This is a genomic window from Bradyrhizobium sp. LLZ17 (assembly GCF_041200145.1).
Taxonomy (GTDB): domain Bacteria; phylum Pseudomonadota; class Alphaproteobacteria; order Rhizobiales; family Xanthobacteraceae; genus Bradyrhizobium.
Window position 1 is genome coordinate 4332916 of sequence record NZ_CP165734.1, and the last position, 57234, is coordinate 4390149.

Sequence of the window (57234 nt, forward strand, 5' to 3'; positions counted from 1 at the left end):
GTATGAGGCACGCGCGTGCGAGCGCAAATGGCGCTACTGTCGCAAATTACGGTCGATCAGGGTCGAAACTATCTTCTGGCGGGCAGATCGGCACGACCGTCGCTGGCGCACACTATATCGGCGCTTACTCAGCGGCGAGGTCGCGGCATGACCAAGCCTTCAATCGCAAAGCTGAAAGCGATCATCGACGCGGATGAGGGCATCGGTGATATCCCTGTCATCGTCAGCTTGGAAAAGATTAACTCGGAGGAACCGACCTGGAATGTACGCATCCGGGGCAGCAACGGTACCATGACGATAACGGACCCCAGGGACATCACTGATTATAAGCGGTTCGTAACCCAGTGTTTCAGGCAATTGAACGTGTTTTTCCCGCCCGTGAAGCCGGTCACATGGGCGAACACCCTGAGAGACGCTATCCCCAAGATGACCGAGAAGCAGGCGGACGAGGACACGACGCGCGAGGGCCAGTTCAGAGAGTTGCTGGAGACATTCCTGACGAACCGGATGCGCGGCAGAGAGCGGGAAGATCTGCTGCGCGGCGCACCATGGGAGGACGAGAAAAGCAGGCGGCGCTACTTCACGATGGGTCCACTGGAAAAATTCCTCGAGATCGAGAGGATGCGCAACGTGGCCCGCAAGGACATTGCCGGGTGGATCAGGGCCTTGGGCGGGGGGCCGCAGGGCCTCACCATCAAGAACAAGCGCACACGCTGTTGGTGGGTCCCGAGCGACGCTGTCGATGAGGCCCCGGAATTAGCCGTGCCCGACATGCCTGAGCCGGGGTTATGACGCGGCCCCGGGCCGCCGCCACGCGCCGCCAAAGCGGCACGGAGGGCCGCCCGTGCGTACGGGGCGCGTTCCCATACCGCCGCCGCAGGGGCCTGCTTAAAAGGCCACGCCCGCGTGTATCACTACAACACCCATACAAGCGTTGCAGAGGGCCAGCCGCGGTTTTATCCGTTGTGGTGTTGCCACAGAGTTGTAGCAAAAGTACGCGCTTATATACACATGCACGTAACTACAACACTACAACACTACTTCCACACACGCACACATTTAGCACTCCACGTGCGCGTATGTAGTGCTGTACCCGTGCAGCCCACTATTGCGGTAATGCAGATTTTGCGGTGAGCAAGGTTTGGTATAAAATCAGAAATAATCAATGGGATCGATCTGAGCCAAGAGGTGGCACAGCGAGGTGGTGCTGGACGGAAGCGGGGGTCGGGCGAGGCACGACAGAAGTCAATTGGAGCGCGCGTGCGGTAGCTTTCCAACTAAGTTAGAGGATAGACAGGCGGTACACGATGCCACGCGGCCACACAGCCAGCTTGAAGATTCCGAAGAAGGGCGAACGCTTTGGGGGTCGTCAGAAGGGGACGCAAAATAAGATGACACGCGAGATCAAGCAGGCGATCATCCTTGCTGCGGAGAAGAGCAAGCACTCGAACGGTAAGGGCCTCGTCGGCTATCTCACGTTCCTCGCCGACAAGAGGCCGGAGACATTCACGACTCTCCTCGGCCGCCTGATCCCGCTGCAAGCCAAGGTGACGGGTGACGTCGACGTCGAGCACACCATTATCAGGGCCAAGGCCGAGACTAACATGAGTCCGCAGGAACTGGCAGACTACTATGCCAAATTGTGCGCGGTGCCCGGGAACACGAAGCTCATCGTCATCGACAACGATACCGGCGAGCCGCTGTACCCCGAGGCCGCAAAATGATTGCGGGCCGTGCTGCAATTGTTCGCCGAGCGTTGTCCTCGATATAGGCCACGCGCGCCCCCCAACAGCATGCGATGCTCGGCGCTGCTGGATGCCGAGCCGAGCGAGTGCATCATGCAACTCCAGCTCTGCTCACCGTCCACCGGCGAGGCGCGGTCCCGCTCGTACGTGCAACACCGCGTGCCCCGCAGCCACAAAAGGGCCCCCCGGCCGGGTGCCTGACCACCTGCGCCAGAGGCCCCGCCTGGCCGGATTCCGGCCCCGTGGTGCGACGAACGCCCGGTCCGGTACCTAACGGCCCGCACGCCCCCCCGGAACGCCAGTTCGCAGGCCGGGGCCCACGCGGCGCAGGCGCGCTTGCTCCGGGGTTATAAAAAGGCTTGGCGGGCGGCCCCCAGCCCCTAACGCAGTGCTACGGCGCGTTTCACATGCCCGCGGGCCAGGGGGAGCAACTATGGGCTTCCCCATTTGAGCATTTGTCCTAGAAGGCCTTAACCTAAGCATCCCGTGATGCGGGTGCGGAGAACCCACTGAACCGCTTGTAAAGCGCTTCTAACAGTTCGCGCTCCTTTTTCCCATGTCGCCACGCAATCCGCGTCGATGGAAACAGCGATCCGTCGTGGTTTTCGATCTCTATGAACTTTGGGACAGTTGCCTTGTTCTCGCCTATTGCGCACAGGACCGTTCTGTCGTGTGCGAACCAATATTCGATGAACTCGTTTTGAGACATTGGCTCGCTGCGGTCCAACAGTTCTCGTACGGTCTCGATCCGAGGCCTCAAATGCGCCCGCGTGATACCGTGCCCAGCTTGGTACCGATATTTTACGTCATGAAACTTTCTCAAGGCAGCTTCCGTCACGCTGTGCCAAGCGAATGGCTTCGCGGACATGATTGAGGTCAATATTCTAGTGCAATGACTAACGGTCCAAATCTGCGGCGCCTCAGTGTGCGCCGCATGAACGGCCACATACAACGAGTGATAGGTGTGCGCGCCGTCGATAGTTCTCCCCCTCGGTTATATCTCCTCCACGTGCCTCATCAACCAAGCCCTGAACGCCTCCATTTTCGGCGTCCATGCTTCCAGCTTTGATGCGGCCCGTGCGATCATGAAGGCGGCAGGCGCGCATTCGATTTCCATTTGCGCATCACCACCATGCTTGAGCCAATCGCGCTCTCGGTTCAGCAGCGCAATCCATTGCTTTCTGTCTGAGAACCGCTCTTTGGCTTGCGGATTGTCGCGTAGCCACGAGAACATATGAGGTCCTTCTCGACCGACCATTCCCTCCGCTGCCCCGGCGAGCGTGAGCGCGATGTCGAACGCACCGCGCCCGAACGCGTCTATGCGGTCTCCACCTGCCTCGTGGAAGCCTGTGGTAGGCTCAATTGTACGGATGGAGCAGGCAACGATGGCCCCTGCCAAGCCATTGGATCGCATGTCATAGACTGAACTATCCTAGTTTTCGCCTAACGAAGTGCGCGGTGGCCCAAGGTCGTCTCCAGAGTTTCCAGCAATTTCGCCCGCGAGAGCAGCGGTTTCTCCATCAATTTCGCCGCCGCTTCCAAATTCATTGGTCGTAAGTGGTGGTCGATGGGAGCTACGCCATGAGAGAAAATTGCCCAAGCCTTCTAATGGTGTGGTGCAGCACATCTCGTCGTGGATCATTTTCTAATAGACGTGATAGGCTTTGCCGCCGACGAGCGGTCGGTCTTTTTCTAATTCATTCAGGAGAGGCGCCATGCGATTGTTTTACGTCCTCCTTTTTTTGCTGGCTTCACTTGTCCTGCCAGCAACTGCCGCCGATGATCAGAGCAATCAGGAAGTGGTCAAAATTGCTGTTTCTTTTACAGAGAACTTCGACAAGCAAAATAGTGCTGGCATAGGCGCTCTTTTCACCAAGGACGGCGTGTTCGTGAACCCTACAGGCGCGCACACGGATGTTGCTCAGTTTTATGCGGAGGCCTTTAAGGCAGGTATCGACCGGATAGAGATCACGGTGAAGCAGGCAGCGGCGGTGGGCGCCGACGCTATGATCGGGATGGGTGAGTACCAGACGAGCGGAAAGGCCGCATCTGGTGCAGCCATTAGCGAGACGGGGCTTTGGACGGCAACATACGTCGGCGACGGCGGGGCGTGGAAAATCAGAATGCTCACCGGACTTCCCAAAGCACCCCCACCTAAATGACTAAACGCCGCGAGGCGCGGCGCTCAAGTGCCGTTACCAACCGCGACAGGCGCAGGGCTGTCGAGGTTCGCAAACGGGAAAAGGAAAAACAACCTACAATCAGGTTGAATTTTGAAAGGCCACCCAAGTCGCTGATGACACTTGTGCTTTGATGCGCGGGGCGGGAGCTGTAGCGCGTGGTGGCCTCATGTACATGGTCATCGCAAGTAGCTTCTTCGAGACGCGTCAGTTTTATCGCCCAGCGAGAGCACGATTGGACCGTATTGGCCGGGCCCCACGCGGTGCTACCAACCACCCTGCGTGCGTGCTGGATGCGCCGTTGCCTGTTGGCATGTCGCGCGGACTAATCCGAGCATGATCAACTTTGCCTCTTGCAGCGCCTTTGCGGTCATAGTCTTCAGTCCACTGTCGGCGCGCGCCGTTCGAACCTGCCGTCATTCGTTAAAGCTTCGTTGACCAACACTTCATATACAAAGGCGGCATTTCCTTCCGAGGAGCCGATGAAGGTGTGGGTCAGCTTGGCTTTGCTTGCGGCGATTTTGCCGCTAGGCCAGCGTTTGGCCTGGTGGTCCGCCGAGAAATCAGGCGAGGCTGCTGAGATCCGCGCCAGCTATCGTCGGCCGGCGACCATACCTTTTCCGGATGCCAATCCCTACTCCGCGGCGAAAGCGGGCCTTGGGCAGATGTTGTTCTTCGACCCGCTGCTCTCGAGGTCCCGCACCGTTTCCTGTGCGACTTGCCACAACCCGTCGCTTTCATGGGGTGATGGCCATGCGCGTGCGATCGGGGAGGACCCAAAAGGCCTGCCATTGCGCTCGCCCACTCTGATCGATGTGGCATTTGGTGAGCCGCTAGGCTGGGACGGAAAGTTCAGGGATATCGAGGCCGTCACGTTTGGTCCGATCACTGGCCGCGCCAACATGAACCTGACCGAGCCGGAGCTGATTGACCGTCTCTCCGCCGCAGCGGCCTATGCTGATGCATTCGCAAGCGCGTTCGGAGATCGTGCGATTACGCGCCCCAGGATTGAAGCCGCCTTGGCAACTTTTGAACGCACCATTGTCGCAGGCGAAGCGCCATTCGATCGGTGGATCATGGGGGATGACGCCGCGATCAGCGCGCCGGCGAAACGAGGATTCGAGATCTTCAACGGCAAAGGACGCTGCTCAAGCTGCCACAGCGGGCCGTCTTTTACGGATGGATCATTCCAGGATATCGGCACCGCAAGCGATGATAATATAGGGCGAGGCCGACTGTTTCCGACATCGCAAAAGCTGCGTTACGCCTTCAAGACCCCGACTTTGCGCGATGTCGCGCGCCGCGCGCCCTATATGCACGACGGATCGCTCTCAACGCTCGAACAGGTGATCGAACTCTACGACAAGGGCGGGATTGATCGTCCAAGCCGATCGCCGTCGATCCGGCCGCTACATCTTACGGCGGACGAAAAGACCGATCTGATCGCCTTTCTTCGGACGCTTACCGCCTTAACCCCGACCGCGCCTTTCCCCGAGGCGCCCGGATAGCGGGCCTGATCGCGGCGGCCGAGAAGGGGCTCAAAGGAGGTGCGGCAATGCCGACCCCAACAGGCCGAAGCCGAAGATAAGAAGTGCGCCTGTCCAAGCCTCAAGGGCTTCGGTGCGCATTGCGTACCGCTTTGCGCCGCGGGTCAGCACCGAGCCCACCGCCACACCTGCCGCACTTAACGCTCCGAACATGGAAGCTCCAACTATCCGCTTGTCCTTCTTTCTGTACGCCCACTCGGATTGAAGGCCCGTCATCTAAATCCGTAAAGTTTGAAAGGATTTGCGGTTGGCCTGGCCATGTAATTCTGCCCCGGCGCGGCCCATTAACCACCAAACAACCAGCAGCTGCGACGGACGCCACGAACCTTAAAATCTATGCTAAGGTGAATAAATCGTTAAGGGTGTGCTTTAGGACGGGCGGTTTTTTGAAATGTTCAGGCCCCTGGGACGAGATGCCGGTTCGGCATCCCGAGCAATCTACCTGTTTGCCACGTCCATCGCCGGATTCTGCTTCTGGATCCTGGGGACTCACGAGGCAGCCGCTCATGTCAAATGGTTCTGTGCCTACGACGCTGCGGGTCAGCCGCGAGGCCTCGAGAACGTTCTGTGCCAGGATTTTGAGCTCCTCCTGGGCGTTGCCTTGCTCTGGTTCTTTTCCGGCTGCGTGGTGGAGCGGACGTCTCTGGGTGAGCTGATGGCCCGCTCGCTGAACCGCTTCACGGAGAACCTGGAGCTGCATACCGAGCTGATAATGCGCGCAGTTTGCGGGTTCTTCTTCGTCTCGCTCTGGGCGGTCGGAGGTATTATCCTGACCCCCGAACTGAAAACGACGTCCGCGCTGGTCGGGCCTTTGCAGCTCGCCGTCGCCGCCGGCCTGCTGTCGCGTCGTACGATGCCGCTATCCGCGGCCGGGATCGCGCTGTTGTTTGCGATTGCCGTGCGGGACTACGGTACCTTCCATCTGGCCGATTATCCGATCTTTCTGGGGCTTGCGGCCTACCTCGCGCTCACCGGGCTGCAAAAGGATCTGTTCGGCATTTCGGCGCTCGATGTGGTGCGTTATGCGACCGCCGTCACGTTGATGTGGGCCTCGATTGAGAAGTGGGCCTATCCGGAATGGAGTTTTCCGCTCCTGATCGAGCATCCCGGCATCACGCTTGGGTTCGAAAGCGAGTTCTACATGCGGGCCGCGGGCATGGTCGAGTTCACCCTCGCTTTCGCCTTGGCCTGGACGCCGCTGGTCCGGCGCATTGCGGGGGCTATGTTGCTCGGCATGTTTATCAGCGCGTGCTTCGAATTCGGCAAGCTTGATGTGATCGGGCACTCCGCGATCATCGTCGTCCTGGTCGCGATCGTTTCCGATACCCGCCAGGCCGAGTCAGACCGTCGCGCTCCGTGGCTCGCCCCGGCAGGACTATGCGCGGCGCTGACGGTCACCCTGCTCGCCTATTACGTTGGCCATGCCGCGATCTTCAACACGACAATTCTCTAGGCCTGTTACTTGGTCACGTGCACGCCAAGCTTCATCTTGGGATGAATGCCGCACAGCACGGTGTAGTCGCCAGGCACGGAAAAAACCACCTCGAACTGGCTGCCCGGCTGCTGGTCACCGGTATCGAAATTAAAGCTGTCCGCGCTTAAATAGGCGTGGTGTAGGAGCTCGCCATCGTCGTTAACGAAGCGTAAAGTCTCGCCGCGCTTGATGATGATTTCTCGCGGCCTGAATTCTCGATCCTTTTGCGAGATCGTGTAAGGGGCCGCGCCCAAAGCGGCTCCTGCGAAAAGTCCCCCCACAATTGCGGCCGTGATCTGAAAAGCGAGCTCGCCCGCACGCAAAGGGAAAAGCCTCGTCATAATTTCAACCCCGCTGAAACTTCAACTTTACCAAGAATCCGTTTGGGCTCGACCCTTTCGAGCCGCGTGAGTACCCCCATACTTGTCACAGGTTGATCTTAACGATTTCCGCATCCCTTGCAGCCATTACTAGGGAAATTTTAGGCGGGGGCAGCGGCATCCGCACATATGTTTGCGATGAGTTGTTTACAGCGAAAGACACTGTGATGAGTCCTTTCGTCGACAGCGTTCCGCGTCAACTGAAACCGGTTCTCGAGACCTTTCGGTCGATAATCGCTCGATTGCCGCGGCTTGTCGCGCGCGGTTCGATCAGAACCGCGATCTTCATGTTCTGCCTTGCAATGAGTGCGATTGCAGCAGCATTGGGAGGGTATGCCACCCTCGGCATCCGGCACGCCGGTGACCTGGTTGCGAAAACCTTCGACGAGTCACTGATGTCGATCAACTATGCGCGGGCGGCCGGCGCCGATTTCGCCGCGATGCGCGTGGCATCTGCACAACGCCTTCTCACAAAAGACCCGACGGTCCATGCGCGGCTCGATGCCGAAATTGACGAGCTGGCCAAGTCGCTTTCGGAAGACGTCACCATTGCGGCCGAGCGGTCACAGTCCGCGCGCGCCGCAAAAGCAGCCGCCAAGGTCCAGGAAGCGGCAAAAGCCTGGGTCGCGCTTCATCGGCCTCAATTTCAGACGTCTGCTGACGAAGCTGGGAATGTTAAAGCGAGCGGTCGTGAGATCAACGGCGTTGATCGATATTCCAATACTGTGAACCAGCAGATCGAGTTGCTGGTGAACTATACGGCCGGGGATGGATTTCTATTTCGCCAGCGAGCGCTGGCTGCGATCAACCGGGATCTACAACTCAATGTGGCAGGGCTGACCATCGCGCTTGTTCTCTCTGGTCTTTTCTCCTGGTTGTTGGCGCGGCGGATCATTGGTCCCGTCGCTATAGCATCCAAAGCGGCCAGGAGCATCGCCGATGGCGACTTGAACACAAGCATTCCAGAGGGCAGTGGCGACGAGCTTGGTACGCTCCTGACGGCTATGGGCAGAATGCGGGACAACATAAAGGCGATGGTCGACCGGGAGGTGGCGCAGCGGCGTTCGGCGCAAGCGCGGCTTTCCGATGCGCTCGAGCACTCGCGTGAGGGCGTCGTCCTCCTGGACCAAAACGGCGAGATCGCGTTAGCCAATTCCAGAGCGAGCGAGTTTATTCGCTGCTCTCCGCAGCTGGTCCATCCGTTGCGGACGGCCGGTGCGCCCGGCGCGCAGCCCTCAACGGAACTCATGCTCCAAGAGGACGCTAACGAGTTCGCAGGGGTGGAGAGCGAGGCCCAGCTCCCGGACGGAACATGGCTGCGGGTCAGCTGTAGCCCGACCCAGGAAGGCGGGGTCATTCTCGTCTACAGCGACATCAGCGGTTTGAAGCAACAGAAAGCTGAGCTGCATGCGACCAATCTGCGATTGGATGCGGCGCTTACGCATATGTCGCAAGGCCTCTGTCTCTATGACGGAGAAGGACGGCTGCAGGTTGTCAACCGGCGCTTCTGCGAGATCTTCGACATTTCGCCGGAGCTTGTGCTTCCAGGGATGTCGTTCGACGACGTCCTCCGCCTGAGTGTTGCCGCCGGAAATCATGGCAGCCAGACGGTGGCCGACCTTCGCGCGGAAAGCGAGGAGTTGTTGGCGCGCGGGAAAGACGGCTCCTACCTTCAGCAGCTCAGCGGCAACCGCGTTGTCTCGATCGCCCATCGCTCCACATCCGACGGCAGCTGGCTCATCAGTTGTGAAGATGTGACCGAACAACAAAGGGCGCAATCTCAGATCGCGTTCATGGCGCGGCATGACGCTCTGACGGGATTGCCAAACCGGTCTTTGTTCGCCGAGCGGATCGAACAAGCTGTTGCAGAGGCGGGCCGAGGTGCAGGATTTGCCGTGTTCTGTATTGATCTAGATAATTTCAAGCAGGTCAATGACACCTTGGGACATCCGGTGGGTGATGCGCTGCTTTGCGCGGTTGCGGCCCGATTAAGCGCGTGCGTCCGAGAGGGTGATACGGTTGCGCGCCTCGGGGGCGACGAATTTGCGCTGATCCAATCTGAAGTCCGAAACGCTGACGAAGCCGAGCATTTGGCCCGGCGTGTCGTGGAGCATGTCGGAGCGCCTTATGAGCTGAATGGACATCGGGTCATCGTCGGCTGCAGCGCCGGAATCTCCCTGGCGCCGGATGACGGCACGACGCGCGAAAAGCTGCTGAAAAACGCGGACATGGCGTTGTACCGGTCCAAAATGGACGGCAGGGGAACATGGCGGTTTTTCGAGCCGGCAATGGACGCAAGCCTGCAAAGCCGAAGAGCCCTCGAAATCGACCTGCGCGAAGCCATGGACAGGGACGAATTCGATCTGTTCTACCAGCCTATCTATGATTTGCGGATGGATCGGATCAGCGGCTTTGAGGCATTGTTGCGCTGGCGACATCCGGAAAGAGGGTTGGTGCCGCCCGATCAATTCATCCCTGTCGCCGAAGAAATTGGCCTCATTGCCTCGCTTGGGGAATGGGTGCTCAATCGTGCCTGCGAACAGGCCGCGAGTTGGCCGAACGAGCTCAAGATTGCGGTCAATGTCTCGGCCGCTCAGTTTCGTGATCCACGGCTTGCGGCCGTCATCGCGAAAGCGCTCGAGCTTTCGGCGCTGGCGCCCCACCGGCTTGAGCTCGAAATTACTGAATCGGTTCTGCTTGGCAATAGCGCCGAAACCATCGCCACACTGCATGAGCTGAAGGCGCGTGGGCTGCGCATCGCCTTAGACGATTTTGGTACCGGCTACTCCTCGCTCAGCTATCTGCGTAGTTTCCCATTTGACAAACTCAAGATCGACCAATCGTTCGTCCGCGACGCGACGGCGACAAAGGGATCGAAATTGATCGTCCGGGCCATCACCAGCCTCGGGAAGAGCCTCGGCATGACGACGACGGCGGAGGGAGTGGAGACGATTGAGCAGTTGAACCAGATGAAGGCCGAAGGATGCAATGAGGCGCAGGGATACTTGTTCAGCCGCCCGGTCCCGGCGACCGAACTCGCATCAACGATCCTGAGCTTAAGAAACGGCCTCAAGAGCCTCAACAGAAGTGACTGGAGCAGTGCGATAGCCAGCTAAGTCGCGCAATACTGGTGCACTGTTGCACTATCCTCGCAACCAAATCGGGCGCCGAGCAGCTCGTGAACGTCTAGCTTTATCGTCGGTTAGCTTCGTCGCGATAGTCTGCCCAAATGAGATCCGGGCAAATCGTTCAAAGCACAAGCCGACGCTGAATGCGACCGCGCTGCTCATCGCAAGTTGGAGCGTCCTCGCAGCACTATGGCTCCGAGCGCCTGACGCTGCCGAGTTGGTCGCCGTGGCGTGTCCGCCCTGGTGGAATGGCCAGCAGGCGATACTGGCGGCGGCATCCGCCAATGCAGCCGACCGGACGACTGCCGTTCCAGCCGTTCTGGTGGTACGGTCCGATGACAATCACGGGCTCACCCACCTACGCAATTCCGTGCTTGGCTGACCATAGACCCGCAGGCGATCGCAGCCTGCATCAAGACAGACGGTTGAGAGTAGGCGAATTGAAAACAACACGTTAACATCAGCATCGTCAGCATCAACGGGGCATCCGAGGAGGGCAGCCGCGCCGCCAGGCGCCTACTCGATGCGGCGAACGCGCTGTCATCGCAATCCGATCAGCTACAACTCGAAGTCACGAGTTTTCTGGCCTCGGTACAGGGCAGCATGGGGGCCGAGTCGATCTTGCGACGTTGCAAGCGCTGCCGGATTGTCTAGCGGCGGCCGAGCGCTCCCCGGGGCTTACTTCAAGACCAGCCACTCTAGCCCCATGCGACAGTCGACGCGGGGCAGATCGATCTCACCGCGCTTCAATGTGATGTCAGGCAGACTGGCCGCGCATTTGCGCGTGGCCTACGGACGAACATCATCCCGCCGAACTCGTTCCTTGTTCTTTCGGGGGCGAGACTGAGAAACGTTGCCCCACGATGGACCGGCCCCGTGGCGTCGAGCGTACTCGAGCGATCGTTCTTCGATCTGAAGCCCCGGCTGCGGTCGGGGTCCAAGTGCGATTGTTAAGATCCTCGAATTGGATTGTAAACGTCGCCCTCCCAAATATTGTTATCGGTGATGGTGAATCCCCCCGTCGCCACTGGTGTCAACACTGCCGTTCCGAGTCTCGTTGTTGGTAGCGATGGTCACCGTTGCTCCGATAAAGAGATATTCTACTTACGATGCCCCAAAAGAGAGATGGCTGCATGAAAATCATAACGCACCAATTGGCTCTCGTGATTATAGCAGCGCTTTTGATGGACGATGGATGTGCGCGCGACTTAGATGGGCGATATGCCAGCTCTTCTCTTAAAGAGTGGTTTGAGCAGCTGGCCAGCGGCAAGGGTCGGTGTTGTTCGGATACCGACGGAGAGGCAGTGGCCGATTCGGATTGGGATTCCAGGGACGGGCATTATCGCGTCCGACTAAACGGCGATTGGATCGACGTTCCTGATGATGCAGTAATCAGGGGATCAAACCGCGCCGGTCGGACAATAGTTTGGCCGCTGAATAGCCTAGATGGTCTGGGAATCCGCTGCTTCATACCGGGAAGCATGAGCTAGATTGGCGAGCGTCAATATCGAAGCAATCTCATCGATATCGACGCCTCCTTGGCTTGCAATTCTCATGTCTTGACGGGGTGACTCTTTGGGCGTGGGACAATCGCGCTCGAAGACGCGCGACTTGTTGCGCAGATTGTCGGCCTCGAGCGGCGCACAGCACGTGGTGGCAAGGACAGCATTGACCACGCACCGGGTGCGCACGACGATTTGGCCAACAGCGTAGCAGGCGTGGTTGAAGCACTGGCCTCGCGCGGGCACGGATATGATAGCTCGACGGGATGGGTCAGCGGACCCTAGCCCGGCCAAGGCCGGTCTCTCTGGGAGCATCCCTACTTCAACGGCGGGCGATCCCGGTGGTAGCAAGATGCATCTTCACTAGCCGTCCAGCGACAACCGGGTTGAGACGTCATGGTTCTTCCGTGAGATATAGAAACGATAAGGGCACGCGCATGCGGCTCGTGATCGACAAGCAGCCTGGGGGCACGCGCAGTCCCAACCTCGCGGACGCCGTGGTCATGTGCTGCTGGAGTGGGTGTAGCGACAAACGGAAGAGTAGGTAACGACGGCGCTGCAGCGATGAGCCGGATCGGCCCCATACAGCGTCTGGCTCGGCCGCGAGGCCCACGTGGGCAACCTCGGGATCTGCAGCGCCAGTGGCGCCAGCAACCGGCCTCCGGGCCCGGTCCAAGTGGCCGTCGCCAGCCAGAGGCCTCCTGCCGGTGCGGCGGCCCCCCGCAGGTGCTGCTTTTGCGACTTCCGCCGAAAATCTGCCACCGCCCCGAGGGGGCTTGTAAGGCCTCGCCTAGCTGGTAAAAATCTTACAAAAAGTCATTCAATTACAGTATGTTACGACGATTGAGACACGCCAACGCCGGTTGCCGTGTTGTACCTTTTAGGATTATAGTCTCATGACCAAGACCGCAATTGCGTACATTCGCGTTTCGACCGTGCGACAGGGGAAATCGGGCCTTGGACTCGAGGCCCAGCAAGCGGCGCTGGCCCGGTTCGCCGAAGCCGAGGGCTACGACCTAATCCAGACCTTCAAGGAGGTCGAAACCGGTAAGGGTGCGGATGCCCTCGATCGCCGACCGCAACTCGCGGCGGCGCTGAAGGCGGCTCGGAAGCTCAAATCGCCGATTATTGTTGCCAAGCTCGATCGGCTGAGCCGAGACGTTCACTTCATTAGCGGGCTAATGGCGCACAAGACGCCGTTCATCGCCGCAGAGTTGGGCGCTGACGCCGACCCGTTCATGTTGCATCTCTACGCCGCGTTGGCTGAAAAAGAGCGCGCGATGATTTCTCGTCGTACCAGGGACGCGCTGGCGGCCAAGAAAGCCCAGGGTGTCAAGCTGGGCGGGCTGAACGCCAAGGGCATCCAGAACCGCGACGAGGCCAAGGAACGCGCTGAGCAGTTGCGTCCGATCTTCACCGAACTCACGGGCCGATCCGCGCGAGCTATCGCCACGGCACTGAATGAGCGCAAGATAGCCACGCCAACCGGTGGGAATTGGCACGCAGCGACTGTAATCCGCGTTCAAAAGCGGATTGCAGAAGGTTGCTCGGTCTGATGCGGCGCAGTTTAGTTCGGTCGCCAATATGATCTGTCTTTTGTCCGTGCCGTTTTTGAGCCTTCATGATTGGTCGATCCGCGCGGGGTTTTGGGGGGGCGCCTTGCATCCCACTTTTTCGACCCCACCGTGCGCCCCGGCAGGAATGGAGATTTTAAATGAAAAAAACCTCTTTGACGCACCCCCTGCAGATCGCGGTCGTAAGTGCTGGGCCCGAATTGGGAAGGGTTGGAATCACTTTCTGCCCAGGAAAGTGTGATCGGCACGCGATGACCGGTGAGTGGGTTCGCGATCTCGCGCTTGATCTCGACGGGATCCCGCGATTGGGGAGCAGCCGCGGTTGTCACACTTCTGGAGCCAAAGGAGCTGGTGCTGCTGAGAGTGGAACGTCTCGGCGAGGAAATATTGCGGCGGAACATGTTGTGGTTCCATCTTCCAATTGTTGACGTGTCGATTCCTGACGAGCGATTCGAGGGGCAATGGGCCGTGGCTGGTGAAGAGTTGCGCTCGATCCTACGGCGAAGGCTCGACGTCCTGGTCCAATGCCGCGGGGGGCTTGGGCGTGCTGGCACGATAGCAGCGCGCCTGTTGATCGAACTTGGCATGGAGCCGACGAAGGCGATCGAACATGTGCGCGCGGTACGACCGGGAGCCATTGAGACTAACGATCAAGACAGATTTGTCAAAAGTATTGGCGCGGCTCACAAGTGATCTCAGGAGTGATCAATGGACTGGTTTGAAGCACTTACAGGCTTTCGAGAAACGGACTACGACAATACCCGCGCCAAACTCAAGGTCGAAGGCACTCATCTGCGATCCCTGGTCAACGGCAAAGACTATGGCATCGGAGACCTAGAATTGGTCTCTTTGAAATCCCTGCGCGAAAGGGTGAAATCCGCGGGCGGACTACCCGGGCAGCTCAAGGTAAGTGTGGTGACCGGCGACGTGCGACAGATGCATAGATCGCCCGAAAACAGAAGGGCATTATTCCAAGTGGCGTCCCAGTTTAACTTGCTCGAGATGGTCTCGCCCACGGTGACACCGGAGCAAGGCGTCGCCGGTTACCAAAACGACCACACTCAAGGCCCGGCGTGCGCGATCGCCGCAGGCGCCGCCACAATCTACCGCAACTACTTCGTGCCGGTAAACGGCAGTCATGGCCAGACCACCGAACGCCAGCTCGACGGATTGGCCGATCTCGGCGGGACATTAGCGGCTGCCTTGAATCAGCCGGTCAAACGCCTTTGGGAAATGAAAAACGGCTACGCGTTATGCACCCGAGCCGGTCTCGACAGCATCGCTGATTATCTTGGCTCGCTGCAACCAGAGCAGCTCGATATTTTGCGCGGCAAGCTTTGCGTCGGACTGCACCGCGACGTGGAGGTCACCGACACTGAAGGCGAGCGTCAGCCGATGGTCTCGCAAATTTTTTGTTCGGCTATCCCAGTGGCCTACACCCGTGTGCCGCCTGCCCACTGGGCGGCATTCGCATCACTGGTTTTGGACGCCGCGTACGAAGCCACCATGTCGGCCGCCTTGCTGAACGCCAAACGCGGCGCGTCGAATGTCGTTCTGCTTACCCAACTTGGCGGGGGTGCCTTCGGCAATCATGACGACTGGATTAACACCGCTATGCGGCGATCTCTGGAGAAGATGCGGGAGTGCGATCTTGATGTGAAGCTAGTGAGCTATGGCGCGCCGTCGCGGGCGATTGTAAGAATTGCGGAGGATTTTGGCTGATAACGTACTTTGGCTGAGCAGCGCGAGGGAATTTTACAGCCGCCCGCCCAGCAGGCACTAGCACTCTTAATCAAGTTCCTGAACAGGCCGTGCGGTTTTTGAGGCAACGATTTCGCGCGTTTTGGCAACGGGCGGCACAATTCGGCAACCAGCAGTGGCCTTACCTTGGCAGCAGCTTCCCGGGTTGGGGCGCTGGCTTGTGTTACACGCCGGGCGCTGGATCGCGATGTCGAATGCCCAACCCCCCAGGGAATGTGCGATTGCGGGCCCTGCGGTATAGCCCATCAACGCGCCCGCCACCGCGCCCACCGATCTGCTCGCGCTGGCCCAAGCCCGACGGCGAGGCTCGCGCCATCTACACTGGGTCCATCCACCCGTCGTCGATCACTGACTTCGCTTTGGCGGCTCCCCTGTACTTCGGGCGAGTTGATCGTGGCGCACCCGTTCGTCCGCCCCGGAACAATAAAAACGGAGATGAGCCCGACCGGCAACCCGAAGTCCTATCGGCAGGAGTTCCTGAAGACGATTTTGTTCTTCTTGAACGTCATGCCCGAGTGCAGGCTCGATGCTCAACGATGCGCCACGCCACGCTCGGACATGCGCTCAATGCCCGGCTATTGCCATCTCGATACCCGTCAAACGGTTGATCTCAAGATCGCGCCGAGGCCGAAAAGCACACGGATTCACCAACTCCGAGCGGCACATGCGCTGAGCGCCGCTTCGACGCGTGACTACGTCGCTCTGCCGTAGGATGACCTAGAAATGCGAGAGAGCACGCTTGGCGCACTCTGGCATTGCTTGTCCACTTGCTGCGGCCAAGAAGATTTCTCGTCGGCAATCTGCGGCCAAATCTGCTTCGTCTTCCTGCGAGCGCCCCTCGAAGGCTGCGTGCAAATCATAGATGGCTCGCGCGCCTCGCAGGGTGAGCCTCTTCGCTTCCAATCCGAAGACTTTTGTCATGCCCTCGTTTGCGGCCCAATAATCAGCCTGACCCTGCCAGGAAATCAAAGGCAAAGCAGGATCGTAAGGCGGACCACCCAAATGATGACCCGTCTCATGCGCTAACACCAACGCGAGGCCTGCACGGGTCATTCCCGGATAACGCACCAGCCCTCCATAAACGAGTACGTGGAGTCGAGGACCAAATCTCCAGGCTTGAGAGTTGATTGTCGCTGACTGCCAAATTAATTCGTAAGTTATCTCCGGGAACGCCTCACGAAATTTGCGAAAAAGATCCAGGGTAACGCGTCGACGACGCAACTGGGCACGTTGGGTTGGAAACACCTCTTCTGCGGGCCAGTCTAAAAAGCTCATGTGACAATCATACCCCGAACTACCTGGCGCTTGCATCACAAATCAAGCGAACTGTAGCAACTCAGGCTTTTGGCTCTGGCCAGAATGCCTCATCGGCTCTCCGCGGAAACAGCCTTCGCGGTGCCTTTAGCCTGTAGCGGCGGTATAGAATAACTCGACAAATGGGTTTATCATCTCACTGCATTTGAGGACCCATTGATGCAGTGTTTGCGTTGCGGTTGCCAAAATGCGGCGACAAACGAATTTTGTGAGGGGTGCGGGGCAGCTCTTGGAATTGAGTGTAATGCCTGCCACCATCTCAACCGGCCGACAGCTCGCTTTTGCGGACGGTGCAGCACTGCGCTGAACTCAAAGGCTTCACAGACTTCTAACCAGTCGTGGCAGCACGTCCTGACCGCATTGAATGCCAAGGGTGGAGAGCGAAAGCGCCTCACAATCCTCTTTGCGGACATCCGCAATTCAACCGGCCTCATCGACACTCTGGGCGATCCCGAGTTGGGCGTTAAACGTCTTCAGCCCGTTCTGGATATAATGAAGGAAGCCGTTACCCGCTATGAGGGTGTAGTTAACAAGTGGCAGGGCGATGGGGTTATGGCCATCTTCGGTGCCCCTCAGCCGCATGAGGATCACGCTGTTCGCGGGTGCCTCGCTGCGCTTGCCATGCAGGACGGGTTAACTCGTCTCGGCGACCCGGATCTGCAGATCCGAGTAGGCGTTCATACCGGCGAAGTCGTGGTCCAAACGATAGAGCACGACATCTACCAGACCTATGACGCCGCGGGACCCAATGTGCACCTCGCAAACCGGCTGGAACAGCTGGCCGATGCAGGAGTCATCCTAGTGTCCAAGGAGACCTACACCGCGGCTCGGCAGTTTATCGAAGCCGAGCCGTTAGGTCCACGTACGCTGCGCGGCATCACCAACCCGACCGAGGTTTTCAAGGTGAGAGGGCTGCAGCACGCTCCCTCCAGTGGGGTTTTCCGCAGCGGGATCAGGTTGAGTCCGCTGACGGGACGAACCGATGAGTTCAAAAGCCTTCTTGATGAGCTTGAGAGCACCATCAGGGGCGAGGGTCATGTCGTCGGTGTGGTCGGAGAGGCTGGCATCGGCAAGAGTCGCCTTTGTTTCGAGTTCGCCGAGAATTGTCGCGGCAGGGACATCCGGGTCTACGAGGCGCGCGTGCTGGCGCACGGCCGCGCAACGCCGTTCCAGCCAGTTTTGGAATTGATGCGAGATTACTTCGGTTTACGGTTCAAGCAGGCTGCGGATGTTTCACGCCGTATGGTGCAAGACCAGTTGACCGCCCTGCCAGTCTCCGAGCAGCTAACCCCCATACTCTTAGAGTTCCTTGGCCTCGCCGATACGCAGCGGCCGGCGGAAAAGCACGATCCAAAGACTAGGAAGACCCAGCTCCTCGACTTTGTGAGATTATTGCCGCACTCCCCCCGCCAACCTGTCTCCGTCGTTATCGTCGAGGACCTGCATTGGATCGACGCGGCGAGCGAAGAGTTCATCGAAGCGCTAGCGGACGCCGTCGTAGGTACCACGACCCTGTTGGTGGTGAACTTTAGGCCGGGTTTCTCGGCGCCCCTGACGCAGCGATCGCATTATCGGCAGATCAACATGCGGCCTCTGTCCCCTAGCCAGGCAGCGGTTCTGGTCCAGGATCACGTCGGTGGCGATACGTCGCTCGCGTTGCTCGGTCGTAACATCGTCGAGCGTGCACAAGGTAATCCTTTCTTTCTCGAGGAATTGATCAAGGCGCTCGTCGAGCGAGGCGACTTCGAAGGCGAGCGAGGATCTTATCGGCTGAAAGGCGGCCTCGATCGCATTCCGCTCCCTTCGACAGTGCAAGCCGTCGTCGCAGCCCGCATCGATCGTCTGGAAGAGAAAGCAAAGAAAGTACTGGAGATAGCTTCGGTAGTTGGCCGTGAGATTCCAATGTCAGTTCTTGATGGGGTTGCGGGGTTGGAGCAGGCCGACTTGTCAGAAGCGTTTCAGCATCTAAGGCAAGCTGAGCTGATTTACGATGTGCCACCTTTTGAACGGCGGGTTCTTGCCTTTAGGCATCCACTAATCCAGGAGGTCGCGTACCGATCACTCTTGCAAGAACGCCGTTCTGACCTTCATTCAAGGGTCGCTAAAGCCATCGAAATTATTTTCAGGGATCGGGCGGAACAGATGGCCTCTCTCTTGGCGTACCACCTGGAACACGCGGGCGAAAACCTTAAGGCAGCGCAACAGAACATGCGCTACGCCGTTTGGGTCGGGACGAACGACACAAGCCAGGCTCTTAGAAGCTGGAAGAAAGTTCGTGAGTTGCTTTCCGGTTTGCCCTCATCTCAATCCGTAGACTATTTGAAAATGATGGCCTCTGGTCAAATTGTAAACTTTTCTTGGCGGGAGGGCGTTCCTGCCCAGGAAGCGCTGCTCTATTTCGACGAAGCCAAGCAGTTGGCGCTAGCTTTAGGGGACCTGAGAGCAAATGCGCTCATTCACGCTGCGTACGGCCGCAATCTCGCGAATGGCGGTTCAGCTGACGAGTACGTAAAAAAGGTGCTCGAAGCAAAAACGATGGCGGATAAGGGCAGCGACGTCAGCGTTCAAATCGCGCTCAAAGCTGTTCTTTGTCATGCGCTCCGAACTTCGGGCAAAATGTCCGAGGCGCTTCAGATGAACATTGAAGCTATGGAGAAGGCGCACGAGATTGGCAAGTTCGACCGCCAAACGCTAGGCTTCGACGTTGATATGTGGCTGATCGCGATGCGCGGCCAAACGCTGGTTATGCTTGGCCGATCCGATGAAGCCCGTCCATTTCTGGATCGCATCCTTAGCCTGGAGAGCAGTAAAATAGATCCTCTTCATCACGTCATTCCGAGCATAGCGTATGTGGATCTTGCTTGGGCCGAGGGAAATGCAGCTCTCGCACAGGAGCACGCTGACCGGGCGTTTTCCATCGCGTCCAGAACGGGCAATCCCTATCTTCGGGTCTATGCCCAGGGGTGTCGCGGACTATCGCACATGGTTGCCGGGAGATTCACTTCAGCGATCGAGGACTTAGCTGAGGCGCTCCGCTTTGCACGATCGCGAAGGGCTGGCCTAGAAAACGAACCTCGGCTTTTGGCAGATCTGGCCAATGCATACAGGCTGAATGGCGACGCAGTGAGGGCCTCCGAGACTGTGAGCGAAGCCATAGCAATGACCACACAGCGTCACACTCGCATTCCCGAATGCCTGGCTCGTCTCGTTAGTGGACAGCTCTTGCTGGAATCAACCAATGACGATGAGAAAGTAGAGGGAGCCAAAGAACTGGATCGGGCAAGAGCGTTGATGCGAGAAACTGGAGCCGCGCTGTTCGAACGATTGATTAACGTCGACATAGCGCAGGCCACGGGCCGTTCGGTGCGCTTGTCTTGATGGTTTCGGGCCGTTCTGCGAGGTCGGCGCTGCTAGCTCCCAAGGGGATTACGAAAGACAAGAACGGAAGCCATGCGTGACCTCAAGCCAACGCCACACACATCGGCCTACAACTCCATTGGACACGTTCTGAACTTTGTATTACGACTGGCACTTTCAATTGTTGAAACCATTTCAAGCAAAGAGGAGGGGAAGATGGGGGCTCTAATACAGACCAAAGGCACCCAGCGTTTGTTGCAGTGGTTCAATGCCAAATGTTTCGACAAAAACAGTTTGCCTCATACCCAGAAAGCGATCGCAGGAGACGGCGCGCTATATAGCCTCTTTTCAACCCCCGCGGGCAATGCCCCTGTGATCCAGCAGATCTGCAACAATGCAACAGGCAAATCGGTTTTCTTGCCGCCCTATCATCCTGCTCACAAGAACCTGTTGACCCGCTGGGACTACTTTCTCGGATATGTTCTTCAACCCACCAACCACGAATTGCTTCGGACTTATCTTTGGAACGCCATCAATAACGGCGTAAATAGAAACGGCGATCCTTACATTGCCATCGTTGTTGATTCCGTTGAAGGTACGACACAGACGATCTTGCAATCCGATGAGTATCTGTTGAAGCCGAGCGATCCTGATAACAAGGCGCTGGATCGTTCTACAGCTTTTTCTCATATTACTTTGGTAACCCAAGCAATGTCGCCGCAAGTGCCGGTGGCTCTCGATCCCCAATTCCAGGCCTCGCTTAGGAAAAGGCGAGGGAGCACCAAGGGCAAGAACGCTAAGAAAGCAAAGAAGGCCAAAGCCTAAGAGCGTAACAACAAAAATGCGCTCGCTTGTGCGTCTCAACGACGTCAAAACTAATTAGGCTGTCGGTGGCGTTCGCCACGGTCGCTCTTTTGGCGCCTCGTCAGCACACAAGGCCCCGTGTCCGATTTGGGTCCTTCGAAAAGGAGAGTGGTCGAGCTATTAAGCGTGCGCAGTCCGGATCGCCGTCGTCGGAGATGCATTCGGCCCCGGCCGCAACATTGGTCAACGCGTGAAGATCGCCAATGATGAGCGCAATTTCGATCCGAAGGACTTTCAGACGCGTTCTTAAACTATAGGTAATCCCAGTAAATCCGAAACCGGCGTGAATGACCGAGTGACGACCAAACCGTGACCTCATTGCACGGGCAATCGCGGAAACTGGCTCGGGACAGACCGAGTATCCTGGAACATGCGACCGCCAGAAAGTTGCCCGCCCCGGAGCCACTTCAGGCTCCAAATTGTCCCGGGTCGCACCGAACGGGCGCGCAAGCGCCGCAACAATCGCGGGGCACTGCCAGCACATCTGCGCAGTCTCACGCCGGTCACGAACCGTGACGCGACCTGTAAGGTTCGAACGGACGTTCCGATACGTCTAACCAAATCCTCGCTGTAAACATGAAAGTTGGCAGGACGCGCGAACTATCTTCGTCCACCTGCGCGACGATTTGTGGGTACTGCAGAGGATTCCCGAATGTCATCTTTGATCAGCTGGCAAATCTGGTTGGGCAAAATGGCATTCAGCACTCGAATATAAGCGATCGCATTTTTTTGGCAGAAATCATCAAGCGCTTTGCTGAGGGCAGGACTCCCGCCAGTGTTATAGGCGCTGCGAATTTTGTTGATCTGCAGCCAGTCTGCACTCGTAAGGCTTGCACCGTCAGAGACCGAAACAGGATGATATTTAGGACCCACCGCTAACCTCCGCCGACGCCCGCATGCCAGCAGGGGCTCGCGTCGCTCTCGTTCAGCCAAAGCAGTGCCTCGCGCGCTTCCAAAAAAGTGATCTCGCTCCTGCGCCGGCCCGATTGGACGACCGTCGGTGAGATAAAGGAGAAATCCGCATTCAAGCCGAAATAAAACCTCGTGCTCAGTGCACTCGACCAGAGTGTCAGCGTTGATGGAGTCAATCTTCCTGGAATGAAGCATCTGCATTCAGATGGACCTCTCCGATTGCTTTTCGACCTGAGGCTTTGGCTTGTTTCTTCGAGGGTCCTTGCTGATAAAATGCACTCCGACGTTTGATCCCTCAACCCAAATGAGCTCACAACGTCGAAAGGCCAGCCCGGTGGAGGATAAGAGCATGAAAACTCCCTTGCGCGGAGCACGTCGGCTGATCCCTCAATTTGAAGCTTCGCGCCTGTGTCAGACACATCGACCAGCACCCAGCTCCTGCTCCAAGTCCCATCGGTACCCATCAGCGTGACCGGCTGCTCATGCTCAAACGCAACTCTGCGGTTGTTGCGATTATCGAAGCTCATCTGGGTGCTCCGAGCAAAAGGTGGCGATTGCTCCGGCCGGACCCGAAGGAGGATCACGTCCGATCCGTGCAGCTTAGGCAGTTCAGGGAAGACAAAAAATTCACCGCTTGGCGGGCCGCCAGAGCCAGTTCCGCCGGTAATGACTTACGCAACGCGGCAACCTAAACACGCAATATGATGCCTCTACTCGGTTAAGAGAAGCTTAAAATGAGAAGTATTCGAGAGAGCCAATTATTGGAAATCGCCCCGAGTGCCGCGGCGTTTCGCGAGGGACTGATAAAGGGCAATCGACCTATTGCGCCGTTAGGCGATTTCAATATCCCCCGGCGGCGTGATGATGAGCCACAGTCTCGTCCCAGCAGACGTGAAGCAGGACGTGATTAGAAACTCCCCTGGCGGTGCTCCAACCAAGTATTGCGACGCCGCTTCAAAGGAGACGAAAGGGCCAGCGGCATCCCAGATCTCGCCTGCGAGTTGCTCGCTGATCATGAATTCACGTTTTCGCTTCATAGTCTCCGACCCCACGCCTTACGCTATCGGCCAAAAACATCATGTAAATCGGTATGCCACCGAATTCATTCCCGGAGAAAGCTACGAGGCCTGTTCGAACGTTGCGATAAGGCTTTGTACCAGGCGAAACAGTCGGGCAGAAATTGAAACTGATTACTTCGCTGCCGAATTCGTTTTGAACCGAGTAGATAACTCATGTTGCTCAACGAAACTGGTATGATAGAAGGCCATCGAAATGGAGAACGTAATGGCCAAGAAGTCGAAGAAGACGGTGAGACGGGAATATACCAAGACCGATGTAAAGGAACTGCGAGCTCATTCGAAAGCGCGAACGCCTGTCGCCAAGATTTCTAAGCTGACGAAGAGATCAGTAGGTTCGTTGCGACAGAAGGCACTGAAGCTCGGGATCGGGCTCGGCCACCAGCGGTAGGCTGCTTCTGATTACCTTCGTCAAGAGAGAGGCCTAGCCGAAAGGTGAAAACGGCCCCTCACCACCATTCGGGGCCTTTCCCCAATCGATCGTCAAGCCGGTCCGGATGGAACCTTGTAGGCCGCTTGCGCTTTAATTCCACCGGCGTGCATGAGTACAGGCGAACGATGTTCAGCTGGTCCAACTCCCATCACCGAAAGATCCGTGACGACCGGAGATACCTAGAGACGAGAGCTCGTCGCCTCTTGCAGAGCTATCTAACGTCGAGCGAATTGCAAAAGCAGCAATACTATCAGGTGATCGCCGGGGCGGCGGCTGCGTGTCAGCCCGGAGTTTCTGATCCGAGCCAAAAAAATGAGAAGCCTTGCTGAGTTGGCTGCGGAGGCCGCCATGAAAGTCGTAAAATTTCGTCTTCGGAAAGCAAAGGATGAGCACGATCACTCAGCTGTACTGATCACGGATGCCTACGCAACGGTCGCAATTGCATACCGCCGTGCTGCGACTGGCTACACAGATGATAAGGAAATGGAGCAACTGGGGACTGCGGCTGTGCATCTGGTCACGATAGCGAATTCATTTATGAATGCTGAATCGGAGCAGTCAACGACGCACTGATGCGCCGACTCCCTCTCTCCCCACTGCGCAAACCGTTTCTCCTAAGCTGCTCGTAAGGGCTTGCTTGTACCGTTGTCGCCAACAAGAAAGGGGCGGCATGTCGATTGCATTTCGGGTCTTTGTCCTTGTGGTCTGTGCTTACGCCGGTTGGGAAACGTCAAGCATCCAGTTCGGCGAATTTCGAGAGCCTCAGCAGCAAGGGCGTTCTCCAACCGGATAAACCAAGAATGAACAAACCAAAGCTTCACGTCGAAAGTCCGCAACACGCCAAGTACAGCGTGCTGATCTCGCACCCGCAGTCGGTTATGCGATAGTGGTTGATGAGCAAATAAAGACCGCATTTGCTGATGAGACCGCCGCATTCGAAAGGGCGACCGAGTTGCTGGCCAAATATCCGATGCTGAAGATCGAGATCTACGATGCAGCATCGAAGTCACGGACGCCAGCGAGATAGCACTTCTGCATCGCAGCATGCGTGCTAACCATGTCCTCCGTTTTAATCTATCCTTCTTACCGCTAACAATCCAGGTAAGGTCGTCGCCAAACGGAGGCTGGCTATGTCTTTGATGAGATATTTCGGGTTTGAGCCTCGCCGCCGTGCGGCGATCTCTGGAGACGATGTGGGAATTCGCTCTTGATGTGAAGCTAGTGAGCTATGGGGCGCGGGATCGCGCAAGTTGCGGAGGATTTTGGCTGATAACTTGCTGCCGCTGACCGGTGTGACGTAGTCAGGTGTTGGTCTTTTGCTTGTCGGGAACGGTCACCGAACGCAATGCAGCCGGTTTGTTCACTTTCGGGCTTGGCGCATCGACAACCAAGCTATCAAACTCCATTTCAGGGCTGGATTTGATTATGGGTTCCTGCGGAGCACCGTCGAAAGGTGCGTACCACGGCGGTTTCTCGATCGCCCCTCCCTCAAGTGCCTGCGCCATCAACTGTCCGATTTCTTGTCCGCTCAAAGCGACAAGTTCACCGTCTTCATTCTTGTAAAGCTGAGGACAAAAATAAAGTGCGTGTATTCGAGGGTCATATCCATCCACAACCAGGAAGTGCACAGTCTTTCGAAACATCTTCCGCTTTTTAACGACCTTTCGCTCCTGTGTCGTTAGGGCGACTCTAAGCCTGTCGCGTTGGTTGCCGACAATCGTGGCTGCTTCCAACAGAACGAGCCAGTCTCGCGTATTCGCGTTGTCCGCATGAATGGGAACTAAGGTGCCCCGCTGCTTTCCAAAGATCTTCATAAACTTACCTCCCAATCTGTGGGTGCGTGGTTTTTGAAAGTCACTGCGGAAGTCGCCCAGCTCTGAGGTTGCTACCTCGTTTCGCTCGGCCCTCCGGGTAAGAATTGCCTCAAGTGTCAGCTAATCCTGATTTCTTTCACCGAGGATAACAAGCCCTTTGGGATTACTTTTTAAACCCGGTGCACCATGACGGCTCCGGCTTCCCCAATTGGCCGTTAAGAAGCGCGTCGTAGCCCGATCAATGACGGAGGGGCATAAAGGTCGCGGGCGAACCTCGAGTGTGGTCGCCCATCACGGCGGGAATCGGGAAGGCGGCATATCGTGGGGTGCTTGACGCCTCCACTTCTCCACCGAAGGAGCGATATGCCGTGTCCAACGATAACGTCACCCACCTCCTCATCACCTCGAGCATCCGGTCCGCATAGACCCGAATCTCGTACTGCGCGTGCGCGTCGGCCCGAAGGCGCAGGAAGTTCATGAAATTGTGGAGATCGACCTTCCAGGACCACTGCGTGTAGAAATTCAGCGATAGATTCATGCGCGCGAGTTCGCGCGCGAGGCCCCGCCCGGCGTCCCGATCCGGCATCCCCCTTCGCCAAGCATCTGCAGATAGTGCCGATAGACCATTGAGCTGGTCCCGTACCTCGCTCGAGCGCGCCCGCAGCGGCAGCGGGAGCTGCAAGGCGAAAGGAAGGCTCGCGTTAATCTCGAACGCGTCCGGCATCGGCAGTGAAGAAAGCGTCACGAACGTCGGAAGCAGCCGCAAGAAGGTCGAGCGGCGCTTAGCCGATGATAACGGCTAGCGCTTTGCAAAGAGCCTAGGCGGCGACGTCAAATGTTGCGATTAACGTCCGCATGTCTAGCGCCAGATCGCGGTAGCGCTTGGCCAGCTTCTGGTATAGCTCGCGCTCACTTCCGCCCGATCGAGCGGCGATCAACTCGCATTCGATTGCGAGGCTTTCAAAACGCTCCAGCTTGGCTTGGAAAGCAGACATTAGAACCCCCAAACTCATAACAAAGGGACCGGGACCCTAATCGCGCGATTAGTTCACGACAAACATTGTTATGAGCCATAACTGCTCTGGTCAATCACGGACAATCGTTTTTGCAGTCGCTCACTGAACTGCCGCCAGGTTGTGGTTGAGAGCATCTTGGCTTCGCCTGAATGCGCAGGGCGAACATCGGGTGTCTGATCCGCTGTAGGATCGCCGGCAGAGCCTTCGGATGCTTCGGATCGACCACTGAAAGAACTTGCCCTTTTTCGGAAACATCTTTCGGGACGTTCTGGCTTGACAGAACGGATTGTTGCGGCGGTGGCCACTAAGCTGTGGCCTCATGCCCGGCGCGTCCCCACGCCCCGCGAACGGCGTGGCGGAGCTGCGGAGGGGCCGCGCGGCGGCCACCAACGAAATGGCCGGCAGGCATCACTGCCGCCGGCCATCGCTTGCGCTACCGTGGCTGGGGGGCTGATCGGCAGCGCTGAACGCAAGGCTGCCGAACGTCGATTAACAATCCGTTAACCAATTCGGGCGGGCTCTGGATATTTCGCGGGCAACAACGCGGCGGGCCTGTGCTGCGCCAGCGTCGGAGAAGCCGGCGTTTCGACCACGCGCGCTGGAGGTTGGCCATCGGCTTGCCGGCGTAGCGTCGTCGATGCGGAAGAGAACGGCAATCGGTGTCTGATTGGTAGTGATCGAATAGAGATTCACATGTGAGTCCTTTCACGGCGGTATCGCCACATCGACGATCACGCCTCCGGCGTCTCTGGCGAACACCCGACCGTTGCCTTAGGAAGAGCTATGGTAGCTTATTGATCTGTGCCCTTGAGCGCAGTCCGATGGCGAGCTCGAGCGCGGAACGCGCGCAAGCGACTGCGCGTCGTGGGCCAGTTTGGGATACGTTTGATTGCGGCAGGTTAGCTGGCTTGAACCTGGGCACCATAGGCGCATATTCGGCGGATGCTCGAGGAGCGACCAAGTTTCATAGCTCGGAAGAATCCCGGACTTGGCTGGGCGGTCGATATTCTGTGGCCCGATGGCGAAACGGAAGCAATCAAGGGATTTGTTACGGAAGCCGACGCGGTTAAGTGGATTGCTGAGCATGAGCACTCCAAGCGGTGGCAGGGAAATACAAACCAAAAACCCTCCCTAGCGTCTTAGAAACCCGCCTCGATCGACTGACGGCACACTGCGTGTGTGACCGGTGGTTCGTGGGCCGACTCCTACACTTGACGGCGATCACGCGGCGGGAGTCCGATCGCTCGCGGGGGCGACATCAACGAGCTTCGCCCGCATGGAGCGCGTCTGCCCCGCGCGCGTGGGCCATCTCAAAGCTCACGCGAAATCGCCGGATGCGTTCGGTTCTTGACCTTGATCCATTCGTTGGTCCGGCCGCCGATATAGCGCCGGTCGCGCCGCTTGGAGACGATCCCCTCGAGCCCGAATTCGCAGGCCTTGCGGAACAGGTCCGGCCCGATAGCACCGGGCTCGAACGGCGCCACGAAGATGCCGTCCGGCCGGCGGTGCAGCAGCCGCTCCAGATTGGTCTTGCGCATCTCCAGCGGCAACAACCGCAGATCCTCGCCGCCAAGCGCCAGCACGTCGAAGGCATAAAGCTGGACTTCGTGATCGTGCTTGCGAGAGTGCAGCGCGTTGAAATCGGAGAAGCCATCGACGCCGAGCACGACCGCCCCGCCATCGAGCACGAACTGTTTCTGACGGACCCTTCGCGTGGCTTCCACGATTGGATATCGGTCAGCCCAGTTGTAGCCGCGCCCCCGTGATCAAACGCATGCTGTCCGTCATTGCGTTCTAAGCGGAGGCGAATAGCCTTCACCTTTTACTTCATGAAACCAATCGGGGCCGTCCGGGCCCAGTGTCTGGCATGGAAGCTGGACGACCCAGGCTCTCCTTGCTCAGGGGCTGTTCCAAAAATCGTCGCTCAACGTCTGAGAGATTGGTCTTAAGCAGCTGTCGATAGCGGCTGATGTTGTTGTCATGGGCGTGCAGACGGATGACTTCTTCGTCGGTCACGGTGCCTGGGTGTGGCTAAAAGAAATCTACCGAGAACGAAAAAGGTAACAGTGGCGTTCGAACGCGCGTTTATGAAGCAAGCTTCTTGGACCGCTATCACGATCGTCGACGCCGCACGCAAGGTCCGTCAGAAGCGCTTCGTGCTCGACGGCGAAGCCGTCGTGCTTGGCATCGATGCTTCGTGCTCGACGGCGAAGCCGTCGTGCTTGGCATCGATGGTGTCTCGGCTAACCGGCCCGCTGCGCGAAGACACGTCCGCTAGTGCGGCTTTCTCGGCCTTGCTGCTTATGGAATCGTTGCAATCGACCGTAGACCGCCAGGCGAGTGCGGCCTAACCGCTGGCCAATTTCGCTCGCAGTCATGCCACTGTCGAGTAGCGCAAGGAGTTGCGCTTCTTCCTCGGGGGACCACGAACGGATTTCCAGTCTATTGTTTGACATTGCCCATCCATGACAGCGAAAGCACCGCGAAAATTCCATTCTAGAGCAGAGGCATAAATGCCTCTTCTCCGCCTCAAAGATCCTCGAACGAGACTCCGATAAGATTTCCACTCGACCAGACCAGTCGGCAACTTCGGATGATACGATCTTTCTCGAGCATTAGTTTGAATGTGGAGTTCACGTGCCGCTTCGACGGAAGCTCAACTGCTGCCCCTTGTTCCGACATGTTGACCACACGGCAGCGCAAGCTGGCGCCGTCGCCTGAAATGTAGGCGATCTCGTCAACATCGGTGCGCTCCAGCTTTCGACGCTCTATCATTTGATCACCCCCTAGCGAGGCTCATCGGGATGTGCACCTTGTCTCTAGCAGCTGGAATTGTCGCGCGATCTGTATTGCTACGTCTGATCGTTCCTTGGCGAGACCGTCACGCTCGAGCACCCCGATCAAGACGGTATGGGTTCCAACAGAAAGTTGCTTGGCTGCGATCTCTCGAGCCAAAGCTGCTAATTCAGCATCGCAATGTGAAGTCATGGCGATCTCATGGCTAGCCTGTCGGCCAGTAAAGCTAGATCCTACCTGGCCTTACCTGCGAAAACGTTACCTGATCCGGTCGAGTCCAATAGCCCGGCGTGTCCTGCCAGCGGATTAGCTCGATGGACTAGAAGGCGCGCGCGACACATCACCCTGTTGTGCGGCGCGAAGAAGCGCCGCCTCGCGTTGTCCGTAATCTTACGGACGATGCACATCTGCAAGTTTCGAGGTCTTGAGTGTTTTTATGACGATCTGCTTTCCAGACGAGAGGGCCCATGAGCGTCAAAGCCATGATGGCGACGATCCTCCAAAACCAATTGACGTCGCGTGGCGTGCATTCGCTGATTCGGACTGCGAGGAGATCGTGGAGCTTGATCGAACACCTCAGAGAGCTGGAGCTAAATCTGGCAGCGCGCGAGATAGCTGATGATCGCGAGCCGCACTAATTGCCGCGGCATCTTCGTAAGTCCAATCTAGAACGCCCACTTGCGCGGCACCCGCGATCTGCGCCCCGGCAACTCGACAAGAACGCGCCTCTGCTTGAGTTACCTCCTAATGGTAGACTTCCGATCTACCGCTTCTTCGCGACGATTGGCATGATGCAAGCCTATACGCCGTGAGGTAAAGACAATGATCAATGACCTCCTCGTGTCGCCGCGGCCAATCGCTCGCATCAGCACGATCGGCATCATCGCAGCCGCAATCCTCCTGTTCGCAGCGATGGCCGCTTCCACCGTTCTTGGGGTAGGAACCCGCATCTCTCAAGCCTTCGAACCGTTCGCCAAATCGCCGAATGAGCGCGTGTCCGAAAGTTTCGAAGATATCAAGGGCATCGGCCCGATCTCCGACGAACTGAAGAGCGCGCTGGCATCGCTGAGCCAGAGCGTGCAGGGCGCGCAGAAGCCGCCGGTTCAGGCGCAGGGGCATTGAACATCTACTTCGGATTGACCTCATGACATGCGGATTTTGGACCAAGGGCGGTCCATGAGCGTCAAAGCCATGCTGGTGACCAGTTTTCAGAGGAAGTAATTGCGACCACGCCCGTCGGGGAGATGGACGATGACCGAAGAAGAAATTGCTCGTTTACGTACGCATAGGAACAACATTGATCGATATCGGCGCCTGCTCGAAACTGAATTAACTGAGGTGGAACGGCATTACTTCGAAATGCGGTTGTCCGAAGAGCAATCCGCGACTGAAATAGAGATAACCGCGGCTGAGACGCCGCCGTCTATGGTCGAGCCGAAATGACGATTTCAGACCGAATACGATCTCTGGCTGGCGTATACCCGGGTTGCTGTCTATTGCAAACCGTCGGCAGGAACTTGCGCACCTTGATCATCAAGCCTCCAATAATGACCGGACAATCTGGCGCGGCTGTGCAATCACCATCACTGGATGTATGACGTTGGTCTCTTTTCGATTGATGCGCTGAAGCTACAGCGTGCACACTGGCAGGAAACTAAGGGAAAGCGCACAAACGCCTTTATGAAAGATGCTGGTAAGAAGGCTGCAGCCACGCGCGCGGCGAATGCAGCAGCTAAACTGCGGAGCGAGGCGGCTCGGAAAGCCGTTGCAACACGTCGCGCCAACGTATTGAAGGGCCAGAATGACCAGGCAGCAAAAGCCCCCAAGACGTTTTATCTCCCCGATCTGGGTTAGCTGTTCTGCGTCTTGGAAGGCATCATCAGGATGGCTGATCAACCATTGGGACGACTTGAACGAGTTGAACTTCGTGACATCTGGACAAGCGAAGCAAGCAGCTTCACGCCTTGGCTTGCGCGACCTGAGAACCTCGCCATTTTAGGCGAGACCTTAAAGATCGAGCTAGAACTCGAGGCTCAGGAAAGGGCGGTGGGGCCCTTCCGTGCAGACCTACTCTGTAAGGACATCGATAACGACCGTTGGGTTTTAATTGAGAACCAATTGGAGCGCACCGATCATATACATCTCGGCCAGCTGTTGACCTACGCCTCCGGTCTTGATGCGGTGACGATCGTCTGGATTGCAGCCCGTTTCACCGAAGAACATCGATCAACACTCGATTGGCTGAACAAGATCACCAACGAGAGTTTCCGGTTCTTTGGATTGGAGGTTGAATTATGGCGGATCGGAGCTTCGCCAGCTGCGCCAAAGTTCAATATCGTGTCAAAGCCAAACATATGGTCAACCTCGGTCGCTAAGGCCGCTGGTGCAATCGATGCGGGCGAGCAGTCTGAAACGGAGGCTATGCGTGAAAGATACTGGGCGGCGCTCAATTCGAAGCTAGAAGAGATCGGTGGCGCAGTGTCGGGGAAACGCAAACCGCAACCACAATCGTGGATGCACTATAAGATCGGCCGAAGCCAGAGAATTGGCGCTGCCATGAACATCCAAAAGAATCAAATTCGTGCAGAGATCTATCTTCGAGGCCCCGCTGCAAAAACCTTCTTCAAGGCTCTCAAGGAACACGAAGCGAAGATAGAAAGCGAGCTTGGCTATCGATTAGACTGGCAGCAACTGCCAGAAGGGCAGGATTCTCGGATCGCGGTTTATACTGACGCCGACCCAACAGATGAAGCGGATTGGCCGCGCCAGCACGAGTGGTTGGCGAAACGCATCAATGAGATGTACCCCGTGTTCGCGCCGCGCGTTGGTGCAGCGCTGACGGTCGCTTCGTCGGCGCAAAGCAGCGAACTAGATAGCCCCCTATCGGGCCGCCCCACTGATTGAAACTACGACGCGAGGCTCGAACTGATCGCGAGGCTCGACAATCTGTCCGTATGATGGGAGACTTTTCAAAGCGGCGACCGCTGCCCGGAGTTGCCCGATCACTTCAGCCGCGATGCTGTTCGTCATGGTCCGCCCATCAGATATAGACACAATATTCGATACCGACTTCGGCGTTGCTAACGGGGAAAAGCGTATCGGATCGTCAAAGAAGCTCCCCGTCCCTTTTTCGGAGGCGACATTATCGTGTCTCCTGCCCGCTTTTCTTCGTACATCGCATCGCAACATGAGGGCATTTGATTGTTCGTCCGCGGATAGCCTCCAAGTTTACGATGAACCATCCCAGCACTAATCTCAAGGAATGCGGCACCGCGAAGCTCAGCGCTTCGCAGCTGAGAACGGATTTCTGACCGAAACTGATCCTTTGTAGGCACCTCGCCCCCGACCTTGCACGGATCGATCCTAGCTCAGCTAGGCGCCCGCACGAACAGCATGCGGCTGTGGCAGAGCCGGACATGGGCGAACAACGCGCTGTCTTTTCAGACTATTCATCTAGGAGCACCTTGAAGAACCTTGGTTACGCTTCTTTGCGTTCTCGACTAGGGTGTCGAATCCGAACACCTGAATAAAGATGGCTTCCCGTTCTCGATACCGAACGAAGCCGGGTCACAACCGCCCTAGGCGAGGCCGCTTACAGCATCAGCCAAGCCATCCCAGCAATCAGAACCAAAAAGCTGGTGAGCGCCGTCACCGCGAACCCATACTCAATCCTGTCCATAACCGCCCCGCGCGCATACACACCAGCAAGCAAAATGATGCCTTATGCCGGGCCACCCGAACAACACATTTGTGAATCAGCTAGGTCATAAAACCCTCCGGCAGTACGAAACTGCACCGAGCGCTTCGCGCTCAGATCAGCACCATCGCCGCCGCCGAGATCGCCGCGAGCAGGACAAGCAGGCCTGCGATGATGATGCCGAGCCAGACGGTTTGCATCGCCGGCAATGAGGTGAGGCCGGCACCGTTCCTCGACGTGCATGGCCGGCGAGCGCTTCGCTCAAAAGATGAACCCGGCGACCGTGGTCGCAACGGCGGCCAGGAGCGTCAGAGCATTTTGGGAGTCGGGAACAAACGGCAATGCACGCCGTTCTCTCTGTGCTCCGGCCTCCAGCCCCCCTGCGAACCGGAGTCCCCACGGCCCCAGCCCGCCGCCAGTTGGCTGGGGCCGTTTTTATCGGAACGATCCGAAAAACGCATCGTTGGCAACCACCGGCGGGTTCCAGGGTGTTGGGAGATGACTGTGCTCTCTCCAGATCATGTCCTGCGTGATTGCCCGAAGTGTCATGCTTGGCCGATGCCCGCCAACTTCGTCCGCACGAGCTGGCCAAGCCTGTCGCCCCAAATTGAGTTTCGATGCGCAAAGTGTGGTCATGAAGAGACGGCCGAGGTCGAAAGCACAGGGGAGATGAAGCCCGTTAAGAAGCGCAGGCGGAGATGGTCACCTGAGGTTTTTCGGTGATACAGCCAGTATCAAAGAACCACGCCGCGGGCTTTTTCTTTGCGCCTGCGCCCGAAAGTGTCATCGATTCTTGGCATAGATCGTGCTGACTAGTTTCCATCCGGGATTTTGCCGGAGTTGGAACGACAGGCACGCGTTGGAGGACATGCGTATTCACCGGCGACAGCTACTAGGTGATCTCCAAAGCGGGACGCATGTCGATCAATCGGTTCGGGCTCTACAGGAGGATCTCAAGCTGATCGAATCAGGGCTTGGCCAGATCGGCAAGGATTGATCGGGCACTGAGAAGAACAACCCGGCCGGGTAGGCAATCAAATCACGCCGTGCATGAGAACGGCCCCGATCACGCAAGGGAGCAAAGCATCGGGGCCGCCCTTTGCCGGCGGACTTGAGGAGGCCGGGCCGGCGCCGGAGTGAAGCACCGCTGAATACACAGGGCAACCGGACAGCGTTTCTGACAGGCTCTAGAGAGTCGCTGAGTGGCATTGCGTGATTTGGCGCAAGGGGGGCCCCGGTTCGCGCTGGCGGGCTTTCGTGCCATCCTACACGGGCGGCCGGCCCCTTCCGGTCGCGGTTTCAGGCAACTCCCGCTGGCCCCAAGGTTGGCGGGTTTCTTTTTTGTCCGATGTGCGCCGGTAGTGATCCGGAGACGTAAGCGCCAGCCGATGGGACTACAGTCCTCACTTTTGGCGTACTATGGCGCGTGGCGATGACACGGAGGATGCACCAACCCTCATCTGCATAAGATGTCGGCGGCCAATGGATTATCTGACGACGCTGCCGGAGATCTCAAACCTGCCCGCCGTCTACGTCTACAGGTGTATACCCTGCCGGAGAATTGAATCCGTCGTTGTAAAGTAACGGCCGTCCTTCAGCGGGCGCCCTGCGTCGGGCGCTCACGGGGCTGTTTTTATCGGAACAATCCGAAAAATGCATGGTTGGCAGTCACCGGCGGTATTCCAAGGTGTTGGAGATGACTGTGCTCTCTCCAGATCACGTCCTGCGTGCCTGCCAACTGTCATGCTTGGCCGATGCCCGCCAACTTCATCCGCCCGATCTGGCCAAGCCAGTCGCCCCAAATTGAGTTTCGGTGCGCAAGGTGTGGCCATGAAGAGACCGCCCAGGTCGAAAGCACAGGCGAGATGAAACCCGTTCAGAAGCGGGGGCGGAGATGGTCACCTGAAATTTCGGTGACACAGCCATCTGTCAGAGAACTACGCCGCTCCACGCTGGCGGCCTGTTCTCGTCATTGCCTGACGAGCTTGGACCGCATGCCGGCTAGCATCGTGTAAGCAGCGCGCCGCCAGATCAGGTTCATCAGGACTAGCATGTTGGGATCCCCGCTATTCGATGTCGCTAGACTTGAACAGTTCTGTTTCACGGTGATTTCGCCGAGGGTGGGAAATGATTTCGTCGGACCAGGAGCTTGGCCGCCGGTTCACGCTGGCCGGCCGCCTTTCAGTTTTGGAATGACCGCGGCACGAGCGCCCCCTTTAGCACCGCATCGATGGTCTTGGACCGCGTACCGGGAGCAAGTCTTCCCCTCTGCCGCTTGGGCTTGGATGATCTGGACACTCTGGCAACTAGCCAAAGATCGCTGCCGCAGCTGGCGCATTCATAGTGCTTCAGCTCGTAGCCTTTGGCCACGGGGAAAATAGCTTTGAGCACTCGAGGTTCGCTACAAACCGTGCATCCGGCTTCGCCGTTCACGATCGCCCCCGCAAGCAAGTTGATGATCGGAATGAGAACTGAGTCTCGGTTCAGGAGCAATAGCGGCTCACGCCGGCGGGCCTGTTTCGATGCGGCCGGCCGGTAATCGTCCGGAGATGTAAGCGTCGGCCAATTGAATTACGATCGTCATCTTTGGGCGGACCGGCAATGGCGCGCGGCGATCACACGGACAACGCACCACCCCTCATCTGCAACAGATGTCATCGGCCGATGGATTTTCTTGTGACCCTGCTGGCAACCGCAAACCTGCCCGCCGCCTACGCCTACCCGTCTCCCCGGACCAGTGAGAGGAGGCGCCGGAACTCCTCGTCGCGTGTGTTACTTTTCCAACGGTTAACGAAGCGGCAGACGACCTGAAGGTTGCCGTCCTCGTACTGCTTGTCGCTATTGATCCGGTCCAACGAAGGAAGAAGCTGCTCGTCTTCGTGAGCTCCCCTAAATTGAAGCTTGATGCCGGTCAGAGTGCACTTGCCTTCCTGCTTTTCCAGAAGCGCTCTCACATAGGTGTCGAGGCTGGTTTTCGACATCCAAAGCTCCTTCACCTTTTTAGTGGAGGTCACGAGTTGCCCATTCGAGTTGCGGACGGTTTCCATGGTCATCTCGACCATCTCGTAAATCGATTTCTCCATAGCGCTATAGATTTTAGCGTTCGATGCCTTGCCCTTGGCGCTTGCAACCAGAAGGATATCGGGCCGCTCCATCTCCGGCCGAACAAGCAGCCAGCAAAATGAATGCGCATCTATCAACCGCACTTCAGCCAAACCCGGCATCTCACTGAGAGCCAGACGGATCTCGTTCAGCGCGCCAAGGTAATCCTGGTAATTCGTCCACGAGCACCTCCATGCCGTCTTGACGTCCATTTCCAACGCTTCGAAGGCCTTATCGAAGGTCGTAGAGGCGATCGGCATGTACAACTGCGAATTCTTAAGGAAAAACAGGTAGGCGAGGAGGTCGTATCTTGAGCCGACTATGGAGCGGATTTGCTCGAACGCTGCGCCGGGTTCCTCATCGTCGCGGTAGAAGCTAAATGCCCAGCCCTCGATCTGGCGGCGCAACTCCGGCTCCGCTTGCGCGTCGAGAAGCACATAGTGCGAGCGGTTCCGATGCCCGTTTTCATTTCTCCACCGTACAAGATTGTTGCTGTCGTCGTCTCCCTCTGGCGCTATCTCGATCGCCGAAATTAGCCGTTTCAGGATGTCGCCCCTTCCGACCGTACTGAGTTGCCAAGCCGTCGCATTTAGGCGAGCGATCGCCTTTTGGTGAAGGGGTTCTTTATATCCCTCCCATTCCAGCGGCAGTCCATCGTGGAACGATACAAAGGGATGCTTGCTTCTTCTCGCAATGCGTTCCCTGAAGACGTCGAACTGCTGCCTGAAGACGTTTCGATCTAAAGCCAAAAATAGCTCCTGTTCGTTCGAGCGCCAATGAGCTCATCATCCGTGGAGGACGCGCGCAAAATGTAGAAATCGGCCCTAAGCTTCAAACCAGCTCCGCAACAGTGAAGATCGTTAGCGGGGACGCAAGCCACGTCAAAACCGATACAGGTTCCGATGGAGCGCCAAGTTGACGCGATGGGCTTCGCGCAGCCCCTGAAGGGGCAACGCCCTGGCAAGCCCGAGTGCTTCGCGCTCCTTCTCCCCCAGCTGAGGGCTTGCGAGAACGGAACCATCGTCGGCAAAGCTCACTAGACCGCGGTCGAACGCGGCGTCCCAAAGAGCAGAAAGTAGTAGACCGTTGTGCACATCGAGGCGCTCTGCGTCTGTACAATCGGCCCATGGCTTGATGTGAGATGCCCGGAGGAGCGCTCGCTCAGTAATGCCACTCATGGGACAGCGCCCGCTCCAGTAGTCCAACAGGGCGTCCCGGAATATGTCCTGGCCAATACGCTGGATTACGATCCTTTCGGCCTCAGTTGTTCGCGGAAGGGTGGCAGTCTTGGCCCTAAAGCGATCGAGCGGCGCCTCCGGCAAGCTTACGGCAAGCTTGTAAACGCGATCAAGAGCGACATGCAGCTCGGTCAGGCTGTTGAGCAGAAATGTGGCTCGACCGGGCCCCGACGCCGCCGAAACCGGCAACACGCCGACTTCTGCTGCGATGCCGGAATGACCGAGAGAGAGTAACCATGGTCCTGCCTCAGAGACACCGCCGATCCAAATTGAGCCAGGTGCCGTCGTTGAAGCGTAGTGTAGCCACCCGTTGTCGATACCCCGTTCCAACCGATACCCGTTGTCCCATGCGGCCTTCTGTGCCTCGGTACGCACGATGAAGCTGGGAGGATTTTCGACAATCATAGCCATAATGGCACTTTGCAACGTCAGAGATCGATCTTCAGCAATCTTTCAGCAGCAGGTGTCCCGTGGAGGATAAGGCGAAGCCATGGCTCAGAATGGAATTCGCCGGGAGGCTCCGTCGTGGTCGTTACAATGTATTGAAATAACGGAGAAGGACCGAATGCTTCGAGCTTTCTTGCAAACTCGAACAGGCGATCATAAATCGAACGGCCGAGATCCGCTTCGCGAGGGCTATCGTGGAGTAGGAAACCGGGTAGGCGGCTGTGGCCCTCCATCGTCAAAACCAGAGCAGCAAGATCAAACGCTACGACCTTAAGGAGTCGATGGCCGCAGTTGACCTTTCGCCGTCTAGTTTTGCGGTCAGGCTGAGACCATTGCCGTCCAACCTGGCTTCGCCGTCAATATTGCTCGGCACCAGTTCCTTGAGGACTGTATCGAAGGCAAACGACAAACGAGCAATGGATTCGCGGGCCGATTGACGGCGTGCCGATAATTCGTCACGGCGAGAACCTAATTGGGATGTTGCTCGCTCGAGCGACGAAGCTACGTTTTCCCGGTCGATCAGCAGCTTTTCATACCGGTCTGCATCATCGACAAGTCTTTGGACCGCGCGGATCGTATTCGACTGATCGAGCAAGCTTCGCTCAAGCGCAGCGACCGTCTGTTCCAGCGGCTTCAAATGCTGGCGGGCGATGCCAAGTTCGTACTGCAGACTCGACTTTTGATTTTCGAGGGCAAGAATGTCCTGCGCTTCCCGATCCACATTCCCCTTCAGGTTTATAATCTGATGCTGAAGGGCGTGCAGGTCGCATGTTGCTGTAGAAATTCCGCAACCTTCTGCGACAGCCTTATCGATTGGAACCGCACAGATGGGACAGACCGGATTATTCTCCGCTATCCATCGCGCCCGGGATTCCGGCAACTCCGATCGCAACATGACCAACGTCCTATTCTTCTCTTCGATCCGCGTTGATACATCGGATAGCAACGCTTGTCGGCACCGGTCACGTGTCTTCGCTTGGTGATAGAGTCGTAGGGCAAATTGATCGCCGCATGTGCCTTGCGAGGCTGCCGAAGAGTTCGGCGTTCTCGGACATGCCGCGCATGTGAATTTGAAGGAGGGCAAGGCCATCCTCGAGCGCGGCGAATTGCTCAAAGAACTGTTCCTCAGTGAACTCCTGCTCCGGGAAACTGCCTTTGTTTTTGTCGTGAGTCTCGATAAGACAATTCATGATGATGCTCCTTTGTGTTGGGTTGGGTCGTGTATCTACACAACTAAGCCCACATCGGAGAGGAGCGCGGCAGCTGATTGTCTTGCAGCCGCCGCCTCGTCCCTCCAATCTGGCCGTCACTCGACGACCAGGGCTGGTTTGAGAGCCACGGGCCGGGACATGTTGTAGAAGTTCGGCGAGGTCGCCATGACCGCCTCGTGGATTTCGGCGAACTGCTCCTTGGTGCCGCTACCCTTGATGCGGACGGTGTAGCTCAGGTTCTCGTAGCCCGGCGGCACGGCAGGATCGATCCCGAGGAAGCCGCGGAGATCGATCTCACCGCCGGTCTCGATGGCCAGGCTTTCGAGGGTGATTCCACGCACCGCGCACTGCGCCACGTATCCCACCGTCATGCAGGCGTTGAGCGCCGCGATTAGATGCTCCTGCGGATTGGCGAAGCTGTTCGATCCGCCCAGTTCGTTGGGTTCGTCGATGTCGATCGAGAACCGGCGCGACACCCGTTCTCCGCCGATCTCAAAACTCTCGACTTGCGCACGGCTCCGCGCCTGGCCCTGCCAAGTCGTGGTGACGTGCCAGTTTGTTTTACCTTTTGCAGGCTCCCGCCTCACGCCGTCGATCAGGGCAAACAAGTCGACGACATTGATGCCGTTGACGACGGTGTGGTCGGCGGTTTTCTTTTGTGCAACCATGATGGGCCTCCTTTTGCTGGGTGGTGGTGCGAGTCGATCGAGAGTTATTGGATGGTGGCGAGCGCCGACTGGATGCGTTGGCCCTGGGTTTCGGTGATCAGGCTGGAGAGGACCTTGCCGAAGTGCGGATGCTGGGCGCCTGAATGGATGTATTGCCAGCGGTAGGCCTTGAGGAAGGCAGCCTCGATCGCCTGCGCCTCCATCGCTTGGACCGTACGGCGGCACTCTGCCGCGAAATAACTCGCGTCGGCTTTGGCCTGGGCTTGCAGGATGCCGTCTACTGCGGCGACCAATTCGATGAACTCGTCGACCGCCCGATCGCGTTGCTCCGCTGTTAGCTCGGCGTCGTGGCGCACCCATTCAAGTTCGTCGAGGATCGCGTGCTGGCTCTCCTCCTTCCAGTGATAGAGGAACACGTCCTTGAACAGCTCGGAGAGCTGGGGATCGGGATCGATGCTCTGGCGATAGTGGAGCTGGGTGAACAGCTCGATATCCAGCGTCAATGCCAACACCGCCCAGGTACTTTTTCCAAGAACAGCGTGGGCGACGGCATTGTGATCGACGTCGAAGCTGTAACCCTCGGGGAGAACATCGCCGACCATCGCGTCGACACGGCGGAACAGTGCCTGGTGCTTTAACTCCTCGTCGCTGAACCGTACCAGCGCCTCGAGCGCAACCTGGTCGCCGAACCAGTGATCCTCGCTCAATTCCAGGACCTTGGCATTGATGAAGCGCTCGACCAGGCCAAAGACATTGGCGTAAGTCCGGCCCTGGATCTGGCTGACGAACCGCTTTTCATCGGCCGACAGCGTCGTGAACGCATCTGCCAGAGAAAGCCCGTCTGGAAGAAACTTGTGGGCGGTATCGAAGCTGCGCCCCCGGACCACATCCTTGTCGATGTCCCAACGAACCCGTTTGGACGTTTGAATGCAGCGTGCGTACCGTTCGCTGCTGTCGGAAATATTGCTGATCGCGTTCATTTCTGTCTCCTTTCGCGGAGTGGTGCGCCGATGGCACAGACAAACCGATCGGCCGATGCAGCGATCTTTAGGTCGTTAGACGGGCGAGGGTCTATGATCGGCCCACCGGGAGAAATGACCGAGACACCGTATCGCGGTGGACGCATTGGGAGTGGCTGGGGCGGTCGGGCGCGAGGCGTGCCAATGCACCACGGCGCGAAGAACTCGAGCGTTCAAAAGCGGCGCAAAGCGGATTTTGAACGCCCGCCGGACTTGTCAGTATCGCACTAAATTTCCGGGTAATCGGAGTTCTTGCGATAGACCCGGTGCACTCTTTCCTATGGAAATGCCTTCCAGCACTCTCGTTGCTTCAGCAACGTGCAGGCTCGCATTGCGTCAACGGGGCCGATCGCGCCGTCCGTCATTTCGTCCATGATCCGCTTGATGATGTGAGCGCAGCGGCCGCAGTGCGCGCCGCTGCCGAGGTAGTCATAGATCTGACTCATCCGCAGCCGTTGCGTCGCGTTCGCAAGCCTGGACCGAAGCTGATGGTCACTGAACACATTGCAAGAGCAGACGATCATGAGTTGTCCTAGCCGGCATATCGGACCAAGGCCGAAATGGAAGAGAACCAGAACGAGGCCACCACTCCATCCCGCCACGAGTCCTATGAAGTCCCTTCTGGACACAATAGAATGGCCGAACCGGTTGGCTCATGCGGTCATCTGTAGGTTGCCAGTCGATCGAGCGTCTATGACCAGCCCACCGGGAGACATGACCGAAATACCGTATCGTGGTAGGAGGCGGGCATGGACGCGTTATCCGACGTCTTGAGAGTGGCGCATTTGACTGGCGGCGTTTTCTTGCACGCCGATTTCTTCGCGCCATGGTGTATGGCTGCCCGCGTCGCGCCGGAACACTGCGCACCCGCACTCGGGCCAACGTCGCATATGATTCTTTATCACTATGTCGTCGAGGGCGAACTCCATATCCGGGTTGACGGCGAGGATGGAGAAGACCTCGTGCTTAGAGCCGGCGACGTCGTTCTGCTGCCGCGCAACGACTTGCATCTGGTGGGCAGCGACCTAAACCTGACGCCGGTAGCTGGTAGTGATATTATCCAACCGCCAAAGGAGGGCGGACTGTTCACGATCCATCACGGCGGCCGAGGGAAACGCACACGGATGATTTGCGGGTACCTCGGTTGCGATAGCGCCGAAGATAACCCGGTGATCTCCACCTTGCCGTCCCTGCTAAAGCTCGATGCCGAACAAGGCGGCGCAGCAGAATGGATCCGCTCGACGTTCCAGTATGCCGCCGATGAGGTCGCCGCCGGCCGCCCGGGTTCGGAGACCGTGCTGGCGAAGCTGTCGGAGCTGTTGTTCGTTGAAGCCGTGCGGCGCTATGCTGAAGGCCTGCCCCAGGGCCAAACCGGCTGGCTCGCCGGTTTACGCGACCCGCACGTTGCGCGGGCGCTTGCACTGCTGCACCGAGACATCGCGCGGCCCTGGAGCGTGGATGACCTCAGTCGCGAGGTCGGTCTCTCCCGCTCCGCGCTGGCCGACCGCTTCATTGGCTTGATCGGCATGCCACCGATGCACTACGTCGCCAGTTGGCGCATGCAGGTCGCGACCCAGAAGCTCCGCAATACCAGAGCGTCTCTTGCACAAGTCGCTGACTCGGTCGGTTACAGTTCGGAGGCCGCTTTTTCTCGCGCCTTTAAGAAGGCTTTCGGGACTGCGCCGGCTACGTGGCGACGTTCAAACGGATAGGCAACGTCCAATCTGTACGTTCGATAGCTCTGTCGACCGCCATTGAATGGTCCTGTGGACGGTTTCTCCGCCGGCACATGAACGCATCGAACACCGTTGCTATTTGCTGCAGTGCAAGAGTCCGGAAGTGGCCCATCAGCGAAGTCGCGAGACTTCGCTATGAGGTCAACTTAATGAGTCGGAGCGGACTAGATTTACCCAGTTGAGCTTTTCGCATCTTGACCCGTAGCCGACCTGCCCGCCTAGAACTTTCCTCGACTGGAGAGGGTTTGCCACTCGCCGGAGCAACCCCACCAGACTATGATCGCCGATCAGGTAACAAGCATGGGAGAGACCATGCGAAGGCGCGAACTCGTTCTACTTCTGATAACCACCGCACTCGCGTGGCCCTGGGCGCTGCACGCGCAGCAATCGTCACCTGCAATCCGTCGCATCGGCGTGCTCGTACCGCTCAGGGAGGGCGATGCCCGCGGTCTGGCAGGTATCGCGGCACTACATGATGGATTACGGCAATTGGGATGGATCGATGGCCGCAACGTTATCATTGAGGTACACTGGTCGAACGGAGGCAGCGCCGACGTGCAGAGAGCGGCGGCTGAACTAGTGGCGCTTAGGCCCGACCTGCTCGTCGCGGTTAGCGCCACAGCGACTGGTCCAATGCTACAAGCAACCCACACATTACCCATTGTCTTTGTGAACGTCGCCGATCCGGTCGGGGCTGGATTTGTCGAAAGCTTGGCCCGGCCGGGCGGCAATGCCACGGGTTTCACTTCGTTTGACTATGCTGTGGTCGGTAAATGGCTTGACATTCTCAAGCAGACCGTGCCGACGTTGAGGCGAGTAGTGGTAGTGCGAGATCCCACTATAGCAACCGGCATTGGTCAGTTCGGCGCTATCCAAGCTATCGCGACATCCCTCGGCATCGCATTAAGCCCGGTCGGCGTTGGGGATGCGAGCGATATCGAAAGGGTCATCAGCTCACTCGCTCGGAATGGAGACGCTGGTCTTATCGTGACGAGGAGCGCGACAGCCCTCACTCAACGCAAGCTGTTCGTCGAGTTAGCTAGCAAGTACAAGCTTCCGGCAATTTATTTCGAGCGCGCGTTCGCGACCGACGGCGGGCTCATGTCCTACGGTTCCGAATTTGTTGACAACTATCGCCGCGCAGCAGCATATGTAAATCGCATCCTCAAGGGCGAGAAGCCCGCCGATCTTCCGGTGCAGACACCGACGAAATACCTCTTCGTGATCAATCTAAAGACCGCGAAGCAGCTAGAACTCACAGTGCCTGCCTCGGTACTCGCGATAGCGGACGAGGTCCTTGAGTAGAGGAGACTTCCGGACTTGGCCCAGGCGAAGATCGCCATCGCGTCCGGCAGGTCGGCAGTTGAGGCCAGACCGGACATCGGCAAGACCCGAGCAAATCGACGCGAATGACCCAGAGCGGTCGTTCGCGTCTTCTCTTCCGCCCCGGTCAGTTGATCCGCTGACCTGTGATCTGCCAGGGCCCGGGATTGAGCACTAGGCCAGTCGCCTTGCCGATCTCATCGTGCAGAAAAGCAAGACGCGTGTGCTCGCCGCTATCGACGAAAAACTCATCGTTCGACATCGGGACCAGCGTGATGGGCATCCCCTTCTCGAAGTCGAGCACCGGCAGCGCTCCGCCGGCCTCGACCTGCAGCTTGCCATCCGTGATCGCGACATGGAGATCGGTGCCAAGCGGTGCGATCACAGCGCGAACGATCGTCAACTCGATCGGCTCGTTCTGCCCCTTGCGCGCGATGGTCAGGCGGATCGAGCTGTTCACCGGCCCGCGCATCTTGTCGAGAACCTGATCGAGGGATTTGCCTTGCGTCGCTTCCCCATCCAGATGTGTGATGATGTCATCAGCCATGACGCCGGCCTTGGCCGCAGGCGTGCCTTGGATTGGGAATTTCACCTCAAGGCGACCGTCCTGTATCGCGATCTGGATGCCAAGACCCCCAATCTCGTCCTGCCGGTCCCGGGAACTCAGCGTTGCGAACCTGTACGTGCCCGTGAAGGATGCGAGTGCGGCTTGATCGACGCCAGCGTCGGCTGATGCTGGCACACCTTGATCAGGAACACTGAAGGCGCCGTAGACGAGACCGTGAAACGCAGAATTGAACACGGCGAACTTGTTCGGCGCGACGTGGATGAGATTGATGGCGATCAACTGCTCCGCCGGATCAACCCAGAAATGAGTGCCCCAGATCCCATTCCAGGAGAAGCTGCCGACCGATCCGGCGACGGAGCTTCGTGCGGCCTCGCTGCGGATGGAAAATCCAAGTCCCCAAACCGAGCCGTCGGCGATGCGCTTCCCGGGCGGCACAGCGCTCGTGGTCATCCGCCGCACGATCTCAGGCGACAGAATGCGCACGCCGTCGAGTTCGCCACCATTGAGGAGCATCTGACAGAACCTGAGATAGTCGGCCGCCGTCGACACCAGTCCGCCGCCACCCGAGAACAGCGTGGTCGGCTTAGTGACATCCCGGTCCGGAAGCATCGTCGCCCCAGCCGGCGGGTCGACGAGGCGCGCGAGCTTCTCCGGTGGCACCCAGAACCCGGTGTCGACCATACCGAGCGGCTTGAACAGCCGGTTGTCGAGAAACCGATCGAACGGCTGGCCCGACGCGACCTCGATCACCCGCCCCAGCACGTCAGCATTGTGACCATACTCCCAGACTTCTCCGGGCTGATGAGCGAGCGGGAGCCGCGCCAAACGGGATACGAAGTCCTTCAGGGTGCCGTCACGCGCCAAGCCCTTCGCGTTTAGTCCGCTCTCCCGATAGAGCCTGTGCACCGCCGTATTACCCGAATCCGCGTAAGTGAGGCCGGATGTCTGGCGCAGCAGATCCTCCACCGTCATCGGATGCTTCTGCGGCTCATATGCGATCTGGGTCTTGCCGGTCACAGGATCCTTGGTCTCGACAGCGACCATCATATTCATGAGCTCGGGAAGATAGTTGGCGACCGGGGCAGCAAGATCGAGCTTCCCCTCCTCGACCAGCATCATCGCGGCCACGCTGGTGACCGGCTTCGTCATCGAGGCAATCCAGAAGATCGCATCAAGCTGCAGCGGGGTGGTCTTTGCACGGTCACGAAACCCGACTGCTCGCATATACGCCACTCTGCCGTTCCGCGCGATGGCCGCGACCGCGCCCGAGAAGGCGCCGGCATTGACCTGTGTCTGCTGCCAGGCGGCGATCCGTGACAGCCGCGGCGCCGAGAAGCCAAGCGTTTCAGTATCGCTGATCGCTGCGACGTCGTACGCACGGCCGTCGGTGGCAAGGCCGAGAGTCACGAGGAGGAGGATCGACAAAGCGGTGAGACGGCGATGCAGGCGCTTCATCCGGACGTCCCTTGCCAACTTGGCGACAGCGTGGGCGCAGTTGTATACGTCGTCGTGCCATTCGGAAGATATGCTACACATTGTAGCATTGACGAAGCGGGAGGTCAATCGGCAAGCTTCTGATGGTGGCCACGGCCGATCTCGCAATAGGTTTCGACCGGGTCTGCTGAGTCGCCGGAAGTGCGAAGGTCGCCACTCGACCCGGTCGACACGAATGCTGGCGTTAGAGGATAAGACGCGTCGTCGTGCCATGGGCGAGCAAACGTCCTTTATCATCCAGACCCGTCATTGGGCCGTGCCGATCCGCCGTCCAGAGTCCAGGACCACTCGTTCCGCCATGACTTGGGCACTACGGCTCGTGAGCCGAAGCGACGTTTCGTTGCGGCTCACGAATGCTTTGCCTTGGCAAGGGTTAATCCCATGGGATGCGGGAGCAGCAATGAAGCGACGCAACTTCATGATGGGTCTGGGAATGGCGGCCGCGCTGCCCGCAACGTTGCGCGCCCGGGAGGCGACACCGGCCCTAGGATTCCTCTCAACGCGTTCGCTGACATTGGACCTTGGCTAAACGCTTCTGCGGACAAGTCGCTTCGCTCGCAACGACCACGCGCGCAACACTCGCGTCTTTCGTGACTCGCTTTCCACGATTTCCGCTTGTATGTAGTGCGCGCCGCTCGGGCTGGGACTGGGGCCGCACATGCACGACGAGACGTCACCGCGCTACGCTGGCTGGAGGGTCGTGCTTGCCTGTTTCCTGCTGGCGCTGTCGATCTTCGGCTTTGCTCTGTATGGGCAGGGGGTCTATCTGGTAGAGCTGCAGCGGCTGAACGGCTGGCCGGCCTCGCTGATCTCGGGTGCCAGCACGCTGTCGCTTTTGATCGGTAATGTTATCGTCATCTTCACCGACGAGATCGTGCGGCGGCTCGGCCTGAAGCGACTGGCACTGGCAGGAATTGCTTGCCTCGCCACCTCTCTGGTGCTGCTCGCCTTCGCTGGCTCGCAGTGGATGCTATACGCGGCATTCGCGTTGATGTCGCTCGGCTGGGTGGGCATGGGCACCGTAATCATTTCGGCGGTCATCGGTGCCTGGTTCGTTCGGCGCCGCGGCCTTGCAATTAGCTTGGCCTTCCTCGGCGCCAGTTCGGGCGGCGTCATTGTGACGCCACTACTGGTCGTTCTGGTGAGCCACCTAGGATTCCAGACCGCGATGCTGGCCGCGAGCGCAGTCCTGCTGATCTTTCTAGTCCCGGCCACGCTTGCCTGGATCGGCCCGCCACCGAATGCGGGCGCAACGGCTGCAACCGCCAACCAATCCGCGCCGGCGCTCGCCAGCAGCATCTCCCGCGGCGAGGTGGTGCGCCGGCCGGTGTTCTGGACCATCGCGATTCCCTTTGCGCTCGGGATCATCGCGCAGGTCGGCTTCATCGTGCACCAGATCGCGATACTCGAGCCGAAGATCGGAGCTGTCACGGCAGGGCTCGCCGTCAGCGTGATGACTTTAATGGCGCTCGTCGGACGGCTCTCGCTTAGCGTGATCGCCGACCGCCTTGATCCGCGACTTGCAGCCGCCGTCTCGCTGGTGAGCCAGGCCGTGGCGCTGTCGACCATCTGCCTGACGGACGACGTTGAACTCGTGCTGCTGGCCTCTGCCGTGTTCGGTTTCTCGGTCGGCAACCTCATCACGCTACCGCCGCTGATCATCCACCGCGAGTTTGAGGTGCAAAACTTCACAGTGGTGATGGGGCTGTTCACCTCGATCAGCGGCACGGTCGGCGCCTTGGGTCCCGGATTGATCGGTCTAATCCGCGGCTGGAGAGGCGATTACGGCGCTTCGCTGCTGTTGGCGATTACGCTGGAAGCGATCGCCGCGGCGATCGTGCTCGCGGGGGCCGGAAAGCCTACCGTGAGCGAGGCCTAGCGTGCCCACCGTTGCACGTCGACCGTCACGATCAGGGCCTTGACCGCCCGGGTGTCCCCGCCGCAGGCCGCGATCGGCCTGGTCGGCGGCGGCCTCCAACTCGTCGACGGCGGGCGCGGGGGTCTCAGTGGTAGCGGGCATCCCCCATTGTTCCTTGTTTGTTCCCGGAGAGTCAAGACCGGCCGCCGGATTCCGCTGGTGCCGCACGCCCGGTTAAGGATGAATTCGCGCTGAGGCGGACGGGATGTCGGAACTGCCCTCGCTCGTTCGTCTTGAATCCGAGCCGCCAACGGAGTTCTGCGTATCGTGGCCCCGCGCGCCAACTGGAAAGGCTTCCTGCGTCTGTCCCTGGTGACCTGCCCGGTCGCGCTCTATCCGGCGACCTCCGAGTCCGAGAAGATCAGCTTCAACCAGCTCAATCGGCAGACCGGTCATCGCATCAAGTACCTGAAGGTCGACGCCGACACGGGCGACGAGGTGCCCAACGAGGACATCGTCAAGGGTTACCAGCTCGAGAAGGACCAGTTCATCGAGGTGACGAAGGAGGAGCTCGAGGAGATCGCGCTGGAATCCACGCGCACCATCGAGATCGACGAGTTCGTTGACAAGTCCGACATCGACCCGCGCTACCTGATCCGCCCCTACTACATCCGGCCAGACGGCAAGGTCGGCCACGACGCCTTTGCCGTCATCCGCGAGACGATTCGCGAGATGAACAAGGTCGCGATCGGGAGCGTCGTGCTGACCAACCGCGAGCACATCATTGGGCTAGAGCCATTGGACAAGGGCCTCGTCGGCACGCTGCTGCGCTACCCTTACGAGGTGCGGAGCGAGCAGGAGTATTTCGACGAGATCCAGGACGTGAAGGTGACGAAGGACATGCTCGATCTCGCGAAGCACATCGTCAACCAGAAGGCCGGGCGGTTCGAGCCCGAAAAGTTCGAAGACCACTACGAGACCGCGCTGATCGACCTGATCAACAAGAAGCGCGCCGGCAAGCCGATCACGCCGAAGGAGCGGCCTGCCGCCGGCAAAGTCGTCGATCTGATGGAGGCGCTGCGGCGGAGCGTCGGTCAGGAGCAAGCGCCGGCGAAGGCTGGTAAGCCTTCCAAGAAGCCGCGCAAGGCTGGTGCGGGGCAGAAGGAGATGCTGATGCCGATCGAGGGCAAGAAGCCGGTGAGGGAGGCCGCGGCGAAGAAGCCCGCCTCCACCAGATCGCGCAGATCGGCCTGACTACTTTGCCCAGCGAAGGGCGATTGCGACCTGCTATCTTCCGCTGGCACTGGACTCGACTGCATCCTCCTGTTTAGATCGAACCAAGCCCCACGCCCCGCCGTAAGCGGCGCGTGCAGCACACCGGCACGACGGATCACGGGCACATATCAGGTCATCGGCGCTACCAGCGCCTTGCCCATCGTGCCACCATGAGGCCGCCTTCTCAAGCAGATCGCTGACGTCTTCATCCGCTACGCCAACTTCACTCTCGGCGGCGGGAGCGCAACCACGGCTGTCATTCACGGCGAGATCGTGGGCAAGCGCCGTTGGGTGAGCGAGGAGCAATTCGCGCTTTCCTACGCGCTCGGCCGATTGACGCCGGGCACCAACCTGCTCGCATTCTGTGTCGGCATCGGGTGGCTCCTGCGGCGATGGGCCGGCGCTCTCGTCGCGCTGCTGGCCGCCTCGGTCCCATGCACGCTATTCGTGCTGGTCATCACCGTCCTGTTCGCCGAGTGGCAGGAGAATCCGTTTGCGCAGGCGGCCATTAAGGGCGCGATCGCAGCCGCTGTGGCGGTCACGGTGAAGACGTCTGGACCATCGTCCATCCGCATTTCCGGCCGGGAAAACCGCATCCGCGTCGTCCTGATCGGCGCTACGGCATTTGCGCTCCATGCGATCGCCGGGATGTCCCCGCTCGCCGTTCTGGTGCTCGCTGCGCTGATCGGTCTCTTTCTGCCGGAGCCCTCATGAACTTCGTCCTGCTGTACCTATTGCTCCTGAAGGGCACGATCACGGCGTTCGCCGGGCTGGCCTCGCTGCCCGTCATCCAGGAGTCGCTGGTCAACCACTATCACGTGCTGACCAACGAGCAGCTCAATGAGGCGGTGGTCATTACCCGGAGCTCGCCGGGCCCGGTCGGCCTCTATGTCGTCCGCGTCGGCTACTTCGTCGCCCCGGCTTCCGGGAGCGGTCGCCGGCTGGCTCGCCATGATCACGCCTGCGCTGCTCATCATTCCGCTGGTCCACTTCGTCGGGCGACGGATGGAGCACCCTCGGGTGCGATCCGTGCTGCAGACCGTCGTCATCGCCAGCGCGGGATTGCTGCTCGCAGCCGCCATTCCGCTCGGACTGGACGGCCTCACCGGCCCGGTCACCTGGGCAATTGCGGTGGTTTGCCTTGTGCTGCTGCTGACCACTCGCATCGACACGCTATGGATGATCCTAGGCGCAACACTGACCTCTCTTACCGCTTCTTCCATCGGATTGGCCGCCAACCTGTAGCCCTCAGCCTCATCGCGAGCTCTGGACCTGCCGTCATGGGCGAAGATGTGCGCGAGGCACTACTGCTGATCGGGCATGCTTGGTTTGGCAGCGGAAAACAAAGCGGACAGGGGAGCCTGCGACAGGCTCCGAGCCCCTGCCGATCGCGACAACGACGCAGCAAAATGCGGACCATCGATAATGCGTCGAAAGCCGGGCTGGTCTGCATCGACGATCGTTACGCTCATGTTCGCGCCACCTTTTGAACTGATGCTCCAAGCGGGGCGCAAAAGGAAGGGCTGGGCAAAACGCGTCGGAGGAAATCGTCATGACAACTAAGCTGGCAAGTGCCGTCTGTGCATTTTCACTTGTGTTCTGTGGCGCGGCGGCGCCCGTTCATACCGCATCGGCGCAGGCCCAGTCCGTCGCCGCGCCTCCGCTCGCCGGTCCGCCATCTCCCGAGCAAGTGCAGCCCTGGGGCTTGCCGCCCCCTCCGCCGGGTATCGGGCCGGTCACCTTGTTCGCGGACATCCATGATCAGCCGCAGGGCAAGTTTCTTGAGGGCGGGGCCTTCGACAAGGCAGGCAATTTCTGGTTCGTCGCGATCGGCAGCGGCTGGGTGTCCTATCTCACTCCCGACGCGAAGCTGGTCCCGGTGTTCAACTGTAATCCGAGAGGAGATCTCGGTCCCGCCTGCGAACCGCAGGGCACGCGTTGGCATGACGGCAAGCTTTACGTCACGACCCGTCACCTCGGCGTCCTGATCTATGATCCGGACACGAAGCAACTGAGTTCACTCGTTTCGACGTTCCACAACGAACTGTTCAAGGGTCCGAATGATCTCGACTTCGACGCCGAGGGCAATCTGTACTTCACCGATCCCTGGGGAACAGGACCCGGACCCGACGCGGCGGATCGGACCGGTGCGGTCTATCAATACTCGAAAGACGGCATTCTCCGGCGCATCATCTCCACCGGTAGTTTTCCCAATGGCATAGCGGTTTCGCCGGACGACGGCACGCTGGCGGTCGCCGACTACGCCAGCAACCGGATGCTATATTATTCATTCCTGGGAGGGCCGAATCCGGCGTGCTCCCAATGCGCCAAGGACCCGTCGCACACCACCTTCTTCTTCGCGACCGCCGGGAGCTACAATCCAGGCAACGGTGGACCTGACGGCATCCACTACGACGTACATGGCAATCTCTGGGCAGCGTGCGGCATCGGCGGACTCATCGAGTACGATCCGCGGGGTTTCATCATCGGTTATGTCCCATTGCCGAATGGTGATTCGTCGGCCACGAACTTTGCCTTCGGCGGCGAGAACAACCAGTACATCTACATGGAAGGTGCCGTCAGCGGAACAATCTACAAATTCAAGGCGCCGTACCCCGGTCTGATTGGACCAGACGGCGTGCGGTTGGCGGCGCAACCCTGACTTCGCGCGCTGTGGTGCGCGCCGCATTGGCGCGCACTTCATCACGGTGTCCTGGCGGCGCATCGCCGCGGGCAGCGGTTGTTCATCCCGGCAGGCAGGCCCGGCGGCGCGCGCCGCTGGCCTAGGTGAGCTCGCGTCGCCCGCCGCGCGGATCGCGGTCGGCGATCTCCGTAGCGCTCTAGAGAAACCCGAGCCAATTGGCAACGGAAGCAGTGCTGTGCGCTCTGGTGCAGAAAAAACTACACGTAAGACCAATTGTATCGTGCGGAGCAACTATTCTCGACAGCCCTTGAGGCGAGTGGTACCAAAACCAAGGCGTTTTCGGGGAGAACCATGGGACGGCGGCTGGAAGTTTTCATTCCAATCATGCTGCTCTCGATACTGGTGCAGTCGTTCGCACCGATTGCCGCCTTTCGCGCAGTCGCTGATGCCGTGAACGATCCGCTTTACATGGGGTCGATCTGCTCTGAAGCGATGTCATCCCCGACGGATCCGCGGACAGCTCCGACGCAACAATCTCAGGGGTGCTGTGTATTCTGCGCGGCGGGTCATAGCGTCGCCGCCATTGCGGGCGATCCGCCGCCCTTCATTTTCGCGGTTCTGCAGCGTCAATACCAGCGGGTATCCTGGCTGGAAGCCGCACCGTCGCCATCGACAGCACGGGTCGGCTCGAACGCAGAAGCTCGCGCTCCACCGCACTTGACGTGAACCCCGGCGGCCTCCGGCTGCCGATGCATTCACATCAACACCTGTGGAGGTTCTTCATGTCTATCCATCTTTGGCGCGCGGGCATCTCGGTGCTCGCGATAGCGCTGGTCCCACTCGGTCGAACCGCCGCACACGAGATCGTTGGAAACCGTTTCTTTCCCGCAACGCTTGGCATCGATGATCCCGGCGTGAACGACGAACTATCGCTACCAACCGTCGACAGCTTCAAGACGGGCGACGTGCCCCCGGTCCGGCAGCGGGATATATCGGGAGAGTTCTCCAAACGCATCACCGAGGATTTCGCGATTTCGTTCGGCTCGACCTACACCTTTCTTGGCCCGATCGATGCAGCGGCGGCCGGAGCCAATGGATTCCAGAATCTCGAGACGACGTTCAAATACCGCGTCTTCAAAGACCCCGCGCATGAGTTCGTGATGTCGGTTGGCCTCAGCGTCGAATGGGGCGGCACAGGTGCGGCGAACGTCGGGGCAGACCCGTTCAACACCTACACGCCAACGGTTTATTTCGGCAAAGGGCTGGGCGACCTTCCGGACTCTCTATCCTGGATCAGGCCCGTCGCGATAACTGGACAGATCGGCTACGCCATTCCGGGAAGACGATCCACGACGACCGTCAGCGTCGATCCGGGCAGCGGTGATCTCACGGCTGATACCGAGTTCCATCCGAGGGTGCTGAATTGGGGAGGCACGATCCAGTATAGCATGCCGTATCTCAAGTCGTCGGTCGTTGACCTTGGCCTTCCGGATTTCGTGAATCATTTGATCCCGCTCGTCGAAGCGACACTGCAAACCCCTCTGTCGAATACCTTTACTTCGGGAACTCAGACCACCGGCACCATCAACCCCGGCGTCATTTGGGTTGGAAACACCTTTCAGGTAGCCGTTGAAGCACAGATCCCGATCAACCGGCAAAGCGGAAGCAATGTCGGGGTGATCGCTCAATTGCACCTCTACCTTGACGACATCGATCCGCGCGGCATCGGCAAGCCGATATTTGGCCCAGCGGTCCAGCAAGCCAGCCCCTTTCCGAGGAATTGATCCATGCGGCGCTCCTCTGTGATCGGAATACTCCCGCTACTGACCTTGCTTGCCGGAAGGGAGGTTTCCGCCCACGCCTTTCTCGATCACGCCGATCCGCGCGTGGGCAACAAGGTCGCGACGCCGCCTCGCGAAGTGACGTTATTCTTTACGCAGAAGCTGGAGGGAGCGTTCAGCAATGTCACGGTGACCAACGCGGCCGGTCAGCGCGTCGATACAGGTAAGCCGCGCATCAGCGGCAGCCAGATGTCGGTCTCGCTGCGTCCGGGCGGCAGCGGCACCTATCATGTCACGTGGCACGTGCTCTCAGTCGATACCCACACGACGGACGGCAATTTTACGTTCGAGGTCGGGCAGTGAGGGGTTGGGGGGAAGAGTGATGCGATGAGCTGGTTTGGGGCAGAGATTGACGTCCTGATGATCGCGACCCGGACGGTTCATTTCGCCGCCTCAGCGATTACGGCTGGCGCATTGATCTTTCGCGGCCTCGTCGCTGAACCCGCTTTGCGCGCAGAGCCGCACGCAAACGCGCTGGTCGAAAGGCAGCTCCGCGGTGCTGCCTGGATCGGGATTGCCGTCGTCGTCGTCTCCGGGCTTGCCTGGGTGCTGTTGTTGACGATGTCGTTGAGCGGAGAGGGCGTTGGCGAAGCCGTGATCTCGGGAGCACTCCGCGACGTACTTCAATTAACGCAATTTGGATGGGTGTCGCAGGTCCGTCTGGCGCTCGCGATCATGCTGTCGATCTGTTTGGCTTTCGAACGCTCGGGGTTGTGGCGCTTGCTTCCACTGGGGGCGGCGGCGTCCCTTGTTGCTTCCATCGCCTGGACCGGACATGCCGCCTCGACGCCCTCCGGGTTGGGGTATCTGCACCTGGCCAGTGATGCGCTACATCTTATCGCCGCCGCGGCCTGGTTTGGCGGTCTCATACCGCTGGTGCTGCTGCTTCGTTCGCTTAGATGTCATCGGGGTTGCTTCTCGCTGAAGCTTGACGCTGTCAGGCGGTTTTCGACTCTTGCCATTATCAGCGTCGCAACGTTGACCCTGTCCGGGTTCGTCAACGCATGGATTCTGGTTGGTTCGTTCCGCGGGCTCGTCATGACCGATTATGGGCAGCTCCTGATCTTAAAGCTTTCCGTCTTCGCTGTGATGCTCGTGTTCGCCGCCATCAACCGGCTCGTCCTGACGCCGCAGCTCGCTTCGCTCTCCGATGAGGCGCGGCAAGGGCGTACGCTCCGCGCGCTCTCGCGCAATACATTGCTCGAGATTGCTTTGGGACTCTCGATCTTCTCTATGGTCGGTGTGCTGGGCATGCAGCATCCTGCCGCCCACCTGGTGAAATAGGACGACGCGATAGCCTGATGATCAAGAGGCCCATGACGTCCGGTTCCGACCGACCCGGACCCCCAGCCATATGGCGTTTGCGCCGCTACTGAGGCTAGAACAGAGGCCAAGCGAGCCTCGACTGGCAACGTTTGACCCATGAGTAGACGGCCTACCGGAGTTCGGCCGGGCACTCCGGGCAGGTGTCGCCGATCGAGTTCAGGACGTCCCGTACTTCGGCCACGGCTTCGTCGGGAGAAATTGTCGGCGGCGGATTATGGCGGGCGATGTCAATGGCCCGCTCCCGGGCGTGCGGGTCCGCGCGATCCTGCATCCAGCCGTGCACCTCGCATTCGCGGATTGCGCCGGCCTCCTGCAGGGCGTGGATCGCCCAGCCGCGCAGCGTCCGGATCGCCGGCCGTCTTTCCTTGGTCATCAGCATCGAAATCGCTCCTGCCGTGACGAATCCTTGGGGTCGCCGGCTCGTTCCGGCCGGTTAGCACGGGCCAGGGATTCCGAAATGCAGATGCTACCGCTTGTCCACGTGTTCCGTGGGCCTGTGTAGAACCTAGTTAGCGGCTGGCGCTGGGTCTTCCTTGACGCCGCGGGCGACGATTCTGAGCGCCCCGTCCGCCAGCGGCCGCTGCAGCTTCAGCGCCTCGTCCGCAGGCGCGGTCATCCAGGCCTCCACCTCTTCAGGCGTGGTCAAGATCACGGGCATCGCCTTCGGGTGGATGGCGCCGACCTCGGCATTCGGCTCCGTCGTCAGGAACGCATAGAGATCGCTCGTGGTCTCGCCCTCCCTCACCTTCCTGACCGACGTCCAGTTCGTCCAGATGCCGGCGAAGCAGAGCAGCGGGCGGGTTTCGTCCCGCGCGAACCAGATGTCGCCGCCTTCGGCCTTGTTGAATTCGCTGAACGAGTTGAACGGGACGACGCAGCGGTGCTCGGACCCAGCCATCGCGTCCAGTGCTTGGACTTCACGTTGCGGATGTTGGTGGTGCCGCCGTCCGGCTCCATCCGGAGCAATTCTTTGAAATCGACGGTCTTGCCTTTGGCCTGTAGCTTCTCGGCGCGCTTCTTGGTGGCGTCCATCAGCGCCTTCGACGACGACGGCATGCCCCAACGCGCCGTCGCGAGCTCGCGGCCCTCGGCGCCGGTCCGGACGATCGGCGCCTTGTAGTCCGGAAACACGCCGGGCATCGGCGCCAGATTGCCGACGTACCGGTTGACGACGCGGAACAGCGCGCTGATGGCGGCCTGGTTGGTGGTGATCGAATAGAGATTGCACATCGTCAGGTCTCCGGAGCGGCCTGGCGAGGGCGCTGTGCCAGCTGTAGCAGCGTCGCAGGCGGCCGGCGATTGGCCTTGGCGCACTTGCTGCAACGCAGCCGGCTCACCAGGTCGTGGACGAAAGTCGTGGGCGGGTGGGGCAGGGCCGCGAGGTCGACGTCCCGCTTCGTCTTGCAACGCGAACACTCGATCTCGAGCCATGGGTGGCCGCCGTTGATCGCCTGGTCGACCGTGGGGGACGGGTCGATCGGGCCTCCGTCGGCCCACATCCGCTCGTTCCAGGCTTCGCAGAGCAGCTTGTCGGCCGTCCGGATCAGGGACTCGCCCTCGGCCCGGAGCTCCGCCGACCGTTGCGCCAGCACCGTCGTCATGGCGCGCGCCTTGCCGAGCTCCTTGTTGAGGGCGGATCGCAGCCCTCCGGAGAGGGGCGTCGGATGCTTCCGCGCCATTGCCGGCGCTCAGCCGAACGACGGCCAGCACCCGTCGTCTTCGTGGCTGCCGGTCCGCTGCTGGCAGGTCGCGTCGAGAATCCGTTGCCCGACGTCCTTCCACACGGCATCCCGACCGTAGAGGCGGACGGCGTCGACGGTCTGAATTTCGACGATGCGACCGCAGCGGCTGCAGGAGACCCGCGACACGTGTCGGCCGATTTCGGCCAGCGTGCGCGACTGGATGGGCCGACCGGCCTGTCTGGCGTCGGCGCCCGCGTCCCGTAGCACTGCTTCCCAGTATTCGGGCGGCATCGCGTCGGCTTGGCCAGCCGAGGACGTTGCGGGCGCGTTTTTGCCGACCGGAGACTGCCCGGCCAGTTTTTCCATCTCTTTTCTGCCCGGCATGCGCCAGCTTGCAGGTCGATCTGCTGCCATCCCCAATGAGAACATAACACGAACATAGAGTCTAGTCAGACTTCAATGGCGGGGCTGGGGATTTCGTGCACGGAAGGGCGACCGTCGCGTGCATCTGCGAGCCCGCGCCACTAAATGGTGATTGACGAAATTGCGTGGGCAGGACCGGGAATTTCATGTCGAAGAAGGGCGGATCGCAGAAGCTGAAGGAGCAGAACCGAAGACAGCTCTGGCTGATCATCGCCGCAAATGCCGTCGGGTTCTATGGGGCGTGTCAGTGGTCGACGTTCGAACTGTCCGGGATCAAGGCGGCACTTACGGGTGCTGCCAACCTCCTGCCTGTAGGCCTCACCGTCGTGGTCACCACCATCGCAAACGGTCTCCTGAACTCGGCGACGAAGGAGCGTCTGGTGTTTCTGCGGTGGAGCGACGTTCTGCCCGGACACCGCGCCTTCAGCGTCCACGCGCAGGCCGATCCCCGGGTAGACTTCACCCGGCTGCAGCGCGCTTGCGGCAATAAGGTGCCGAGCGATCCCAAGGACCAAAACAGCCTCTGGTATCGATTCTATCTAGAGGTTCAGGACGTCCCCGCGGTCATGCAGGTGCACCGCGACTATCTCCTGCTGCGCGACTATACGGGTCTGGCCGCGCTGTTCCTGATCGGGTTCGGCATCGCGGCGCTGTTCCTCGTCGCGCCGTGGAAGGCGATCGGCGTTTACCTCGGCATTTTGCTTTTCCAGCTGATCGTCGTCAGACACGCCGCCGCGACCTATGGCGTCCGGTTCGTCTGCACGGTGTTGGCGCAGAAGGCCGGAAAGCCGACGTCTTCTAGCGCCGCC

General features: G+C 59.0%; 53 protein-coding genes and 4 pseudogenes (3 of these 57 running past the window's edge). 35 read left to right on the forward strand and 22 right to left on the reverse strand.

The window, feature by feature from the left end; all coding sequences use genetic code 11:
* The 3 genes from AB8Z38_RS20885 to AB8Z38_RS20895 form a co-directional block, all read left to right on the forward strand.
* A protein-coding gene (locus AB8Z38_RS20885; RefSeq protein ID WP_369719727.1) for a bifunctional DNA primase/polymerase crosses the window boundary here: on the forward strand, positions 1-151 show its final stretch. 818 nt of this gene lie to the left of the window's left edge; only the last 151 of its 969 coding nucleotides appear in the window; its start codon lies beyond the left edge, outside the window; its stop codon occupies positions 149-151.
* Positions 148-792, forward strand: coding sequence for a hypothetical protein (locus AB8Z38_RS20890; protein ID WP_369719728.1), 645 nt, complete (start codon positions 148-150; stop codon positions 790-792). Before AB8Z38_RS20885 ends, AB8Z38_RS20890 begins: the two co-directional genes overlap by 4 nt.
* Before the next feature lie 599 nt (positions 793-1391).
* Positions 1392-1724, forward strand: a complete 333-nt coding sequence (locus AB8Z38_RS20895; protein WP_369719729.1) for a hypothetical protein — start codon at positions 1392-1394, stop codon at positions 1722-1724.
* A 1015-nt stretch (positions 1725-2739) separates the two neighbouring features.
* Here AB8Z38_RS20895 and AB8Z38_RS20900 read toward each other — a convergent pair.
* Positions 2740-3159: a hypothetical protein gene (locus AB8Z38_RS20900; protein WP_369719730.1), complete on the reverse strand. Its 420-nt coding sequence runs from the start codon at positions 3157-3159 to the stop codon at positions 2740-2742.
* Positions 3160-3460: 301 nt separating this feature from the next.
* Between AB8Z38_RS20900 and AB8Z38_RS20905 the strand changes: the two genes are divergently transcribed.
* From AB8Z38_RS20905 to AB8Z38_RS20915, 3 genes are all read left to right on the forward strand, one after another.
* The gene (locus AB8Z38_RS20905; RefSeq protein WP_369719731.1) at positions 3461-3907 is read left to right on the forward strand and encodes a DUF4440 domain-containing protein; all 447 of its coding nucleotides are present in this window, start codon (positions 3461-3463) and stop codon (positions 3905-3907) included.
* 500 nt (positions 3908-4407) lie between these two features.
* The gene (locus tag AB8Z38_RS20910) at positions 4408-5433 is read left to right on the forward strand and encodes a cytochrome-c peroxidase (protein ID WP_369719732.1); all 1026 of its coding nucleotides are present in this window, start codon (positions 4408-4410) and stop codon (positions 5431-5433) included.
* A 430-nt stretch (positions 5434-5863) separates the two neighbouring features.
* The gene (locus tag AB8Z38_RS20915) at positions 5864-6925 is read left to right on the forward strand and encodes a hypothetical protein (RefSeq protein ID WP_369719733.1); all 1062 of its coding nucleotides are present in this window, start codon (positions 5864-5866) and stop codon (positions 6923-6925) included.
* 5 nt (positions 6926-6930) lie between these two features.
* Here the strand turns inward: AB8Z38_RS20915 and AB8Z38_RS20920 are convergent, their stop codons facing one another.
* Entirely contained in the window at positions 6931-7290 is a 360-nt protein-coding gene (locus AB8Z38_RS20920; RefSeq protein WP_369726555.1) for a methylamine utilization protein, read from the reverse strand.
* 203 nt (positions 7291-7493) lie between these two features.
* Here AB8Z38_RS20920 and AB8Z38_RS20925 point away from each other — a divergent pair, with 203 nt between their 5' ends.
* From AB8Z38_RS20925 to AB8Z38_RS20955, 7 genes and pseudogenes are all read left to right on the forward strand, one after another.
* Positions 7494-10442 carry an EAL domain-containing protein gene (locus tag AB8Z38_RS20925; protein WP_369719734.1) on the forward strand — a complete coding sequence of 983 codons (2949 nt, stop codon included), beginning with the start codon at positions 7494-7496 and terminating at the stop codon, positions 10440-10442.
* Between the two features lie 1196 nt (positions 10443-11638).
* Entirely contained in the window at positions 11639-11944 is a 306-nt protein-coding gene (locus AB8Z38_RS20930; RefSeq protein ID WP_369726556.1) for a hypothetical protein, read from the forward strand.
* A 105-nt stretch (positions 11945-12049) separates the two neighbouring features.
* Positions 12050-12241, forward strand: a pseudogene (locus AB8Z38_RS20935) (hypothetical protein); the annotation flags it as partial.
* Between the two features lie 611 nt (positions 12242-12852).
* A complete protein-coding gene (locus tag AB8Z38_RS20940) occupies positions 12853-13512 on the forward strand; it encodes a recombinase family protein (protein ID WP_247474846.1) in 660 nt (219 codons plus the stop codon).
* A gap of 300 nt (positions 13513-13812) precedes the next feature.
* A complete protein-coding gene (locus AB8Z38_RS20945) occupies positions 13813-14223 on the forward strand; it encodes a hypothetical protein (RefSeq protein WP_369719735.1) in 411 nt (136 codons plus the stop codon).
* A 15-nt stretch (positions 14224-14238) separates the two neighbouring features.
* Positions 14239-15252, forward strand: coding sequence for a hypothetical protein (locus tag AB8Z38_RS20950; RefSeq protein ID WP_369719736.1), 1014 nt, complete (start codon positions 14239-14241; stop codon positions 15250-15252).
* A 432-nt stretch (positions 15253-15684) separates the two neighbouring features.
* Positions 15685-16002 carry a hypothetical protein gene (locus AB8Z38_RS20955; protein ID WP_369719737.1) on the forward strand — a complete coding sequence of 106 codons (318 nt, stop codon included), beginning with the start codon at positions 15685-15687 and terminating at the stop codon, positions 16000-16002.
* 6 nt (positions 16003-16008) lie between these two features.
* Here the strand turns inward: AB8Z38_RS20955 and AB8Z38_RS20960 are convergent, their stop codons facing one another.
* Positions 16009-16566 carry a M48 family metalloprotease gene (locus tag AB8Z38_RS20960; RefSeq protein WP_369719738.1) on the reverse strand — a complete coding sequence of 186 codons (558 nt, stop codon included), beginning with the start codon at positions 16564-16566 and terminating at the stop codon, positions 16009-16011.
* A gap of 399 nt (positions 16567-16965) precedes the next feature.
* On the opposite strand from AB8Z38_RS20960, the gene AB8Z38_RS20965 reads away from it, so the two are divergent.
* Both AB8Z38_RS20965 and AB8Z38_RS20970 read left to right on the forward strand, forming a co-directional pair.
* Positions 16966-19983 carry an adenylate/guanylate cyclase domain-containing protein gene (locus AB8Z38_RS20965; RefSeq protein WP_369719739.1) on the forward strand — a complete coding sequence of 1006 codons (3018 nt, stop codon included), beginning with the start codon at positions 16966-16968 and terminating at the stop codon, positions 19981-19983.
* Positions 19984-20055: 72 nt separating this feature from the next.
* Positions 20056-20787: a hypothetical protein gene (locus AB8Z38_RS20970; protein WP_369719740.1), complete on the forward strand. Its 732-nt coding sequence runs from the start codon at positions 20056-20058 to the stop codon at positions 20785-20787.
* Positions 20788-21426: 639 nt separating this feature from the next.
* Here AB8Z38_RS20970 and AB8Z38_RS20975 read toward each other — a convergent pair.
* Complete coding sequence (locus AB8Z38_RS20975) at positions 21427-21939, reverse strand: hypothetical protein (protein ID WP_369719741.1); 513 nt, start codon at positions 21937-21939, stop codon at positions 21427-21429.
* A gap of 1083 nt (positions 21940-23022) precedes the next feature.
* Here AB8Z38_RS20975 and AB8Z38_RS20980 point away from each other — a divergent pair.
* Both AB8Z38_RS20980 and AB8Z38_RS20985 read left to right on the forward strand, forming a co-directional pair.
* On the forward strand, positions 23023-23205 hold the full coding sequence (locus tag AB8Z38_RS20980; protein ID WP_369719742.1) for a hypothetical protein: 183 nt from the start codon (positions 23023-23025) through the stop codon (positions 23203-23205).
* A gap of 390 nt (positions 23206-23595) precedes the next feature.
* Complete coding sequence (locus AB8Z38_RS20985) at positions 23596-23820, forward strand: hypothetical protein (RefSeq protein ID WP_369719743.1); 225 nt, start codon at positions 23596-23598, stop codon at positions 23818-23820.
* A gap of 728 nt (positions 23821-24548) precedes the next feature.
* On the opposite strand, the gene AB8Z38_RS20990 is transcribed toward AB8Z38_RS20985, so the two are convergent.
* From AB8Z38_RS20990 to AB8Z38_RS21005, 4 genes and pseudogenes are all read right to left on the reverse strand, one after another.
* On the reverse strand, positions 24549-25061 hold the full coding sequence (locus AB8Z38_RS20990) for a hypothetical protein (protein WP_369719744.1): 513 nt from the start codon (positions 25059-25061) through the stop codon (positions 24549-24551).
* Positions 25062-25506: 445 nt separating this feature from the next.
* Positions 25507-25785 (reverse strand): annotated as a pseudogene (locus AB8Z38_RS20995) (FAD-dependent thymidylate synthase); the annotation flags it as partial.
* 94 nt (positions 25786-25879) lie between these two features.
* The gene (locus AB8Z38_RS21000; RefSeq protein WP_369719745.1) at positions 25880-26056 is read right to left on the reverse strand and encodes a hypothetical protein; all 177 of its coding nucleotides are present in this window, start codon (positions 26054-26056) and stop codon (positions 25880-25882) included.
* A gap of 1331 nt (positions 26057-27387) precedes the next feature.
* Positions 27388-27801, reverse strand: a complete 414-nt coding sequence (locus tag AB8Z38_RS21005) for a DNA ligase (RefSeq protein WP_369719746.1) — start codon at positions 27799-27801, stop codon at positions 27388-27390.
* A gap of 342 nt (positions 27802-28143) precedes the next feature.
* Here AB8Z38_RS21005 and AB8Z38_RS21010 point away from each other — a divergent pair, with 342 nt between their 5' ends.
* Complete coding sequence (locus tag AB8Z38_RS21010) at positions 28144-28428, forward strand: hypothetical protein (protein ID WP_369719747.1); 285 nt, start codon at positions 28144-28146, stop codon at positions 28426-28428.
* Positions 28429-28606: 178 nt separating this feature from the next.
* Here the strand turns inward: AB8Z38_RS21010 and AB8Z38_RS21015 are convergent, their stop codons facing one another.
* Positions 28607-28852: a PilZ domain-containing protein gene (locus AB8Z38_RS21015; protein WP_369719748.1), complete on the reverse strand. Its 246-nt coding sequence runs from the start codon at positions 28850-28852 to the stop codon at positions 28607-28609.
* A gap of 488 nt (positions 28853-29340) precedes the next feature.
* Here AB8Z38_RS21015 and AB8Z38_RS21020 point away from each other — a divergent pair, with 488 nt between their 5' ends.
* The 5 genes from AB8Z38_RS21020 (at position 29341) to AB8Z38_RS21040 (ending at position 31777) form a co-directional block, all read left to right on the forward strand.
* Positions 29341-29511, forward strand: coding sequence for a hypothetical protein (locus tag AB8Z38_RS21020; protein WP_369719749.1), 171 nt, complete (start codon positions 29341-29343; stop codon positions 29509-29511).
* A 184-nt stretch (positions 29512-29695) separates the two neighbouring features.
* The gene (locus tag AB8Z38_RS21025) at positions 29696-29995 is read left to right on the forward strand and encodes a hypothetical protein (protein ID WP_369719750.1); all 300 of its coding nucleotides are present in this window, start codon (positions 29696-29698) and stop codon (positions 29993-29995) included.
* Between the two features lie 129 nt (positions 29996-30124).
* The gene (locus tag AB8Z38_RS21030; protein WP_369719751.1) at positions 30125-30316 is read left to right on the forward strand and encodes a hypothetical protein; all 192 of its coding nucleotides are present in this window, start codon (positions 30125-30127) and stop codon (positions 30314-30316) included.
* Between the two features lie 147 nt (positions 30317-30463).
* Positions 30464-30727 carry a hypothetical protein gene (locus AB8Z38_RS21035; protein WP_369719752.1) on the forward strand — a complete coding sequence of 88 codons (264 nt, stop codon included), beginning with the start codon at positions 30464-30466 and terminating at the stop codon, positions 30725-30727.
* 30 nt (positions 30728-30757) lie between these two features.
* Positions 30758-31777 carry a DUF4268 domain-containing protein gene (locus tag AB8Z38_RS21040; protein ID WP_369719753.1) on the forward strand — a complete coding sequence of 340 codons (1020 nt, stop codon included), beginning with the start codon at positions 30758-30760 and terminating at the stop codon, positions 31775-31777.
* 3510 nt (positions 31778-35287) lie between these two features.
* Here the strand turns inward: AB8Z38_RS21040 and AB8Z38_RS21045 are convergent.
* The 7 genes from AB8Z38_RS21045 to AB8Z38_RS21075 form a co-directional block, all read right to left on the reverse strand.
* The gene (locus tag AB8Z38_RS21045; RefSeq protein ID WP_369719754.1) at positions 35288-36421 is read right to left on the reverse strand and encodes a hypothetical protein; all 1134 of its coding nucleotides are present in this window, start codon (positions 36419-36421) and stop codon (positions 35288-35290) included.
* A gap of 132 nt (positions 36422-36553) precedes the next feature.
* Positions 36554-37321 carry an HNH endonuclease gene (locus AB8Z38_RS21050; protein ID WP_369719755.1) on the reverse strand — a complete coding sequence of 256 codons (768 nt, stop codon included), beginning with the start codon at positions 37319-37321 and terminating at the stop codon, positions 36554-36556.
* A gap of 298 nt (positions 37322-37619) precedes the next feature.
* Positions 37620-38252 carry a hypothetical protein gene (locus AB8Z38_RS21055; protein ID WP_369719756.1) on the reverse strand — a complete coding sequence of 211 codons (633 nt, stop codon included), beginning with the start codon at positions 38250-38252 and terminating at the stop codon, positions 37620-37622.
* Positions 38253-38319: 67 nt separating this feature from the next.
* Positions 38320-38547 (reverse strand): hypothetical protein, encoded by a 228-nt coding sequence (locus AB8Z38_RS21060; protein ID WP_369719757.1) that lies wholly within the window; start codon positions 38545-38547, stop codon positions 38320-38322.
* Positions 38548-38663: 116 nt separating this feature from the next.
* Positions 38664-39236, reverse strand: a complete 573-nt coding sequence (locus AB8Z38_RS21065; RefSeq protein ID WP_369719758.1) for an OsmC family protein — start codon at positions 39234-39236, stop codon at positions 38664-38666.
* Between the two features lie 44 nt (positions 39237-39280).
* Positions 39281-40216, reverse strand: coding sequence for a hypothetical protein (locus AB8Z38_RS21070; RefSeq protein WP_369719759.1), 936 nt, complete (start codon positions 40214-40216; stop codon positions 39281-39283).
* 317 nt (positions 40217-40533) lie between these two features.
* Complete coding sequence (locus tag AB8Z38_RS21075) at positions 40534-40779, reverse strand: bacterioferritin-associated ferredoxin (protein ID WP_369719760.1); 246 nt, start codon at positions 40777-40779, stop codon at positions 40534-40536.
* Between the two features lie 225 nt (positions 40780-41004).
* On the opposite strand from AB8Z38_RS21075, the gene AB8Z38_RS21080 reads away from it, so the two are divergent.
* Together AB8Z38_RS21080 and AB8Z38_RS21085 are read left to right on the forward strand one after the other, a co-directional pair.
* Complete coding sequence (locus AB8Z38_RS21080) at positions 41005-41967, forward strand: AraC family transcriptional regulator (RefSeq protein WP_369719761.1); 963 nt, start codon at positions 41005-41007, stop codon at positions 41965-41967.
* A 300-nt stretch (positions 41968-42267) separates the two neighbouring features.
* Complete coding sequence (locus tag AB8Z38_RS21085; protein WP_369719762.1) at positions 42268-43296, forward strand: ABC transporter substrate-binding protein; 1029 nt, start codon at positions 42268-42270, stop codon at positions 43294-43296.
* Positions 43297-43441: 145 nt separating this feature from the next.
* On the opposite strand, the gene AB8Z38_RS21090 is transcribed toward AB8Z38_RS21085, so the two are convergent.
* The gene (locus AB8Z38_RS21090; RefSeq protein WP_369719763.1) at positions 43442-45589 is read right to left on the reverse strand and encodes a serine hydrolase; all 2148 of its coding nucleotides are present in this window, start codon (positions 45587-45589) and stop codon (positions 43442-43444) included.
* A 445-nt stretch (positions 45590-46034) separates the two neighbouring features.
* Between AB8Z38_RS21090 and AB8Z38_RS21095 the strand changes: the two genes are divergently transcribed.
* The 9 genes and pseudogenes from AB8Z38_RS21095 to copD all read left to right on the forward strand — a co-directional run bounded on the left by AB8Z38_RS21095 (position 46035) and on the right by copD (position 54278).
* Complete coding sequence (locus tag AB8Z38_RS21095) at positions 46035-47255, forward strand: MFS transporter (RefSeq protein ID WP_369719764.1); 1221 nt, start codon at positions 46035-46037, stop codon at positions 47253-47255.
* A 306-nt stretch (positions 47256-47561) separates the two neighbouring features.
* Positions 47562-48488 (forward strand): Ku protein, encoded by a 927-nt coding sequence (locus AB8Z38_RS21100; RefSeq protein WP_369719765.1) that lies wholly within the window; start codon positions 47562-47564, stop codon positions 48486-48488.
* A 213-nt stretch (positions 48489-48701) separates the two neighbouring features.
* The gene (locus AB8Z38_RS21105) at positions 48702-49223 is read left to right on the forward strand and encodes a chromate transporter (RefSeq protein ID WP_369726557.1); all 522 of its coding nucleotides are present in this window, start codon (positions 48702-48704) and stop codon (positions 49221-49223) included.
* A pseudogene (locus tag AB8Z38_RS21110) lies at positions 49220-49754 on the forward strand (chromate transporter). Before AB8Z38_RS21105 ends, AB8Z38_RS21110 begins: the two are co-directional and overlap by 4 nt.
* A 307-nt stretch (positions 49755-50061) precedes the next feature.
* Entirely contained in the window at positions 50062-51171 is a 1110-nt protein-coding gene (locus AB8Z38_RS21115; protein WP_369719766.1) for an SMP-30/gluconolactonase/LRE family protein, read from the forward strand.
* 333 nt (positions 51172-51504) lie between these two features.
* Positions 51505-51879 (forward strand): DUF2946 family protein, encoded by a 375-nt coding sequence (locus tag AB8Z38_RS21120; protein WP_369719767.1) that lies wholly within the window; start codon positions 51505-51507, stop codon positions 51877-51879.
* A gap of 56 nt (positions 51880-51935) precedes the next feature.
* Complete coding sequence (locus AB8Z38_RS21125) at positions 51936-52937, forward strand: hypothetical protein (RefSeq protein WP_369719768.1); 1002 nt, start codon at positions 51936-51938, stop codon at positions 52935-52937.
* A 3-nt stretch (positions 52938-52940) separates the two neighbouring features.
* Positions 52941-53297 (forward strand): copper resistance protein CopC, encoded by a 357-nt coding sequence (locus AB8Z38_RS21130; RefSeq protein ID WP_369719769.1) that lies wholly within the window; start codon positions 52941-52943, stop codon positions 53295-53297.
* A 24-nt stretch (positions 53298-53321) separates the two neighbouring features.
* Positions 53322-54278 (forward strand): copper homeostasis membrane protein CopD, encoded by a 957-nt coding sequence (gene copD / locus AB8Z38_RS21135; protein ID WP_369719770.1) that lies wholly within the window; start codon positions 53322-53324, stop codon positions 54276-54278.
* 151 nt (positions 54279-54429) lie between these two features.
* Here the strand turns inward: copD and AB8Z38_RS21140 are convergent, their stop codons facing one another.
* From AB8Z38_RS21140 to AB8Z38_RS21155, 4 genes and pseudogenes are all read right to left on the reverse strand, one after another.
* Positions 54430-54699, reverse strand: coding sequence for a hypothetical protein (locus tag AB8Z38_RS21140; protein ID WP_369719771.1), 270 nt, complete (start codon positions 54697-54699; stop codon positions 54430-54432).
* A gap of 126 nt (positions 54700-54825) precedes the next feature.
* Positions 54826-55550, reverse strand: a pseudogene (locus AB8Z38_RS21145) (SOS response-associated peptidase).
* A 2-nt stretch (positions 55551-55552) separates the two neighbouring features.
* The gene (locus AB8Z38_RS21150) at positions 55553-55999 is read right to left on the reverse strand and encodes a hypothetical protein (protein WP_369719772.1); all 447 of its coding nucleotides are present in this window, start codon (positions 55997-55999) and stop codon (positions 55553-55555) included.
* Between the two features lie 9 nt (positions 56000-56008).
* On the reverse strand, positions 56009-56368 hold the full coding sequence (locus AB8Z38_RS21155; RefSeq protein ID WP_369719773.1) for a hypothetical protein: 360 nt from the start codon (positions 56366-56368) through the stop codon (positions 56009-56011).
* A gap of 203 nt (positions 56369-56571) precedes the next feature.
* Here AB8Z38_RS21155 and AB8Z38_RS21160 point away from each other — a divergent pair, with 203 nt between their 5' ends.
* Positions 56572-57234: the 5' portion of a hypothetical protein gene (locus AB8Z38_RS21160; RefSeq protein WP_369719774.1), read on the forward strand. The gene runs 18 nt beyond the window's last position; 663 of the gene's 681 nt are visible here — the first part of the coding sequence; the start codon lies at positions 56572-56574; its stop codon lies beyond the right edge, outside the window.
* Positions 57224-57234 carry the end of a ThiF family adenylyltransferase gene (locus AB8Z38_RS21165; protein WP_369719775.1) on the reverse strand. Its footprint extends 2395 nt past the window's final position, so only the last 11 of its 2406 coding nucleotides appear in the window; the start codon falls outside the window, past its right edge; its stop codon occupies positions 57224-57226. The genes AB8Z38_RS21160 and AB8Z38_RS21165 overlap by 29 nt on opposite strands.

Bases quoted from the DNA above. Each gene is read 5' to 3' on its own strand.
- AB8Z38_RS20925 (WP_369719734.1), top strand. From the start codon at position 7,494: ATGAGTCCTTTCGTCGACAGCGTTCCGCGTCAACTGAAACCGGTTCTC.
- AB8Z38_RS21070 (WP_369719759.1), bottom strand. From the start codon at position 40,216: ATGAACGCGATCAGCAATATTTCCGACAGCAGCGAACGGTACGCACGC.
- AB8Z38_RS20985 (WP_369719743.1), top strand. From the start codon at position 23,596: ATGAAAGTCGTAAAATTTCGTCTTCGGAAAGCAAAGGATGAGCACGAT.
- AB8Z38_RS21120 (WP_369719767.1), top strand. From the start codon at position 51,505: ATGGGACGGCGGCTGGAAGTTTTCATTCCAATCATGCTGCTCTCGATA.
- AB8Z38_RS21025 (WP_369719750.1), top strand. From the start codon at position 29,696: ATGATCAATGACCTCCTCGTGTCGCCGCGGCCAATCGCTCGCATCAGC.
- AB8Z38_RS21115 (WP_369719766.1), top strand. From the start codon at position 50,062: ATGACAACTAAGCTGGCAAGTGCCGTCTGTGCATTTTCACTTGTGTTC.
- AB8Z38_RS21125 (WP_369719768.1), top strand. From the start codon at position 51,936: ATGTCTATCCATCTTTGGCGCGCGGGCATCTCGGTGCTCGCGATAGCG.
- AB8Z38_RS21050 (WP_369719755.1), bottom strand. From the start codon at position 37,321: ATGGCTATGATTGTCGAAAATCCTCCCAGCTTCATCGTGCGTACCGAG.
- AB8Z38_RS21140 (WP_369719771.1), bottom strand. From the start codon at position 54,699: ATGCTGATGACCAAGGAAAGACGGCCGGCGATCCGGACGCTGCGCGGC.
- AB8Z38_RS20895 (WP_369719729.1), top strand. From the start codon at position 1,392: ATGACACGCGAGATCAAGCAGGCGATCATCCTTGCTGCGGAGAAGAGC.
- AB8Z38_RS21130 (WP_369719769.1), top strand. From the start codon at position 52,941: ATGCGGCGCTCCTCTGTGATCGGAATACTCCCGCTACTGACCTTGCTT.
- AB8Z38_RS21155 (WP_369719773.1), bottom strand. From the start codon at position 56,368: ATGGAAAAACTGGCCGGGCAGTCTCCGGTCGGCAAAAACGCGCCCGCA.
- AB8Z38_RS20910 (WP_369719732.1), top strand. From the start codon at position 4,408: ATGAAGGTGTGGGTCAGCTTGGCTTTGCTTGCGGCGATTTTGCCGCTA.
- AB8Z38_RS20950 (WP_369719736.1), top strand. From the start codon at position 14,239: ATGGACTGGTTTGAAGCACTTACAGGCTTTCGAGAAACGGACTACGAC.
- AB8Z38_RS21055 (WP_369719756.1), bottom strand. From the start codon at position 38,252: ATGTTGCGATCGGAGTTGCCGGAATCCCGGGCGCGATGGATAGCGGAG.
- AB8Z38_RS21090 (WP_369719763.1), bottom strand. From the start codon at position 45,589: ATGGCACGACGACGCGTCTTATCCTCTAACGCCAGCATTCGTGTCGAC.
- AB8Z38_RS21080 (WP_369719761.1), top strand. From the start codon at position 41,005: ATGGACGCGTTATCCGACGTCTTGAGAGTGGCGCATTTGACTGGCGGC.
- AB8Z38_RS20900 (WP_369719730.1), bottom strand. From the start codon at position 3,159: ATGCGATCCAATGGCTTGGCAGGGGCCATCGTTGCCTGCTCCATCCGT.
- AB8Z38_RS20960 (WP_369719738.1), bottom strand. From the start codon at position 16,566: ATGAGCTTTTTAGACTGGCCCGCAGAAGAGGTGTTTCCAACCCAACGT.
- AB8Z38_RS21030 (WP_369719751.1), top strand. From the start codon at position 30,125: ATGACCGAAGAAGAAATTGCTCGTTTACGTACGCATAGGAACAACATT.
- AB8Z38_RS21060 (WP_369719757.1), bottom strand. From the start codon at position 38,547: ATGAATTGTCTTATCGAGACTCACGACAAAAACAAAGGCAGTTTCCCG.
- AB8Z38_RS21095 (WP_369719764.1), top strand. From the start codon at position 46,035: ATGCACGACGAGACGTCACCGCGCTACGCTGGCTGGAGGGTCGTGCTT.
- AB8Z38_RS20990 (WP_369719744.1), bottom strand. From the start codon at position 25,061: ATGAAGATCTTTGGAAAGCAGCGGGGCACCTTAGTTCCCATTCATGCG.
- AB8Z38_RS21040 (WP_369719753.1), top strand. From the start codon at position 30,758: ATGGCTGATCAACCATTGGGACGACTTGAACGAGTTGAACTTCGTGAC.
- AB8Z38_RS21015 (WP_369719748.1), bottom strand. From the start codon at position 28,852: ATGATAGAGCGTCGAAAGCTGGAGCGCACCGATGTTGACGAGATCGCC.
- AB8Z38_RS20890 (WP_369719728.1), top strand. From the start codon at position 148: ATGACCAAGCCTTCAATCGCAAAGCTGAAAGCGATCATCGACGCGGAT.
- copD (WP_369719770.1), top strand. From the start codon at position 53,322: ATGAGCTGGTTTGGGGCAGAGATTGACGTCCTGATGATCGCGACCCGG.
- AB8Z38_RS20930 (WP_369726556.1), top strand. From the start codon at position 11,639: ATGGACGATGGATGTGCGCGCGACTTAGATGGGCGATATGCCAGCTCT.
- AB8Z38_RS20970 (WP_369719740.1), top strand. From the start codon at position 20,056: ATGCGTGACCTCAAGCCAACGCCACACACATCGGCCTACAACTCCATT.
- AB8Z38_RS20940 (WP_247474846.1), top strand. From the start codon at position 12,853: ATGACCAAGACCGCAATTGCGTACATTCGCGTTTCGACCGTGCGACAG.
- AB8Z38_RS21085 (WP_369719762.1), top strand. From the start codon at position 42,268: ATGATCGCCGATCAGGTAACAAGCATGGGAGAGACCATGCGAAGGCGC.
- AB8Z38_RS21000 (WP_369719745.1), bottom strand. From the start codon at position 26,056: ATGTCTGCTTTCCAAGCCAAGCTGGAGCGTTTTGAAAGCCTCGCAATC.
- AB8Z38_RS20980 (WP_369719742.1), top strand. From the start codon at position 23,023: ATGGCCAAGAAGTCGAAGAAGACGGTGAGACGGGAATATACCAAGACC.
- AB8Z38_RS20905 (WP_369719731.1), top strand. From the start codon at position 3,461: ATGCGATTGTTTTACGTCCTCCTTTTTTTGCTGGCTTCACTTGTCCTG.
- AB8Z38_RS21035 (WP_369719752.1), top strand. From the start codon at position 30,464: ATGTATGACGTTGGTCTCTTTTCGATTGATGCGCTGAAGCTACAGCGT.
- AB8Z38_RS21150 (WP_369719772.1), bottom strand. From the start codon at position 55,999: ATGGCGCGGAAGCATCCGACGCCCCTCTCCGGAGGGCTGCGATCCGCC.
- AB8Z38_RS21065 (WP_369719758.1), bottom strand. From the start codon at position 39,236: ATGGTTGCACAAAAGAAAACCGCCGACCACACCGTCGTCAACGGCATC.
- AB8Z38_RS20975 (WP_369719741.1), bottom strand. From the start codon at position 21,939: ATGCAGATGCTTCATTCCAGGAAGATTGACTCCATCAACGCTGACACT.
- AB8Z38_RS21075 (WP_369719760.1), bottom strand. From the start codon at position 40,779: ATGATCGTCTGCTCTTGCAATGTGTTCAGTGACCATCAGCTTCGGTCC.
- AB8Z38_RS21020 (WP_369719749.1), top strand. From the start codon at position 29,341: ATGAGCGTCAAAGCCATGATGGCGACGATCCTCCAAAACCAATTGACG.
- AB8Z38_RS20915 (WP_369719733.1), top strand. From the start codon at position 5,864: ATGTTCAGGCCCCTGGGACGAGATGCCGGTTCGGCATCCCGAGCAATC.